General features: G+C 59.2%; 51 protein-coding genes and 1 tRNA gene (2 of these 52 cut by a window edge). 22 read left to right on the forward strand and 30 right to left on the reverse strand.

All coding sequences use genetic code 11. The features are described from left to right. Together FZF01_RS12975 and FZF01_RS12980 are read left to right on the forward strand one after the other, a co-directional pair. On the forward strand, positions 1 to 1,079 hold the 3' portion of the coding sequence (locus FZF01_RS12975; RefSeq protein ID WP_150278615.1) for a flagellar hook-length control protein FliK. Its footprint begins 694 nt before the window's first position; 1,079 of the gene's 1,773 nt are visible here — the last part of the coding sequence; its start codon lies off the left edge, out of view; its stop codon occupies positions 1,077 to 1,079. Further along, positions 1,076 to 1,378 carry an EscU/YscU/HrcU family type III secretion system export apparatus switch protein gene (locus FZF01_RS12980; protein WP_150278616.1) on the forward strand — a complete coding sequence of 101 codons (303 nt, stop codon included), beginning with the start codon at positions 1,076 to 1,078 and terminating at the stop codon, positions 1,376 to 1,378. The genes FZF01_RS12975 and FZF01_RS12980 overlap by 4 nt, the downstream gene beginning before the upstream one ends. On the opposite strand, the gene FZF01_RS12985 is transcribed toward FZF01_RS12980, so the two are convergent. The 14 genes from FZF01_RS12985 to flhA form a co-directional block, all read right to left on the reverse strand. Then, entirely contained in the window at positions 1,379 to 1,786 is a 408-nt protein-coding gene (locus tag FZF01_RS12985; protein WP_223825513.1) for a DUF2802 domain-containing protein, read from the reverse strand. It abuts the gene before it with no gap. 5 nt (positions 1,787 to 1,791) lie between these two features. Next, positions 1,792 to 2,271 (reverse strand): chemotaxis protein CheW, encoded by a 480-nt coding sequence (locus FZF01_RS12990; RefSeq protein ID WP_150278617.1) that lies wholly within the window; start codon positions 2,269 to 2,271, stop codon positions 1,792 to 1,794. A gap of 94 nt (positions 2,272 to 2,365) precedes the next feature. Next, positions 2,366 to 3,199, reverse strand: a complete 834-nt coding sequence (locus FZF01_RS12995; protein WP_150278618.1) for a CheW domain-containing protein — start codon at positions 3,197 to 3,199, stop codon at positions 2,366 to 2,368. A gap of 147 nt (positions 3,200 to 3,346) precedes the next feature. Next, complete coding sequence (locus tag FZF01_RS13000; RefSeq protein ID WP_150278619.1) at positions 3,347 to 4,141, reverse strand: ParA family protein; 795 nt, start codon at positions 4,139 to 4,141, stop codon at positions 3,347 to 3,349. Between the two features lie 54 nt (positions 4,142 to 4,195). Next, positions 4,196 to 5,047: a flagellar motor protein MotD gene (motD, locus tag FZF01_RS13005; RefSeq protein ID WP_150278620.1), complete on the reverse strand. Its 852-nt coding sequence runs from the start codon at positions 5,045 to 5,047 to the stop codon at positions 4,196 to 4,198. Positions 5,048 to 5,062: 15 nt separating this feature from the next. Then, a complete protein-coding gene (locus tag FZF01_RS13010) occupies positions 5,063 to 5,803 on the reverse strand; it encodes a flagellar motor protein (RefSeq protein WP_150278621.1) in 741 nt (246 codons plus the stop codon). Beyond that, positions 5,803 to 6,939 carry a protein-glutamate methylesterase/protein-glutamine glutaminase gene (locus FZF01_RS13015; RefSeq protein ID WP_150278622.1) on the reverse strand — a complete coding sequence of 379 codons (1,137 nt, stop codon included), beginning with the start codon at positions 6,937 to 6,939 and terminating at the stop codon, positions 5,803 to 5,805. The genes FZF01_RS13010 and FZF01_RS13015 overlap by 1 nt, the downstream gene beginning before the upstream one ends. Positions 6,940 to 7,022: 83 nt before the next feature. Continuing rightward, positions 7,023 to 9,305, reverse strand: coding sequence for a chemotaxis protein CheA (locus tag FZF01_RS13020; protein WP_150278623.1), 2,283 nt, complete (start codon positions 9,303 to 9,305; stop codon positions 7,023 to 7,025). A 27-nt stretch (positions 9,306 to 9,332) separates the two neighbouring features. Beyond that, a complete protein-coding gene (locus tag FZF01_RS13025) occupies positions 9,333 to 10,127 on the reverse strand; it encodes a protein phosphatase CheZ (protein ID WP_150278624.1) in 795 nt (264 codons plus the stop codon). A gap of 17 nt (positions 10,128 to 10,144) precedes the next feature. Further along, complete coding sequence (locus tag FZF01_RS13030; protein ID WP_150278625.1) at positions 10,145 to 10,522, reverse strand: chemotaxis response regulator CheY; 378 nt, start codon at positions 10,520 to 10,522, stop codon at positions 10,145 to 10,147. Positions 10,523 to 10,738: 216 nt separating this feature from the next. Further along, positions 10,739 to 11,476, reverse strand: coding sequence for an RNA polymerase sigma factor FliA (locus FZF01_RS13035; RefSeq protein WP_150278626.1), 738 nt, complete (start codon positions 11,474 to 11,476; stop codon positions 10,739 to 10,741). Continuing rightward, positions 11,473 to 12,300, reverse strand: coding sequence for a flagellar synthesis regulator FleN (gene fleN / locus FZF01_RS13040; RefSeq protein ID WP_150278627.1), 828 nt, complete (start codon positions 12,298 to 12,300; stop codon positions 11,473 to 11,475). Before fleN ends, FZF01_RS13035 begins: the two co-directional genes overlap by 4 nt. Before the next feature lie 29 nt (positions 12,301 to 12,329). Next, positions 12,330 to 13,697 (reverse strand): flagellar biosynthesis protein FlhF, encoded by a 1,368-nt coding sequence (flhF, locus tag FZF01_RS13045; RefSeq protein WP_150278628.1) that lies wholly within the window; start codon positions 13,695 to 13,697, stop codon positions 12,330 to 12,332. Between the two features lie 28 nt (positions 13,698 to 13,725). Then, positions 13,726 to 15,828, reverse strand: coding sequence for a flagellar biosynthesis protein FlhA (gene flhA / locus FZF01_RS13050; protein ID WP_373286438.1), 2,103 nt, complete (start codon positions 15,826 to 15,828; stop codon positions 13,726 to 13,728). A gap of 250 nt (positions 15,829 to 16,078) precedes the next feature. On the opposite strand from flhA, the gene FZF01_RS13055 reads away from it, so the two are divergent. The 3 genes from FZF01_RS13055 to FZF01_RS13065 all read left to right on the forward strand — a co-directional run bounded on the left by FZF01_RS13055 (position 16,079) and on the right by FZF01_RS13065 (position 22,261). Continuing rightward, positions 16,079 to 18,460, forward strand: a complete 2,382-nt coding sequence (locus tag FZF01_RS13055; protein WP_223825514.1) for an EAL domain-containing protein — start codon at positions 16,079 to 16,081, stop codon at positions 18,458 to 18,460. Between the two features lie 76 nt (positions 18,461 to 18,536). Continuing rightward, positions 18,537 to 19,856 (forward strand): tetratricopeptide repeat protein, encoded by a 1,320-nt coding sequence (locus tag FZF01_RS13060; RefSeq protein WP_150278630.1) that lies wholly within the window; start codon positions 18,537 to 18,539, stop codon positions 19,854 to 19,856. Further along, the gene (locus tag FZF01_RS13065; protein ID WP_150278631.1) at positions 19,847 to 22,261 is read left to right on the forward strand and encodes an EAL domain-containing protein; all 2,415 of its coding nucleotides are present in this window, start codon (positions 19,847 to 19,849) and stop codon (positions 22,259 to 22,261) included. Before FZF01_RS13060 ends, FZF01_RS13065 begins: the two co-directional genes overlap by 10 nt. A gap of 9 nt (positions 22,262 to 22,270) precedes the next feature. On the opposite strand, the gene FZF01_RS13070 is transcribed toward FZF01_RS13065, so the two are convergent. Genes FZF01_RS13070 through FZF01_RS13085 form a run of 4 tightly spaced genes read right to left on the reverse strand, consistent with a single transcriptional unit; the run spans position 22,271 to position 26,531 of the window. Beyond that, positions 22,271 to 22,705, reverse strand: coding sequence for a group I truncated hemoglobin (locus FZF01_RS13070; RefSeq protein ID WP_150278632.1), 435 nt, complete (start codon positions 22,703 to 22,705; stop codon positions 22,271 to 22,273). Positions 22,706 to 22,712: 7 nt separating this feature from the next. After that, on the reverse strand, positions 22,713 to 23,534 hold the full coding sequence (locus tag FZF01_RS13075; protein ID WP_223825520.1) for a DUF3034 family protein: 822 nt from the start codon (positions 23,532 to 23,534) through the stop codon (positions 22,713 to 22,715). Between the two features lie 32 nt (positions 23,535 to 23,566). Further along, positions 23,567 to 25,879 carry a putative bifunctional diguanylate cyclase/phosphodiesterase gene (locus tag FZF01_RS13080; protein ID WP_150278634.1) on the reverse strand — a complete coding sequence of 771 codons (2,313 nt, stop codon included), beginning with the start codon at positions 25,877 to 25,879 and terminating at the stop codon, positions 23,567 to 23,569. Next, entirely contained in the window at positions 25,869 to 26,531 is a 663-nt protein-coding gene (locus FZF01_RS13085; protein WP_223825515.1) for a methylamine utilization protein, read from the reverse strand. Before FZF01_RS13085 ends, FZF01_RS13080 begins: the two co-directional genes overlap by 11 nt. A 126-nt stretch (positions 26,532 to 26,657) precedes the next feature. Between FZF01_RS13085 and FZF01_RS13090 the strand changes: the two genes are divergently transcribed. From FZF01_RS13090 to FZF01_RS13100, 3 genes are all read left to right on the forward strand, one after another. Further along, positions 26,658 to 27,656 carry an LLM class flavin-dependent oxidoreductase gene (locus FZF01_RS13090; protein ID WP_150278635.1) on the forward strand — a complete coding sequence of 333 codons (999 nt, stop codon included), beginning with the start codon at positions 26,658 to 26,660 and terminating at the stop codon, positions 27,654 to 27,656. A 67-nt stretch (positions 27,657 to 27,723) separates the two neighbouring features. After that, positions 27,724 to 27,797, forward strand: a tRNA-Gly gene (locus tag FZF01_RS13095). An 80-nt stretch (positions 27,798 to 27,877) separates the two neighbouring features. Continuing rightward, entirely contained in the window at positions 27,878 to 28,567 is a 690-nt protein-coding gene (locus FZF01_RS13100; RefSeq protein WP_150278636.1) for a spermidine synthase, read from the forward strand. A 15-nt stretch (positions 28,568 to 28,582) separates the two neighbouring features. Here the strand turns inward: FZF01_RS13100 and hemN are convergent, their stop codons facing one another. Together hemN and norR are read right to left on the reverse strand one after the other, a co-directional pair. Then, positions 28,583 to 29,965 carry an oxygen-independent coproporphyrinogen III oxidase gene (gene hemN, locus FZF01_RS13105; RefSeq protein ID WP_150278637.1) on the reverse strand — a complete coding sequence of 461 codons (1,383 nt, stop codon included), beginning with the start codon at positions 29,963 to 29,965 and terminating at the stop codon, positions 28,583 to 28,585. Positions 29,966 to 30,069: 104 nt separating this feature from the next. Continuing rightward, complete coding sequence (gene norR, locus FZF01_RS13110; RefSeq protein WP_150278638.1) at positions 30,070 to 31,602, reverse strand: nitric oxide reductase transcriptional regulator NorR; 1,533 nt, start codon at positions 31,600 to 31,602, stop codon at positions 30,070 to 30,072. A gap of 170 nt (positions 31,603 to 31,772) precedes the next feature. On the opposite strand from norR, the gene ytfE reads away from it, so the two are divergent. Next, on the forward strand, positions 31,773 to 32,468 hold the full coding sequence (gene ytfE, locus FZF01_RS13115; RefSeq protein WP_150278639.1) for an iron-sulfur cluster repair protein YtfE: 696 nt from the start codon (positions 31,773 to 31,775) through the stop codon (positions 32,466 to 32,468). Here the strand turns inward: ytfE and FZF01_RS13120 are convergent. Beyond that, positions 32,458 to 32,892, reverse strand: coding sequence for a hypothetical protein (locus FZF01_RS13120; RefSeq protein WP_150278640.1), 435 nt, complete (start codon positions 32,890 to 32,892; stop codon positions 32,458 to 32,460). The genes ytfE and FZF01_RS13120 overlap by 11 nt on opposite strands. Positions 32,893 to 33,028: 136 nt before the next feature. Between FZF01_RS13120 and FZF01_RS13125 the strand changes: the two genes are divergently transcribed. From FZF01_RS13125 to FZF01_RS13175, 11 genes are all read left to right on the forward strand, one after another. Beyond that, positions 33,029 to 34,207 (forward strand): NnrS family protein, encoded by a 1,179-nt coding sequence (locus FZF01_RS13125; protein ID WP_150278641.1) that lies wholly within the window; start codon positions 33,029 to 33,031, stop codon positions 34,205 to 34,207. 40 nt (positions 34,208 to 34,247) lie between these two features. Next, positions 34,248 to 34,955, forward strand: a complete 708-nt coding sequence (locus FZF01_RS13130; RefSeq protein WP_188434383.1) for a Crp/Fnr family transcriptional regulator — start codon at positions 34,248 to 34,250, stop codon at positions 34,953 to 34,955. After that, the gene (locus FZF01_RS13135; RefSeq protein WP_150278643.1) at positions 34,955 to 35,353 is read left to right on the forward strand and encodes a YbaN family protein; all 399 of its coding nucleotides are present in this window, start codon (positions 34,955 to 34,957) and stop codon (positions 35,351 to 35,353) included. The genes FZF01_RS13130 and FZF01_RS13135 overlap by 1 nt, the downstream gene beginning before the upstream one ends. A 263-nt stretch (positions 35,354 to 35,616) precedes the next feature. After that, positions 35,617 to 36,483 carry a CbbQ/NirQ/NorQ/GpvN family protein gene (locus tag FZF01_RS13140; RefSeq protein WP_188434410.1) on the forward strand — a complete coding sequence of 289 codons (867 nt, stop codon included), beginning with the start codon at positions 35,617 to 35,619 and terminating at the stop codon, positions 36,481 to 36,483. Positions 36,484 to 36,528: 45 nt separating this feature from the next. Continuing rightward, positions 36,529 to 36,975, forward strand: a complete 447-nt coding sequence (locus FZF01_RS13145) for a c-type cytochrome (protein ID WP_150278644.1) — start codon at positions 36,529 to 36,531, stop codon at positions 36,973 to 36,975. Positions 36,976 to 37,011: 36 nt separating this feature from the next. Beyond that, positions 37,012 to 38,424, forward strand: a complete 1,413-nt coding sequence (locus FZF01_RS13150; RefSeq protein ID WP_150278645.1) for a cbb3-type cytochrome c oxidase subunit I — start codon at positions 37,012 to 37,014, stop codon at positions 38,422 to 38,424. Positions 38,425 to 38,440: 16 nt separating this feature from the next. Next, positions 38,441 to 39,430 carry a 4Fe-4S binding protein gene (locus tag FZF01_RS13155; protein ID WP_223825516.1) on the forward strand — a complete coding sequence of 330 codons (990 nt, stop codon included), beginning with the start codon at positions 38,441 to 38,443 and terminating at the stop codon, positions 39,428 to 39,430. Between the two features lie 4 nt (positions 39,431 to 39,434). Then, the gene (locus FZF01_RS13160) at positions 39,435 to 41,273 is read left to right on the forward strand and encodes a nitric oxide reductase activation protein NorD (protein ID WP_150278646.1); all 1,839 of its coding nucleotides are present in this window, start codon (positions 39,435 to 39,437) and stop codon (positions 41,271 to 41,273) included. Positions 41,274 to 41,278: 5 nt separating this feature from the next. Next, a complete protein-coding gene (locus tag FZF01_RS13165) occupies positions 41,279 to 41,875 on the forward strand; it encodes a cytochrome c oxidase subunit 3 (protein ID WP_150278702.1) in 597 nt (198 codons plus the stop codon). 7 nt (positions 41,876 to 41,882) lie between these two features. Beyond that, the gene (locus FZF01_RS13170) at positions 41,883 to 42,137 is read left to right on the forward strand and encodes a cytochrome C oxidase subunit IV family protein (RefSeq protein ID WP_188434385.1); all 255 of its coding nucleotides are present in this window, start codon (positions 41,883 to 41,885) and stop codon (positions 42,135 to 42,137) included. 127 nt (positions 42,138 to 42,264) lie between these two features. Next, a complete protein-coding gene (locus FZF01_RS13175) occupies positions 42,265 to 42,579 on the forward strand; it encodes a c-type cytochrome (RefSeq protein WP_150278648.1) in 315 nt (104 codons plus the stop codon). 57 nt (positions 42,580 to 42,636) lie between these two features. Here the strand turns inward: FZF01_RS13175 and moaA are convergent, their stop codons facing one another. The 9 genes from moaA to FZF01_RS13220 form a co-directional block, all read right to left on the reverse strand. After that, complete coding sequence (gene moaA / locus FZF01_RS13180; RefSeq protein WP_150278649.1) at positions 42,637 to 43,632, reverse strand: GTP 3',8-cyclase MoaA; 996 nt, start codon at positions 43,630 to 43,632, stop codon at positions 42,637 to 42,639. 10 nt (positions 43,633 to 43,642) lie between these two features. Further along, positions 43,643 to 44,461, reverse strand: coding sequence for a peptidylprolyl isomerase (locus FZF01_RS13185; RefSeq protein WP_150278650.1), 819 nt, complete (start codon positions 44,459 to 44,461; stop codon positions 43,643 to 43,645). After that, on the reverse strand, positions 44,458 to 45,228 hold the full coding sequence (gene narI / locus FZF01_RS13190; protein WP_150278651.1) for a respiratory nitrate reductase subunit gamma: 771 nt from the start codon (positions 45,226 to 45,228) through the stop codon (positions 44,458 to 44,460). The genes FZF01_RS13185 and narI overlap by 4 nt, the downstream gene beginning before the upstream one ends. 9 nt (positions 45,229 to 45,237) lie before the next feature. Continuing rightward, positions 45,238 to 45,972: a nitrate reductase molybdenum cofactor assembly chaperone gene (narJ, locus tag FZF01_RS13195; RefSeq protein ID WP_150278652.1), complete on the reverse strand. Its 735-nt coding sequence runs from the start codon at positions 45,970 to 45,972 to the stop codon at positions 45,238 to 45,240. Positions 45,973 to 45,974: 2 nt separating this feature from the next. Next, positions 45,975 to 47,513 carry a nitrate reductase subunit beta gene (narH, locus tag FZF01_RS13200; protein ID WP_150278653.1) on the reverse strand — a complete coding sequence of 513 codons (1,539 nt, stop codon included), beginning with the start codon at positions 47,511 to 47,513 and terminating at the stop codon, positions 45,975 to 45,977. A gap of 10 nt (positions 47,514 to 47,523) precedes the next feature. After that, positions 47,524 to 51,300, reverse strand: coding sequence for a nitrate reductase subunit alpha (locus FZF01_RS13205; RefSeq protein ID WP_150278654.1), 3,777 nt, complete (start codon positions 51,298 to 51,300; stop codon positions 47,524 to 47,526). Positions 51,301 to 51,402: 102 nt separating this feature from the next. Next, a complete protein-coding gene (locus tag FZF01_RS13210; protein ID WP_150278655.1) occupies positions 51,403 to 52,881 on the reverse strand; it encodes an MFS transporter in 1,479 nt (492 codons plus the stop codon). 19 nt (positions 52,882 to 52,900) lie between these two features. Further along, positions 52,901 to 53,359: a universal stress protein gene (locus tag FZF01_RS13215; protein WP_150278656.1), complete on the reverse strand. Its 459-nt coding sequence runs from the start codon at positions 53,357 to 53,359 to the stop codon at positions 52,901 to 52,903. A gap of 14 nt (positions 53,360 to 53,373) precedes the next feature. Beyond that, positions 53,374 to 54,975, reverse strand: a complete 1,602-nt coding sequence (locus FZF01_RS13220) for an MFS transporter (protein WP_150278657.1) — start codon at positions 54,973 to 54,975, stop codon at positions 53,374 to 53,376. A 302-nt stretch (positions 54,976 to 55,277) separates the two neighbouring features. Between FZF01_RS13220 and FZF01_RS13225 the strand changes: the two genes are divergently transcribed. Together FZF01_RS13225 and narL are read left to right on the forward strand one after the other, a co-directional pair. Continuing rightward, entirely contained in the window at positions 55,278 to 57,155 is a 1,878-nt protein-coding gene (locus FZF01_RS13225) for a histidine kinase (RefSeq protein WP_150278658.1), read from the forward strand. After that, positions 57,152 to 57,671 carry the 5' portion of a two-component system response regulator NarL gene (narL, locus tag FZF01_RS13230; protein WP_150278659.1) on the forward strand. Its footprint extends 161 nt past the window's final position, so the window shows 520 of its 681 coding nt (coding positions 1-520); the start codon lies at positions 57,152 to 57,154; its stop codon lies beyond the right edge, outside the window. The genes FZF01_RS13225 and narL overlap by 4 nt, the downstream gene beginning before the upstream one ends.

Raw genomic sequence — 57,671 nt, forward strand, 5'->3', positions numbered from 1 at the left:
CCGGCGTAGCGACAGCCGCCGCCGGACAGACAACACCAGCCACGGCACCGGGGACCCAGAAACCAGCACCGGGAGCAACCAGTACAACGCCGGGTACGCCATTACAGACCACCGCAGCGGCCGACAGACTGGCGACTCAGGTGCAGAGCGCCGTGCGTCAGGTGCTGCAGCAGGTGACTACCCCGGCGCAGCTGATGACGCCAAGCGGTGTCGAGCAGGCAGTGCAGCGCAGCGGACTGTTCCTGGAACCCAACCTGACGCAACTGGCGGATCTGCTCAAGGGCGGACAGGCGCCCGCCGGAGCACGTGAGGCTGGTGCCAGCCCGGCGGGCACGGCACCGTTGCCGCCACCCGCTCTGGCCAAGCTACTATCCGCGCTTGCTGCACTGCCGGTGACACCGGGCGCCCCTCCCCTGCCTGGCGCAGATCTTAAAGCCGCACTGATCAATCTGCTGGTCAATGTGCAACAGCAACTGCCACCGACTGCGCTGAAATCCCTGGTCCTGCCGCCGGGCCCCTGGGCTCAGGGCATGGGGCCGCCACCTGGCGGCTTTCCTCTTCCGCCGCGAGCCATGCAGGCACTGACAGAAACACCGGATCTGGGCTCGCTGCTGCGCCTGACTGCTGCGCTGCTATCGCGTATTCAGCACCACCAGCTGCAGAGCCTGGGGCAATCGCAAACCTTTACCGACGGCAGCACCCAGACCACCTGGCAACTGGAAATCCCCCTGCGCGATGGTCAACAATTCAATCACGTGCAGGTACGAATACAGCGCGACGATGAGGCCCCAAGCAAGAAAGCCGTAGAGCAGACGCCCTTCTGGGAAGTACGCCTGGCCTTCACGCTGGACCATCTTGGCGCGCTGCAGGCCATCGCCAAGCTGTACAAGGGGCGGGTAAACACCCAGTTCTGGGCTGAACAGCCCCATACGCTGTCGCTGCTCAACGGTGAGCTGGCATTGCTGCGCGACCGCTTACTGGCCAAGGGTCTGGAGGTAGGCGAAATCAGTTGCCATCAGGGCACGCCGCCGCAACCCAATCAGGCCCTGCAGCAACGCTGGATCGACGAGGTGACATGATGGGCAAGAACCGCGAAGCGATTGCACTGGTGTACGACGGCGATCAGGCGCCAACGCTGACAGCCAAGGGTGAGGGCGATCTGGCCGAGCAGATCATTCAACTGGCTATGGAGTACGAAGTGCCAATCTATGAAAACGCGGAACTGGCGAAGGTGTTGGCACGCCTGGAACTGGGCGATCAGATACCCGAGGCGCTGTATCGCACCATTGCCGAGATCATTGCCTTTGCCTGGTACCTGAAGGGCAAGGCGCCGGAGGGGTTTGTAGCGCCGGAACAGTTTGATCGGGACCCTGAATAATCAGGGTTTGCGAGCCGCATGCAACTTGGCCACCAGTTCGGCTTCGGCCTTTGACAGCCCGCACGACTGGGTGAGATCTTCGACGCTGGCCCCGAGACTGACCAGCCGGGCGGCCTGGTTATAAGGTAGCGACTGTGGATCGTGTTGTTCAATCCGCTGCTGTTTGTCCTCCAGGCGCTTGAATTGATCCCGCAGGGCGACCAGATCTTCGCCCATACGGATACTCCCCTGCTGGAAGGTTTTCACTTCGCTCTTGAGTTGCTGCAAACGCTGGGTCTGACGCTCCTCGAGCGTCTGAAGCTGACGCGCGATACGCCGGTTGGCCAGATACAGGGCCACCAGGGCTGCGACCAGCGCGCCCAGGGCCAGTCCCACTAACAACATCAGCAGGGCGCCGGTGTCGATCATGCCGCTCAGAATCCCTGCAGCTCTGCCCACTCGTCTTCGGTCATCATCTTTTCCAGATCGACCAGGATGAGCAATTCATTGTTCTTGTTGCATACGCCCTGGATGAACTTGGCAGACTCATCGGTACCCACGTTCGGTGCCGTCTCGATCTCCGACTGACGGAGATAGACCACCTCGGCAACACTGTCGACCAGAATACCGACTACCTGCTTGTCAGCCTCGATGATCACGATGCGAGTATTGTCGGTGATTGGCGCCGGTGTCAGACCGAAGCGCTGGCGGGTATCGATAACCGTGACCACGTTACCGCGCAGGTTGATGATGCCCAGCACGTAGGACGGCGCGCCGGGAACCGGGGCGATCTCGGTGTGGCGCAGTACTTCCTGCACCTGCATCACGTTTATGCCATAGCTCTCGTTATCCAGGCGGAAGGTAACCCATTGCAGGATCGGATCTTCAGCGCCCTGTGCGGTATTGTTTTGCATTGTCTCGGTTCCCGATCTTCGTATAAGCCAATTCCGCTGGATGGCAGCGGAATGCCGGTTTGCTACATAAGGTCAATCATACTCCATGGCAGCGCTATACCAATGCCCTGCCGGAGGTGTCCTTGCGTTTATCGTGTTCGCCCTGCCCGGTGGCAATCATCTCGGCCAGCGCCGCCACGTCTAGCAGTGCGCACATCTGATCAATCACCGTGCCAGCCAACCAGGGACGCTTGCCTTGCTGTGAGCGCCACTTGACCTGATCAGGGGTCAGCTTGATCGATCTGCTGACGCCATGCACGGCAAGCCCCCAGTCATAGCCCTGCACCGAGATAACAAAGCGCAGCCCTTCCTGCAGGGCATCTGTGTAGCGCTCGGGCATGACCCACCGCGCAGTATCCAGCACCTTGAGGTTGCCTGTTACCGTGGGCAGTATGCCCAGAAACCAGTCGGGCTGACCGAATAACGGTGTAATTTCGCTATCCAGCGCATGAATGGTGCCAAGCGAGACCAGTGGTACGGCCAGGGTCAGACCAGCCACATCAAATAACAATGCCTCGAATTCCTGCTCCCGCCACACTGGTTTGGATGCCTGTACTGGCTCAGGGGCAGCAGCGGCTGCCTCTGCAGCGACCGGAGTCTGGCGCTGCTCCAGTGTCGGGGGCGTATCCTGATGCCCCAATCGAGGCTGTCCCAGCATACGTTCGGCTATGCGTGACTTTTCCTGCACGGCGGGTACAGGATCGACCTGACCGGCATTGCCGTGTGGGGCCGCAACCGGTGGCGCAATGACGGGCTCATCCTGCTGAACCTCCACCGCCGCCGTTTCGGCCAGCAGCAGCTCACTGGATGCATCCTGCAGCAACGCATCCAGATAGCTCTGGATTGTCTGCTGGGGAATGTATTGCTCGACGGGTAAGGGTTTATTCATAGATAGCTTGTCTTGTCACGACGCTTTGGCATGCCAAAAAAGCAGCCCTGTATTCTTGTATCGGCCATGCCCGGCCAAGCATGAGCGTTGATTGTAGCGTGCGCAGCGAACGTGCGTAGCAAGGTCCGTAGCAAGCGGGCGTCGCATTCAGGCAACCTTGTTGCGACGGGGTAATGATTGCGCAAGCAGATAGCGCAGCAACGCCCGATAGGCCAGAACGCCACGGGCGGAATTATCCAGGCGTGAAGGCACCAGGCCAGCCAGACTCGCATCTCGCAATTTGGTGTCGATCGGAATATAGGCCTGCCAGAGATGGTCGGCGTAATCATGCCGCAAGGCCCGCAGGGTGCTAAGGGACGCCTGGGTACGGCGGTCAAACAGGGTTGGCACAATGGTGAAGGGTAGCGCCTGCTTGCGCGAACGATTGACCATATCCAGGGTATGCACCATGCGTTCGAGCCCCTTGAGGGCAAGAAACTCGGTCTGCACCGGGATCACCAGCTGCTCGCAGGCAGCCAGGGCGTTGATCATGGACACACCGAGCAGCGGTGGGCTGTCGATCAATACAAACTCGTAGTCGTCCCATAGCTGAGTGAGCGCGCGGGACAGAACCAGTCCATACCCCCCCTGCATGGCAGATTGCCGTTCCAGTGTGGCCAGTGAGGTACTGGAGGGCATGAGTTTGATGTTTTCATGGGAAGTGTCGAGCAACAGCGCTGCAGCCAGTCCTTGAGGCACCTGCCCCTTGTGCTGGAACAGGTTGAAAACGCTGCTGGTCAAGCTGTCCGGATCATGGCCGAAGTAGCTGGTCATCGAACCATGGGGGTCCAGATCGACCACGAGCACACGCTGTCCCTGATCGGCCAGCAAACCGGCCAGGGCTACGACGGTGGTCGTTTTGCCCACCCCGCCCTTCTGATTGGATACAGCCCAGACTTTCATGCCCTTCCTCCGACAACAGATTGACGCGACACGCGTACCGACACACTCACAAACCTACAAAGCAGGAGTCGTGCCAGATGCACTGCCCGCACCGGGCGCAGCGCCGGATTCAATGCGCGCTTCACGCATTGAGTCCACTTCAGTTGCTGCATTTCCGGCAAATGCCTCGTGGCGTTTATCGGTGAAACGCGAGACCAGCAAGACCACCCGCCGGTTGGCTCTGCGTCCGGCAGCCGTTGTGTTGTCTGCTACCGGGCGATATTGACCATAACCCACGGCTGCCAATCGACCTGCATCAACCCCGCCGTTGTCGAGCATCCGCACCACACTGGCCGCACGCGCGGCAGAGAGTTCCCAATTGGTTGGATACGCCCGCGAGCGCATCGGGATATTATCGGTAAAGCCCTCTACATGAATCGGATTCTCATAGGGCGCCAGGATTTTGGCAATACGTTCAATCAGCGGGAAGGCGGCGTCCAGGGGTAATGCATCCCCACTGGGGAACAACAATCCGGAATTCAACTCTATCTCGATCCACAGCTCGTTGCCGCGGACTTCGAGGTCACCTGCACTGATCATATCGCCAAAGGCCGAGCGCATGGCGTCGGCAATGCTTTCAAGGGCATCGGCGCCTTCGCCCTGGCCGTCATTGCCAGCCGTACCCGGCTGCTCGCTGGTGTCGATACCCCGCGGAACGTTGTTGCCGACCTGGATCGGGTCGATGGTGCGCTGGGGTTGATTGAATGCACCGACCAGTGTGTCGGACAGGACTTTGTATTTGCCTTCGTTGACCGATGAAATGGAATACATGACAACAAAAAAGGCGAACAGCAAGGTAATGAAGTCGGCGTAGGACACCAGCCAGCGTTCGTGATTTTCGTGCTCTTCCTGTCGTCTGCGACGCATGCTGGACCCCTGCGGTTAATCGAGGAAGCCTTCCAGCTTCATCCCGATGGAGCGCGGATTTTCGCCTTCGGCGATCGACAGCAAGCCTTCAACCAGCATTTCCCGGTAGCGCGACTGTTGCAATACGACTGACTTGAGCTTATTGGCCACCGGCAGCAGGAACAGGTTGGCCAGGGCAACACCATAGATGGTCGCCACAAAGGCAACGGCGATACCGGTACCCAGCATGGATGGGTCCGCAAGGTTGCCCATCACGTGGATCAGGCCCATGACCGCACCGATAATACCGATAGTGGGAGAATAGCCGCCCATGCTTTCGTACACCTTGGCGGCCATCAGGTCATGATTTTCCCGGGTCAGCAGGTCAACCTCGAGAATACTGCGCAAGGCTTCCGGCTCGCTGCCATCAACCAGCAGCTGCAGGCCCTTGCGGGCGAATACGTCACGTTCGATCTCGGCGATCTGCTCAAGACCCAGCAGACCTTCCTTGCGCGCGATGGTGCTCCACTCGATCACCTGATTGATGCCTTCCTGCAGGCGGTTGCCTGGGGGCACGAAGATCCAGCGGGAAATGACCAGCGCCCGCTTGAAGACCTTCAGCGGGGTCTGGATGAACGCGGCACCCAGGGTGCCGCCAAAGACAATCAGCGCGGCCGGACCATTGAGCAGGGCGCCAACATGCCCCCCCTCGAGATAGTTGCCCCCGAGTATCGCAACGAAGGCAAGAATCACACCGATGATGCTGAGGATATCCATTAGCTGAGCTCTGCCAGATGGCGGCCGATGTCATCGAGGCTGTAGATCCCGTCAGCCAGATTGGCCTTGGCGATGGCCATGGGCATGCCGTAGATCACGCAACTGGCCTCGTCCTGAGCCCATACGTCACTGCCTGCCTGTTTGAGCATCCGCGCGCCCTCACGGCCATCCGCGCCCATGCCGGTGAGTACCACCGCGAGCACCTTGTCGCGAAACGTCTTGGCCGCAGAACCGAAGGTCACATCCACGCAGGGTCTGAAGTTCAACCGCTCATCTCCGGGAAGTATACGCACCACCCCGCGGCCATCCAGCATCATCTGCTTGCCGCCGGGGGCAAGCAGGGCCACGCCAGGCTTCAAGGTGTCACCATCTTCGGCCTCCTTGACGCTGATACGGCAGAGTTTGTCCAGCCGCTCGGCAAAGGCCTTGGTAAAGGCTGCCGGCATATGCTGGATGAGGAGCAAGGGTGAGGGGAAGTTGGCCGGCAGTTGAGTCAATACTTTCTGCAACGCCACCGGGCCGCCAGTGGAAGTGCCGATCGCCACCAGTTGGTAATGCTTTTTGCGCGGCGGCGGGCTATTACGTATAGGTGTGGGTGCGGGCCGTGGTGTTGCCGGCTCAGCGGGACGCAACCCGGGCCGGGCGGAGGTAGCGCCTGTAGAGGGAGCCGGAGCCGGGGTGGCGAGGGAGGCCGACGCTGAGGTGGAGCCCGATCCGCCAAGACCCAGTGAGCGCCGGTTGGTGCGGGCCAGGGTATGTACCCGCTCGCAGAGCAACTGCCGGACCTTGTCCGGATTGCGCGAGATATCTTCGAAATTCTTTGGCAGGTAATCTGCGGCGCCGGCATCCAGAGCGTCGAGACTGATCCGCGCGCCCTCATAGGTCAGCGACGAGAACATCAGAACCGCGGTGGGACAGCGCTGCATGATTTCGCGCACGGCCGTTATGCCATCCATCACCGGCATCTCGTAATCCATGGTGATCACGTCTGGACGCAATGCAAGGGTCTGGTCCACGGCTTCGCGCCCGTTGGATGCGGTGCCGACTACCTTGATCTGCGGGTCGCCCGCCAGGATTTCCGTCACCCTGCGACGGAAAAACCCGGAGTCGTCCACCACCAGCACCTTGACTACCATAGGCTATCTGCTCTCCTGAAACCTGAAGGGCACACTGCCGGACGGCAGCGTGCCTGTATCCATTTAATGCGCGACCATGCCGACTAACTGCGGCGCGCGTAACGCTTGAGCAGGCTGGGGATATCCAGAATCAGCGCAATACGACCGTCACCGGTAATGGTCGCGCCGGACATGCCGGCAGTGCCCTGCAGCATGCGTCCCAGCGGCTTGATCACCACTTCTTCCTGACCGACCAGTTGATCGACCACGAAGCCGACACGCTGCGTACCCACCGAGACGATAACCACGCTGGCGGCGGAACGGTCTGAAGTATCCTCGACACCCGGCATCAGCCAGCGCTTGAGAAAGAACAGCGGCAGGGCCTTGTCACGGACGATGATGACCTCCTGTCCGTCCACCACGTTGGTGCGCGACAGGTCCAGATTATAGATCTCGTTCACGCTGACCAGCGGCAGAGCAAAGGCCTGATCGTTCAGCATCACCATCAGGGTCGGCATGATCGCCAGGGTCAGGGGCACCTTGATCGCAATCACCGTACCCTGGCCCTTGGTGGAAGTGATGCCAATGGTGCCGTTGAGCTGGGAGATCTTGGTCTTGACCACATCCATACCGACACCGCGGCCGGATACGTCGGAAATTTCGGTCTTGGTCGAGAAACCGGGTGCCAGAATCAGATCGAAGCATTCGCTCTGGGTCAGACGATCGGCAACCTCCTTGTCCATCATGCCCTTCTCGACTGCCTTGGCGCGCAACACTTCGGCGTCCATACCACGGCCATCGTCGGTAATCGTCAGCAGGATGTGATCGCCTTCCTGTTCGGCGGCCAGCACTACCTTGCCGGTACGCGGCTTGCCCGCGGCTTCCCGTTCGGCGGGCAGCTCGATACCGTGGTCGACCGAGTTGCGCACCAGGTGCACCAGGGGGTCGGCCAGAGCCTCGACCAGATTCTTGTCCAGATCGGTCTCTTCACCGATCATGTCCAGGTTGATTTCCTTTTTCAGGCTACGCGCCAGATCCCGGACCACGCGTGGGAAGCGGCCAAACACCTTCTTGATCGGCTGCATCCGCGTCTTCATTACCGACGACTGCAGATCAGCGGTAACCACATCAAGATTGCCGACTGCCTTGTTGAGCTCCTCATCGCCGCTGCTCACGCCCAGGCGCACCAGGCGGTTACGCACCAGCACCAGCTCGCCGACCATATTCATGATCTCATCAAGACGGGCGGTATCGACCCTCACCGTGGTTTCGACGGCGGGGTTATCGGAGGCAGCCCCGGCCTTGTCCTTGGGTACCGGCGGGATAGAAGGTGGTGTTGGCGGTGCAGTGTCGGTGGCGGCCGCTGATACGGGACTGGCCGCCTTCGCAACGGGCTTGGCTGCTTTTTTTGCGTCAGCCGCCGGTTTGGCGGGAGCAGAAGCCGGCTGCGGGTCAATCACTGTCGGCGGTTTACCATTCCCATGCAACTGGTCAAGCAGCGCTTCGAATTCGTCATCGGTTATGTGATCTGACGCTTCGGGCTCCGGTGCGGATGTGGCAGCGGGACTGGAGGCGGCCGCAAGACCCGGGGCTGCACCCTTGCCATGGAGTTCATCCAGCAGCGCTTCAAATTCGTCGTCGTTGATTTCGTCACTCGTCGGTGCGGGTGCAGACGGCGGCGCGGCGGCAACGGCGGCGGTGGCGGCTGTTGTTGCGCCTTTGCCATGCAACTGATCGAGCAGCGCTTCGAATTCGTCATCGGTGATTTCGTCACCCGTGCCGGAAGCCGGAATGGCTGCGACTGCGTCAGTCTGTGCAACGGCACCGGATGGCTGTGCATCTGCGGACGGACCATGCAGCGCATCGAGCAACTGCTCAAACTCATCGTCGGTAATATCGCCCTCGGCTACTGTCGCTTCCGGCGCCTGGACGGCCTGCGGTTCAGGTGTCGCCGGACTGGCTTCGGTGGGCAGTGGGTCGCTTGCGGGCTCGTCAGCAGCTGGCGTTGCCAGTCGTGCAAGGGCCTCGAGCAGGGCTGGATCGGCGGGCGTTGGCGGGGTGCGCTCGCGCACTTCGTCAAACATGGTGTTGACGCTGTCCAATGCCTGGAGGACGACGTCCATCAGCTCGGAATCAACCTTTCGCTCGCCCTTGCGCAGGATATCGAAGACGTTCTCGGCGATGTGACAGCAGCCTACCAGCGCGTCGAGCTGAAGAAATCCGGCGCCACCCTTGACGGTATGAAAGCCGCGGAAGATAGCATTGAGCAAGTTGGTATCGTCGGGACGATTTTCCAGCTCGATAAGCTGTTCGGACAACAATTCCAGAATCTCTCCGGCCTCAACCAGAAAGTCCTGGAGGATCTCTTCATCCGCATCAAAGCTCATGCATCCACTCCCGGGTAGCGCTTGTTATTAGAAGCCCAGGCTGGACAGAAGGTCATCGACTTCATCCTGCCCTGAGACAACATCTTCTCTTTTATCGGCATGAATCTGCGGACCTTCACCCTTGGGTGACACTTTTTTTGCTTCGGGGGTGGCTTTCTGATGCTCTATGCCGGCAAAACGATCCACCTGACCGGCCATGCGTACCAGATCCAGCAAGCTTTCCTCGACGTCATGCACCAGAGTAATCACCCGCTTGATCACCTGACCGGTGAGGTCCTGATAATCCTGAGCCATGACAATCTCATTCAACTGACCGCTGACCTGGGTGGCTGAGCTTTCGGTTTTCTCCAGAAAGTCACCCATGCGCTTGTACAGGTCGCGGAATTCGCCGGCGGCCATTTCGCGTCGCTGCAGACGTTCCCAGTCGGTGCGCAGTGCAGCGGCTTCCTGGCCCAGATTGGCAACGATAGGCGCACTGGCGTCAACCAGATCCATGGTGCGGTTGGCCGCCTTGTCGGTGAGTGTCACGACATAGTCCAACCGATCCGAGGCATCCGAGATACGCGTGGCTTCAACATCATCACCCAGCGCCTGGCTGGTATCGAGCTGAAAGTTGACGATGGCGTTGTGCAGCGCACGCGTCAGCAGCCCCACTTCATGATAGAGACCGCGGTCGCGTGCCTGATTGATCGCGTGAATGACCAGTATGGCTTCGCCGAACTGCCCTTTCTCCAAGAGATCGACCAACTGCCGCGCATTGTCCTTCAGGGAATGTTCGTATTCCTGAGCGGTAGCCTGGCCGGTGTCCTTACTTAACGCCATAACCTGTACCCCGGTTGTTATTTAGCCTGAACGCGCTCGAAGATCTTCTCGATCTTTTCCTTGAGTGCCTGAGCGGTAAACGGCTTGACAACGTAACCGTTCACACCGGCCTGGGCGGCCTCGATGATCTGATCGCGTTTGGCTTCAGCGGTAACCATCAACACCGGGAGATGCTTGAGGCGTTCGTCAGCTCGTACTGCACGTAGCAGATCGATGCCGCTCATGCCGGGCATGTTCCAGTCGGTAACCAGAAAGTCAAAATTACCGCTTTGCAGCATTGGCAGCGCGGAGGTGCCATCATCGGCTTCCGCCGTGTTGGTGAACCCCAGGTCGCGCAACAAATTCTTGATGATGCGCCTCATCGTTGAAAAATCATCAACGATGAGAATTTTCATATTCTTGTCCAAGTCGACCTCCGTACACACCAGGAAGAGTGCGTTGTCACACTCCGTTAAGCTACTGGCCAAACAAGCCTTTCACGTTTTATTGACGCCAGTGTAACCGGAGTGGCCCAATCGTGCTGCCTCCGCTGACATTAGTTCGTCTTCGTACCTGTTACTGCCAGGCGATATTCTCGTTCTGTGGGCATTGTCCGGATGTTGACCACAAAATCAATCATTTCGCCATCCGCCCAGCCTGGCGCGCAGCCGCGCTGCGCACTGACTGTGTAACTGACTGACGCGCGACTCACTGACACCAAGCACTGCGCCTATTTCCTTGAGGTTCAGCTCTTCGTCGTAATATAGCGACAGCAGCAGACGCTCACGCTCGGGCAGGGTGTCAATTGCTTCCACCAGAGCCTGGCGAAAACGCTGGTCCTCCAGCCCGCCAAAGGGCTCTTCGTCGCCGTGTGCGTCGGCCCGGGTTCCGGATTCGAGCAGGTCATCGAAGCTGAACAGCTTGCTGCCGGCTGTATCATTGAGGATCGAATAATATTCCTCAAGACTCATTTCCAGCTCTGCAGCTATCTCCTGATCCTTGGCATCACGTCCCAGCCGCGACTCGACGGCGCGCACTGCATCACTGACCATGCGAGTATTGCGGTGTACCGAACGTGGCGCCCAGTCACCCTTGCGTACCTCATCGAGCATGGCCCCACGAATACGGATACCGGCATAGGTCTCGAAGCTGGCGCCCTTGGAATTGTCAAACTTGCGAGAGGCTTCGAGCAAGCCGATCATGCCGGCCTGTATAAGATCATCAACCTGGACGCTGGCCGGCAGGCGGCCCAGCAGATGGTAGGCAATACGCTTGACCAGAGGAGCGAACTGTTCGACCAGACGATCCTGGGAACCCGCGGAACCCTGTGCGCGTGTATACATGCTCACCCCACCTGCCGTTAAGGTCATAGGCCTGTTCCGGTCTGTTGCACCAGGCGCTCGACAAAAAATTCAAGGTGGCCGCGTGGATTGGCCGGTAATGGCCAGGCGTTCACCTTCTGTGCGATCCCGCGGATCGCCAGCGATGCCTTGCTACGCGGGAAAGCATCATATACCGCGCGCTGTTTCTGCACCGCCTTGCGTACGTTTTCATCGTAGGGTACCGCGCCAACATACTGCAGGGCCACATCCAGAAACCGATCGGTGACCTTGGTCAGCTTGCTGAACACCAGACGACCTTCCTGGGGAGTGTGAACCATGTTGGCCAACACGCGAAAGCGCGTCATGCCGTGGTCACGATTAAGCAGTTTGATCAGCGCATAGGCGTCGGTAATCGAGGTGGGCTCATCGCAGACAACCACCAGAACTTCCTGGGAGGCGCGTACGAAGCTCACAACCGAATCGCCGATTCCGGCGGCGGTGTCGACAATCAGCACATCGATATTGTCACCGATTTCACTGAACGCCTGAATCAGACCCGCATGCTGCTGGGGATTGAGGTTGACCATGCTGGCAGCGCCGGAAGCGGCTGGAACGATGCGGATCCCCCCGGGGCCGTTGAGCAGCACATCGCGCAGCTCGCAGGTTCCTTCCAGCACGTCAGCCAGCGTCGCCTTGGCCTTGAGTCCGAGCAGAACGTCGACGTTGGCCAGACCAAGGTCAGCATCAAGCAGGACGACACGCCGCCCCAAATCGGCAAGTGCGAGGCCGAGATTGACTGACACGTTGGTCTTGCCTATGCCGCCCTTGCCGCCGGTGACCGCAATAACCTGAACCGGATGTTTGCTGCCCATCTGCGTTGATTACCTTCTTATAAGTTCGGTTAGCTTGCCCGCTGGGTGTGTAGTATACCGGCAAACACATCTGCCATGGCCTGATCTGCCGGCGCCTCGTTGCCCGCCAGACTGACCGCGCGGCTGACCAGCTGATGCCCCACTGCCTTGGCAATATCATCCGGTATGCGCTGGCCATCTGCCAGATAGGCTACCGGTAAACCCTGTTGCATGGCCAGACCCAATGCTTCTCCGAGAGTGGCTGCCTCGTCGACCTTGGTCAACACGCAACCGCTGAGGCCACAGACCTTGTAGGTGTGATAAGCAGCCTTGAGCACCTGATACTGACTGGTTGCTGCCAGCACCAGCAACTTGCTGACACGATGGCCCAGTGCCGCCAGTTGATTGAGCTGGCCGTGAAGATGCGGGTCCTGGGCCTGAAGGCCGGCGCTGTCGACCAGCACCAGGCGCTTGCCGGAGAATTCCTGAAGCACATCGGCCAGGCTGTTTTGCTCGTCAACCACGCGCACCGGCACATTGAGAATACGCCCAAGGGTACGCAATTGCTCGTGGGCACCAATGCGATAGGTATCCATGGTGACCAGAGCCACATGCTGGCTGCCATGCTTGAGCACATAGCGTGCGGCAAGCTTGCCCAGGGTGGTGGTCTTGCCGGCGCCGGTGGGACCGACCAATGCAACAATGCCGCCCTGATCAACCAGCTCTTCGCGCATGACCGGGATGCTGTGGGCCAGGTGCGCCAGCAGCATCCGCCAGGCCTGGCGCGTATTGGTTTCGTTAGCTACCAGTTGCAGCAGCTTCTGGCTCAATTCGGCTGGCAGGCCCAGTTGGGTAAGACGCCGCCAGAGGCTGGCCTGTTGTGGGCGCTGCTGATTGACCTGACCCCAGGCCATGCTACCCAACTGCGCTTCGAGCATTTCGCGCAGACCGGCAATTTCATCGCGCATGGCGCTCAGGCCGGAGCTGCTTTCGGGTTCGGAGTGAGTCTGCTGCCGAGTGGGTGCTGCCTGGGCGCGGGGCGCCTCGGGGACCGGGTCGGCGATTTCGTTATTCAGTCTGTCGAGCAGCTCGCGGGCAACAGGCGAGCCATCGCGCACTGCCTGGCGCATGGTCTCGCCAAACAACTGCCGATTGACGCTGGGCTGCTCGGTCGAACGGTCGCCGGCCTCAAGCTGAGCCCGGGCGCTGACGATGCGCTCCTGGGTTTTCTTGAGCTCCTGGCTCAGGCCTGGGGTGGGCGGAGTCAGGCGTGGCGCTTCGTAGTCCACCGCGGCGGTCAGTTCCACGCCGCCAACAACCCGGCGGTTGCCGATAATCGAGGCGTCGGCACCCAGCTCCTCGCGGACCAGCTTCATCGCCTGGCGCATATCGGCAGCAAAGAACCTTTTTACTTTCATGGCTGACCCACCCTTCTATTCGTATGTATTAGCTTTGGCCGACCGTAGCAACGATGGTGACCTGCTTGCTGTCCGGTATTTCCTGGTAGGACAGCACATGGGCTCCGGGGGCTGCGTAGCGAACAAACTTGGCCATCATGCCGCGAACCGGTCCCGCTACCAGCAATATCGCCGGCTTGCCCTGCACTTCCTGCCGCTGTACCGCATCGGCCAGTGAACGCTGAAGCTTCTCGGCCATGCCCGGTTCGAGCATGATGCCGTCGTCACCCCCCTGACCGGCCTTCTGTAGACTCTGTAGCAATATCTGTTCCAACCTTGGCTCCAGAGTGATCACAGGTAGCTCCGAGTCAAGCCCTACAATGCTTTGTACGATGGAGCGAGCCAGCGCCACGCGAACAACCGCAATCAGTGCGCCAGGATCTTGACTCTTGCCAGGCTGGTTGGCGATAGCCTCGGCGATGGTGCGAATGTCCCGGACCGGCACCTGCTCCTGCAGCAGGCCCTGCAGAACCTTGAGCAGCCCTGACAGGGAAATGATGCCAGGCACCAGCTCCTCTGCCAGCTTGGGGGAAGCCTTGGCCAGCACCTGCAGCAACTGCTGAACCTCCTCATGACCAAGCAGTTCGTGGGCATGCTTGTGCAGTATCTGATTGAGGTGGGTGGCCACCACGGTGCTGGCGTCCACCACGGTATAACCCAGTGATTGCGCCTGATCCTTCTGCATCGGCTCGATCCAGACTGCATCCAGACCAAACGCCGGATCCTTGCCGGCCAGGCCCTTGATCTCGCCAAAAACCTGACCCGGGTTGATGGCCAGCTCGCGGTCGGGGTACACCTCGGCCTCCGCCACACCCACGCCCATCAGTGTGACGCGATAGGAATTGGGCGACAGATCCAGGTTGTCGCGAATATGCACAGAGGGCATCAGAAAGCCCATGTCCTGGGAGAGCTTCTTGCGCACACCCTTGATTCGCGCCAGCAGCTGGCCCCCCTGGTTGCGATCAACCAGGGGAATCAGGCGGTAACCGACTTCCAGGCCGACCATATCTACCGGAGTGACGTCGTCCCAGCCCAGCTCACGGGTTTCAGGGCGAGCCAGAGCGGGCACTTCCGCTTCCTGGCGCTGCACTTCTTCCGCCTCGACCAGCTTCAAACGCTGGCGGTTGGCGATGTAATACGCAGCGCCGGCGGCCAGGGCACCGAGACTCAGGAAGGAGAAGTGCGGCATGCCGGGAATCAGACCCATGACGATCATGATCGCCGCCGCAATCGCCAGTGCCTTCGGCGAGGCAAACATCTGACGGTTGACCTGCGCGCCCATGTCTTCGGAGGTGGAAACGCGGGTCACCATAATTGCTGCAGCAGTGGACAGCAACAGCGACGGTATCTGCGCCACCAGACCGTCACCAATGGTCAACAGCACGTAGATACGTCCGGCGTCAGCGAAGCTCAAGTCGTGCTGGGCGATGCCGATTGCCAGACCACCAATGACGTTGATGAACAGAATCAGCAGACCGGCGACCGCGTCACCGCGAACAAACTTGCTGGCACCGTCCATGGAGCCGTAGAAGTCTGCCTCCTGGGCCACTTCCTGGCGACGTAGCTTGGCCTGTTCCTGATCGATAATGCCGGCATTGAGGTCGGCATCAATGGCCATCTGCTTGCCGGGCATGGCATCCAGGGTGAATCGCGCACTGACTTCGGAGATTCGTCCGGCGCCCTTGGTTACCACGACGAAGTTGATGATCATGAGGATCGCGAAGACCACCAGACCGACCACATAGTTGCCGCCGATCACCACCTCACCAAAGGCCTGGATAACCTTGCCCGCGGCATCTCCACCCTCATGACCGTAGAGCAGCACCACCCGCGTGGAGGCCACGTTCAGCGCCAGGCGTAGCAAGGTCGCCACCAGCAGGATGGTCGGGAACACAGCGAAGTCCAGGGGCCGCAGGGCGTAGGCACAGACCAGCAGCACCACTAGCGCAAGCGCGATATTGAAGGTAAAGAGCACGTCGAGCAGAAATGGCGGTACTGGCAGCATCATCATGCCGAGCATGACCAGCAACAGAATCGGCACGCCCAGGCTGCCGTGGCGCAGCCCCGCCAGGTTACTGCGCATGTTCCCCATTACTTCTGTGCGATTCACTGCCATGCGTTCGACATTCCCGATCAAATATTTGACGCCAGATACGGCCTGGCATGACCCTACGCAAGTTCCGTTCCAGTCTGCGATTTTTTGTCACAGAATCACACATAGCTGTCACAACGAGGGCGATCGATCGCTGCTAATATTGCAGTGCAACAAAAAAGCGGGCTGCCTTTGAGCCGACCCTGTCTGCCAGTCCAATCAGCCCAAGGGCCGCACCATGAGATCAACCGTGAAGCTGCCCGCTAACATGCCTACACAGCGACTGATCATGGTTGTGCTGAGCCTGCTGGTGGTGCTGTTCATCATTGGCATGTTGTTGATGTCGCGGCTGAATCTGGACTTTGCCCAGCAAGCCATGTCCGACCTGCGTCAGCGTCAGATCATCGATACCTTTGAAGCCAATCTGGACCGCATAAACGCCCACCATCAGAAAATGGAGCAGAATACGGTCGGGCTGGCGCGTACCGGTGAGCTATTTCATCGGCTGCGACAACAGGGCAACGCAAGTGCATCCCGACTGGAATCGATGCTTCGTGACGGGCTGGATGATTTTCCAGACGCGCACGGGAGCGGCGTCTGGTACGAACCGGGGGCTTTAGCCGATCAACCTGTCGGGGTGATTGCCTATCGACAGGGTTCGGAGATCATCACCACCCGTGCCAGCGCCGAATTCGTCAACCGCGCCTGGTATCGGCGACTGGTCGACAACCTGGATAACGCCAGGGTGACGGGCCAGGCCCGCCGCTTCTACTGGACAGCGGCCTACTTCAAGCGCCGTATCGATGACGTGGTAATAAGTCTGAGCACCACCATGCGGGATGCGTCCGGTCGCAGCATTGGTATTGTCTCGACCGACTGGCGGGCCGATGACGTCATCCGCCTGATCAGCGGCGTAGACATAACGCCAGGTACGTTTTCCTTTCTGCTGGACAGCGAGAACCGCAACCTGTCCAGCCTGGCCCGGGCCGATGATGTGGAGCACGCACAACAACTGATGACGGCCATCAGTGACGCTCAGCTGCAACAGCTGGTGCCGCAGGCCGTGGGCCGGTTGTCGAGTGTGACGCCCCCCCGAGAGCAGCGAACCCTCGAAGTGGGGGGCGAGGAGTTTGCCCTGTTCTACTCTGCCACCCAGGCAGGTATGGTTTTCGGCATTGGCGTCCCCCAGGCGGAGATTGACGCTGTTCTGCTACCCATGCGTGCCAGCAACCTGCGGATCGTGGCATTGATCGGCAGTATCCTGGTGGTTTTGTCGGCGTTGATCCTATACATGATCGCCGGCACTCTCAGGCGGCTGCGCAACCTCTACACCGACCCACTGACCCAATTACCCAATCGTGAGCGCTTGCTGGTGGATCTGCGCAGCCGGCCCGCCGCGTCACTGGTATTGCTGAATATCGATGGCTTCAAGCAAATCAACGATTTCTACGGCCATCAGTGTGGCGACCATGTGATTGTGACCCTCTCAACACAGCTGCAAGCCTATCTCCAGGCCAGGCCCCTTTCACGCAGCGGTCGGCTCTACCGTATGCCGGGTGACGAGCTGGCAATCTGGCGACCCGGTCAGGCAGATGAGGCCGCACTGGTTAGCCTGGCGAGTGATCTACAGGCGTTTGTGAGCTCGGTACGGACCCAGTGGGAAGATCACGATATTACGCTGCATGTCAGTATGGGGCTGGCCAGTACGCGCCTGCGCAACGGCGAAAAACTCGACCCGGAACACCTGCTCCCCTCCGCCAATATTGCCCTGGAGCACGCCCGTGTAGCTCAGGCCGGTTACATGCTCTACGACCCTGCCGATCGTGCGCGCGAGAATTACGAACACAACCTTATCTGGGCCAACAAGTTGAAGCTGGCTCTTGAAGAAAACCGGCTGGTGCCCTTCTTCCAACCCATCATGCACGTGGAGAGCGGCCGGATAGAAAAATATGAATGTCTGGTGCGTATGCTCGACCACCAGGGTGAACCGATCAGCCCGGCCATGTTCCTGCCCATTGCCCGGAAAATCCGCCTGTACCGCTCGGTCACCCGGCGAATGATCGATATGAGCCTGCAATGGTTTGCCAACAACAATTACGAGTTCTCCCTCAATCTGTCGTCCGAGGATCTGCTGGATCCCGAGCTCCATGAGTTTATTGTTGAACGCTTGCAAAAGCGGTCCCTGGCCGAACGGGTAATTTTCGAGGTGCTCGAGTCCGAGAGCATTGAGAACTACGAGCCCGTGCGCCTGTTCATCGACCGAGTGAAAGCGCTGGGATGCCGCATAGCGATTGATGACTTTGGGACGGGATATTCCAACTTCGAACACCTGCTGCGCCTGAATGTTGATCTGATCAAGATTGACGGCAGTCTGATCAGGCAGCTGGATACCGACACCAATGCGATGACACTGACCCGGGGGATCGTTCAGTTCGCCAAGGAGCTCGGCCTCAAGACCGTCGCTGAATTTGTACACAGTCAGGCAGTGCTGGCTCAGGTGAGAGCGCTGGGCATCGATTTTGCCCAGGGCGCCTGTATCGGCATGCCGGCCAACGCGCTGATTACCGACATTGTGTTGGCAGATAAGACTAGCGCTGGCGGGGAAGAGAGGAATGCGCGCTCTGATCTATAAAGTGATTGGAGCCGTCACCTAACCCGGCTATGCTCCTGAGTGATGGCTTAGCGCCTTGGTTCGATCTGGAGACATCATGCACGCATTCCCGGCCACCCTTGTTGTTGGCCTGCTCGCTTTTTCGTTAAGCGGCTGCAGCAGCCTGCCGGACCGCGAAGAGGTCTGGTCGCGCTCCAGCGACTTCTTCAACCAGTCGGCAGAGGTGCTCAAGGCTCAGCGCAAACGCCTGGCCAACTTCGCCGGCAGTCTGGTGAGCAGCAAGGATGACGAGGCCCGCGATAAGGAAGTCAGCGCCCTCTTCGCCCAACCCTATATAGACCCACTGACCCGTTATCTGGAGGAGCGCTCGGGCGATGACCGTTTCGCTGCCCAGCTCGCACGGGTGGCTGCCGAGCGTAACCGTCGCTGCGCAGATATCGCTGATACCTACGCCGATCGCACGGCCACTCGCGACAACCTGCAGCGCATGCGTCGCGGTTATCTGTATTCATGCCCTACCGAGGTTCAACGCTTTGCCGCTCGCGTCGATTCCGGCACGAATACCACCACGGCCAGTCGCTCTGATTCAACCAGGGCCGCCCAGGTTGCCCGGCCCGGAAAGCAGGTTGAGAGCCCCGCCGCACGCCCTGTCAGCTCAGCCAGCAGCGACCAGCCGGACACCGAGCTGGAAGATGCGCTGAGCCGGCGACAACACAGCGACTGCTATCTGCTGTTTACTATTCGCAACAACACCCAGGCTCTTGAGGCGTGCGAACCGCTGGCTGCCGAGGGCGATGCCAAGGCGCAACATCACATGGCCCAACTGGCACTCATGAGTAACAACACCTCCAGTGCTGCTGACTGGGCAAAACAATCGGCGGCCCAGAAGTACCCGCCCGGACAGCTCGCTCTGGGCCTGCTGCTGCAGGACGGTCGTGGCATAGCCAAGGATCCCATCCGCGCCCATGGCCTGCTGAAAAGCGCCGCAGATCAGGGGCTTGCCGAGGCCGCCTATTACACCGGCCTGAGCTTCCAGACAGGTACCGGGGTGAGCGCCAATGCAGCGAACGCAGCAAGGTACCTGGAAAAAGCGGCTGCAAGCGGGCACATCCCGGCCTACTTTGCCCTGGCAGAGTTGCATGAAGGCAGTGCTCCCGAGCAGTCGCGCTATTGGCTGGATCAGGCTGCGCGCAAGGGCTCGGCCCGTGCCCAGTATCTGTTGGGCGAAAGCTATGCGCGGGGCACCCACGGCCAGACCGATAACGAAGCCGCCTATGTCTGGTACAGCCTTGCGTTGCTCAACGGCCACGACGACGCCAAAGCTGGTATTGAACGGCAAGAAAAGCTGTTGACAGGCAGTCAGCTGGCGACCGCCCGATCACGCGTCGAGGACGGGATTAACGGTCGATGGGACTGAAAAACCTCGCTGACATGAGGATGAAGCGCCTGATCATGCTCATCCTCACCTTGCTCGCCGGTGTTTTTCTCGTGGGCATGTTGGTGATGTCATCACTGAATCTGGATTTTTCCCAACAGGCAATGGCGGAGCTGCGCCAGAAACAGATTACCGATATTTTTCAGGCCAACCTGAACCGGATCAACGCCCACCACCAGTTGATGGAACAGAATACCTCAAGCCTGGCCAACCTGGGCGAGACGCTCTACCGCAGCAGGGAAATGGCTCAGGGCGACGCAGCCCAAGCGCTTGCTACCAGTCTCGAGAATGGGCTGCGCAGAATGCCTCAGGCCTACGGTGCAGAAATCTGGTACAACCGCCCGGGCAATGGTAATCAATCCGGGCAGGACGTTTCGGCCTATGCCTATCGCAACGCAGGTCTGATCCGTACTCAATCTGACGGAAACCTCTATCACAGCAGGAACTGGTACAGCCGGGTTCTGCCTGAAGTTACTGCCGGCGGGGAACCCCTGGAGCGCACCGGTTTTTTCTGGACGCCTGCCTACTACAAGGAGCTGATCGATAACGTGGTGATCAGCCTCACCACCGAAATGCGGGACGCCCAGGGAGCGGTTATCGGGCTGGCATCTACCGACTGGCGCGCAGACGACATCATCAATCTGGTCAGTGGCGTCAAGGTGACGCCGGGTACCTTTGCCTTCCTACTGGATAACGAAAACCGCAATCTGTCGAGCCTAGCCTACGCCGACGACGTGCTGGCAGCCCAACGCAAGATCGATGCGATAATCAACTCGAACCTGCATGACCGCGTTGGCGGCTCCCGGCCCCAGTCTGCGGTGATTTCCGGAAGCCTGCTGGTGGCCCCGATGCAAACCATGCCGCTGACGGTGGATGACCAGCAACATCTGCTTTTTTACAGCCGAACCCGGGCGGGTATGGTCTTTGGGGTGGGTGTACCCAAGACTGAAATTGATGCCGTATTGCTCCCCATGCGTGAGAGCAACCTGAAAATTGTCGCCCTGGTCAGCGCGGTTACCCTGGGGTTGACGTTACTGATCATGCTGATCGTCGCGCGCATACTCAACCGGGTACAGATTCTTTACACCGACGCCCTGACCCAACTGCCCAACCGGGAAAAATTGCTGGTTGATCTGGAACGGTCCGACGTCGCCTCCCTGCTGCTGATCAATATCGACTCGTTCAAGGAGATCAATGATTTTTACGGCCACCAGTGTGGCGATCATGTCATCAGCCATCTGGCACTGGGCCTGCGGGATCTGTTGCTGCGGGACCGGGGCTGGGCTGCGTGCCGGCTATACCGCATGCCGGGGGACGAGTTGGCAATCTGGCTGCCCTCTGCCGAAAGCTCGGCGCAACTGGCCAGTCGTGCCGAATCCCTGTTGAGGTTTGTCAGCATGCTGCCGGTAACCTGGCAGCAGCAGACCATTCCGCTCAATGTGACCCTTGGCGTTGCCACCAGTCTTCAGCAGGACGGCTCCCAGCAAGCGGATGAGCAGTTGCTGACCTCGGCCAGCATCGCTCTGAAATCAGCGCGCATGGCCCGCACAGGTTATTGCATATACGACCCGGCACACCGTACCCGTGAAAGTTACGAACAGAACCTGATCTGGGCCAACCGCCTCAGGCGCGCCCTGGATGACGGACGTATCGTCCCCTATTTTCAGCCGATCCTGGATTTGCGCACCGGTCGTATCGAGAAGTTCGAATGTCTGGCGCGCATGATTGATGAAAATGGCAGCCCGATCTGTCCTGCCGAATTTCTAGGCGTGGCCAAGAAGATCCGGCTCTACCGCTTGATCACACGCACCATGGTTACCCAGTGTTTCACCCGGTTTGCCGAGAATGATTATGCCTTCTCCCTGAACCTGTCATGCGAGGACCTGCTCGATCCCGATCTGACCAACTTCATCGTCGACAAGCTCAAGGGCAGCCCTTCGCTGGCTTCGAGGCTGATCTTCGAGATTCTGGAGTCGGAGGGTATCGAGAATTACGCTGAGGTGCGCCGCTTCATTGACCGGGTCAAGGCCCTGGGATGCCGCATTGCGATTGATGACTTTGGAACCGGTTACTCGAACTTCCAGCATCTGCTGCGCCTGAATGTCGACATTATCAAGATCGATGGCAGCCTGATTGAGCATATCGATACCGATCCGATCGCCCTGAACGTGACCCGCGGCATTCAGCAATTTGCTACGGGCCTGGGGATGCGCACTGTCGCCGAGTTTGTGCACAGCAAGGCAGTGCTCGAGTGCGTTCGTCTACTCAATATCGATGATGTGCAGGGCTATCACATTGGCAAGCCTTCCCCGCATCTGGTTACCGAGCCGGAGAACGGCAGGCCCCTGCCAAGAATCACTCTGCTCAGCAACATCAGAAAGTCATGAGCGACCGTCTTAACGGTAGATAATCGAGCCACGCATGGGCGCAAGCCTGTGCAGAAGCCGGTTCTGCGAGGTTACCGGCACCCCTTCCGCGGTCATCGCGACAATCAGATTTTCCACCAGAGCGTTGAAGTCTCCCTCGGTAATATCCATACCGGCATGGCTATCTTCCATGCTGTCACCGGTATATTCGCAGGGCCCGCCACTTTCCATACATATCTGCTCGACCAGCTTTTCAAAAAGGCGGTCAATATCAGCGTCTACAAAATGACTGACGATGCGTTCATCATCGGCAATATTGATCAGCAACCCCTCGACAATCCGCTCGATACCCGATTGCCCACCCAGAGCCTGGTACAACTCATCCTCGGCAGGTGGCGGAGCGGCGGAATGGGCGGCGCAGCCGCCCAGGGTCAGCGCGGCGACAAGTACAATCAGGTGACGCATGGAGACCTCAGTAGCTCAGCTGCAGTGAAAGGTACAAGCCGGTCTGATCATCGAGAGTGGCGATTTCACCCAGATCGGCCCAGGCAGCGACAATCGAGACCCTTTTGGAAGGAAAATAACCGACGAACAGATCCTGCCAGTCGCTTTCTCCGGCAAAGGAGAGATTATCGGGCTTCTCCCGATACTCGAGACCCACGACCCATTGCGGATTGAGCAATATACCGACGCTCCCCTCCTTGAGCAGGCTGCGACCGCTTCGACGATCACCACCAAAGCCCAGCAATCCGGTCTCGTTGGCGCGACTGTAGCGCAGCGTACCGTTGACCAGCAGGTTGTAGCCAAAGGCGCCACCCAGGAACAGACGGCTGGCGGCCAGATAGGCTTCGGTATCAGAATCACGTCGGGCGCCCACCGCGTCCGGAATAAAGAAATTGGTCTGGCGCTTATACTGCAGACCCAGCGCAACCTGAGGCAGCTGATCGTAGACCAGATCGCCGAACAGGCGGTACTTGGCGCCGAAAACATCCTGATTGAGACTGCGTTCGGGCAACCCGGCAGCCTTGGCCAGCGTGTCGATATCGAGTCGTTGCCGCGCGAATGACAGCTCGACGCGATTGGCATAACTGAAGCTTGCTCCCGCGGTATCCAGGCGATAATCGCCGGTATCCACCCGGGTCGCGAACGCAGCGCCGCCCCACTGCTCACGGGTACCGTAACCGGACATCACCGCCCAGGGTACAATGCCGCCGCCAGCTGCGCCTTCTATCATGCTCGCTCCGCCCGTCGCCAGCAGGCGATCTCCGGGCTCAGCAACGGCGAAAACAGGCATGCAGCTCAACAGAGCTGCAACCACTGCCTTTTTCATGAATGCTCCGTCTGTTTGTACGTGTGTCTATTTTTCTCTAACCAGGCCTCCAGGTCCAGTGCCGCAATTGGCCGACTGATGTAGTAACCCTGGGCGGTATCGCAGCCCAACGCCCTCAACCACTCCAGACTGATTGCGTTCTCTACACCTTCAGCTATGACCTTGAGGCCCATATTGTGGGCCAACTCGATTGTGGAGCGGACAATGACTGCATCCTCACTGCCCTCTGCCAGGTTCAGTACAAAGGACTTGTCGATCTTCAGATCCTGCACCGGCAGGCTCTTGAGCATCGCCAGTGAAGAATAACCGGTACCGTAATCGTCCACCGCAAGACTGATACCCATCTCACGCAGTTGGTGCAGGCTGCGCAGACTGCGCTCCGGGTTGACCATCAGCGCGCTCTCGGTCACTTCAAAAGCCAGCATCGCCGGATCGATGCCATGCTTTTCCAGCACCTTTGCCACCTGATCGACAAAGTTCTCGTCATCCAGATCCAGCGCGGAAATGTTCATTGCGACGCCGAGCTCGACGCCTTGATCAGCCCAGTGGCGCATCTGCGTCGCAATCGCGCCAAGAATCCACTGGGTCAGCTTGTGAATGCTTCCGGTCTGTTCGGCCAGCAGAATGAATTCATCTGGGCCAATAAAACCCAGCTCCGAGTGGTGCCAGCGCATCAGCGCCTCCACCTGCCTGACTTCACCGCTGGCGATGTCGAGTTTGGGCTGATAGACCACTGAAAGCTCACGCATCTGTGCTGCAAAATGGATGTCGCGAATCAGGCGCAGGCGGCGCATGTAGTCCTGGTCACGCTTGGCCTGGTAAACGGAGATGCGCATCGGTCCCGGATGCGCGTCGGCGGCGGCAATGGCAACCTGTCGCAACAGCTCGTCAGGATCGTCGCTATGATGCGGCCACGCCACCACACCGGCCAGCCACTCGAGGTTGAGCTTCATGCCGTCGTTGTCCATTCTCTCGGACAGAATGGTTATCAGCCGGTCGGTGGTGATCACCGCCTGATCTGTCTCCATATTGTTGAGCACCAACAGAAAACCCTGTCCAGGGTGGTAGGCGAGCAACGAGTTGGTCGGTACGCGAGCACGGATGCGATCCGCCGAGGCGACTACCGTGTGAGAGTAGAAGGTCTGGCCACGGGCCTTGATCAGGTCTTCGGCACCAGACAGGTAAAAGGCAACCAGGGCACCGGAGCGGCCGGCAGAGAGAGAGTCAGCCAATCGCTCACGCGTTTTGGCCAGATTCCCAAGGCCAGTCAGAGGGTCGTGAAAGGCATTGTGAGCTATCTGCCGTTCACGCTCGGCGATATCCTCGCGCATGGTGTCGATGCTTTCGGCAAGCCGGCCTAGCTCATCACTGCGTTTGAGGGTGACCATGCTGGCGTAATCACCCTGACCGATGCGCCGCGCCGCTTCGGCAAGCAGGCTGACTGGTCGGGAAAGGCTTCCGGCCATCACATAGGCGGCAAGTGAGGAAACTCCCAGGGCAATCAGCGTGATCAGCAGTAGTTCGCGCTTGAGCAGGTCGAATATGGCCAGGGCGTCTTCCAGGGGACTGAGAAGCTGCGCCTTCACCTGTAAACCGTCCTGTTGCAGGAGTGTGATACGGGTGGCCAGGTAGACTTCTCCGTCCACATCCACAATGGACGACTCGGGCGTCTCCAGGCTCGCGATGGCATGGTCCATTGGCAGCGTGCCGACGCGATCGAGCACCTCATCACCTTGTGCGGTGATAAAGCTGACTTCCAGACCTGTCAGGCTGCGCATTTCCTCTGCCAGTTCCTGGGTAAGACGAAAGGCCATTGCTACCTGACCCACAGCCAGGGGCGCCATGACGACCGCATCGACCAGCAGGAAGGGTTGCTCATCAATCAAGGCCACCAGGGCGTTGGTGCTCAACGGTTGCAGGGCACTGAGCTCCACTTGCGAACCACTGACCTCCATCCGGCTGGACACCTGAATATTACCATCGGCGTCAAAAAACAGCGCTTCATCCGCTCCGATGCGGCGTGCCTGATTCAGCAAAGCCGAGCGAATTGTCGGCAGATCCCCCGAGGCAACCGCCTCGCGAAAGCCGAAGTCCGCAGCCAGCACCTCGGTCGCGCCGGCAAGCTCCTGAGCCCTCAGCTCCAGCAAACGGCTGAATACATTGGCGCCCACCTGCAGCTGTTGACGCGCCTGACGTTCTGCGGAGCTGTCAGTGGCGCTGTATACCGCAACAAAGACCGCGCCAAGTACCAGAGCAAGCAAACCCACCAATAGGAGGATCAGGCGCGTGCGCAGCCGCTCAATTCGCATACTTGCCGGCCGCCTTGTTGAAACGCTTCTGCAATGGGGACAGCGGCTTTTCAACCACCGCTTCCGCCATACCGTCAACGGCCAGAGTCAGACTGTCGCTGGCGTGCAGATCAATACTGCCTAGGGTGACGGGCGGTGCGTCACCCAGGGTAGGATGCCACCAGGACACCACGGACTCGCCCGGGGGCAGATGCTCCAGGTCGAGTATCCCCTGCGGGTTGGATAGGCCATACCAGGGGCGATCGGTGACCAGAATATAGCCGATCATGGCATCGTGAATATTGCAGCCCAATACCACCGGCCCAGCCTGTTCGAAGGTGACCGGAGGCGCTTCGGAGCCATGGAAAAGCCGCAGCTCGAAGGCTTTTGTCGGAGAGAATGAGTACACATGGTGGCGAACATTATCGCCGTTGGGGAATCCGACATCCGTTCCGGCGGGCACAACTAGCACACGGGGTTGGAACTGAAGGTCGATCTGATCCATCGAAGAGGACAGAGGCGGCCGCTGTGGGACACCCTCAACCAGGATCACTGCATCCTTCAGGGCGTTGCCCTGCTGATCCAGAACCGGCAGGGTGGCAGCCGGAATGGCGACGGCAGTGCTGGCCAGAAACACAGCCACGAGCATGGCCGGATAACGCGTAAAGTGCATGATAACTCTCCCTGGCATGCGTTTCGGCAGCCCCCAAGCTCTGATGTCAGTCAAGGCTTCCCAGTATGCGCCGACTCGGTTAAACGTTAGCATACAGCCATTATTTGTACCTGTGCAGGAGTACCTATGTCCAACCAAGCTGTTTCGCTATCTGTTCTGGATCTGTGTCCGGTCCCCCAGGGTGCGACCCCCGCGCAGGCGCTGAGCAATGCCATGGCCCTGGCCCAATATGCAGAGAGCCTGGGTTACCGCAGGTACTGGGTAGCGGAACATCACAATATGACCGGCATCGCGAGTGCCGCGACCTCCGTTGTCATGGGTTATCTGGCTGCGGGTACCTCGCGCATTCGTATTGGCTCGGGAGGCATCATGCTACCCAACCATGCACCCCTGCAGATTGCCGAACAGTTCGGCACCCTGGAGTCTCTCTATCCCGGCCGGATCGACCTGGGACTGGGGCGCGCCCCGGGTACCGATCAGGCTACCGCACAGGCACTACGTCATGGCCGCGGCGACGGCTCCGACTTCCCGCAGATGCTCGATGAATTGCGCCGTCTGTTTGCCGAGCCCCAACCAGGCCAGCGATTACAAGCTGTGCCCGGGGCCGGTCTCAAGGTTCCCATCTGGCTGCTCGGCTCGAGCACATTCAGCGCGCAGCTGTCTGCCGAGCTGGGACTGCCCTTTGCCTTTGCCGGCCAGTTTTCCCCTGATTTCATGTTCAGCGCATTGCGTACCTACCGTGAGCACTTTCAACCGTCTGAGAGCCTGACGCAGCCCCACGTCATGCTGGGCATCAATGCCTATGTCGGTGAGAGCCGAGAGCACGCCGCCATGCTTGCTACCTCACACCAGCAAGCATTTCTTAACCTGATACGCGGACGCCCGGGCCCCTTGCCACCGCCGGTCGACGATATGGAACCGCTGTGGCAACCACACGAGAAGCACAGCGTGCTATCGACCCTGGCCGGCACACTGATCGGAGACAAGGAAACCGTCAGTCAGCAACTGGCCGATCTGCTTGAGCGCACCGGTGCCGACGAGCTGATAGTGAGCAGCTCGATCCATGATCAGGCCCTGCGCAAGGACAGCTACCAACGGATGATGGAAGTGGCCGGCAAGGTGTGAAATAACTGCTGAAGTTGTTTGCCGAACTATCGGCAAGCGCCTAGAATGCGCAGCACGCGAATGCGATGCGGGTGTAGCTCAATGGTAGAGCAGAAGCTTCCCAAGCTTACGACGAGGGTTCGATTCCCTTCACCCGCTCCAACCAATAAGTCTCCTGCACTGCAGCACTTCCCCTAGCTTGCCGGTATCATGCCTGCCGTTGAAACTACCGCGGACTGCCCATGAAGCGCTTTATTCTGCTGGATACCACGCCCCTGCCCGATGGCGGCGCCCTGTGTCTGTTCGAATACGGGGAAGACTTTGTCATCAAGCTCGAAGGTGGTAAAGGCGGGCAACTGATGAACACCCGCACCCATGGCTCCGAAGATGCGTTGGGCCGGATACCCTGCCAGAAAGTATCTTCCCGCGCCCGGCCCAGGGTGCTGATAGGCGGGTTGGGCATGGGCTTCACATTGGCAGCCGCCCTGCAGCACCTCGGTGGTAATGCCGAAGTAGTCGTGGCCGAACTGCTGCCCGGGGTGATCGAGTGGAATCGTGGCCCCCTGGGTGAAAAGGCTGGCAGCCCCCTGTCGGATCCGCGCACGCAGGTAGTCAACCAGGACGTGGCAGAGCTGCTGCGAAATGAACCGGGCGGTTACGACGCGATCATGCTCGACATCGACAATGGCCCCGAAGGTCTCACCCAGTCTGCCAACAGTTGGCTATACAGCGTGGCTGGCCTGCGCACCTGCGGTCGCGCGTTGCGCCCCGGCGGCATACTTGCGGTGTGGTCGGCCAGTGCTGACCAACGCTTCACCAGCGATCTGCGCAAGGCCGGTTTTGTTGCCGAGGAAGTCAAGGTATATGCCCATGGCAACCGGGGAACCCGGCACACCATCTGGGTCGCGCAGCTCTCCAGCGGCGCGCATTGAAATACCTGACCCCGTTCAGATAATCCGCGAATAACGTTGATCATTTTCCAGGGCATGGTAAGCGTCAAAAACCATGCATATAGACCTGGCCAGTAATCTGCCGGCAGGCAGTATCCGGATTTTCCTGTCGGTAAGCTGAATCAGCCCGTCGCGGCGCATCTGCTCCAGCACCGGCAGACAATCGGCGAAATAATCCACGAAAACGATGCCGAAACGCTGCTCTATAGCTGTGAAATCCAGCACGGAGTGGCAGATCAACTGACTGATCACCGCCCGCCGCAGACGATCGTCGGCATGGCACTCCAACCCCCGTCGTGTGGCCAGCTTGCCACTATCGAGCGTGTGCTGATAGACCTTGATGTCGCTGGTGTTCTGGCTGAACAGATCGCCGACCTGGCTGATCGAAGACACACCCAGCCCGATCAGATCGCAGTGACCATGGGTGGTATAGCCCTGGAAATTACGCTGTAGCTCGCCGTTTTCCTGGGCGCTACTGAGGCTATCATCAGGCAACGCGAAATGGTCCATACCAATATAGCGATACCCAGCACTCATCAGCTGATTGATCGTGTCTTCCAGCATGGCCAGCTTATCCTGCGGGCTCGGCAGGTCGGCTGTTTCGATGCGTCGCTGGGGCAGAAAGCGCTCGGGCAGATGCGCATAATTGAAGACTGACAAACGATCGGGTTTCATCGCAATGATGGCATCTACCGTTCTGGCAAAACCGGATCGGGTCTGCTTGGGCAAACCGTAAATCAGATCGATATTGATCGAGCGGTACTGCAGCGCTCTGGCCGCATCCATGACTGTCTGGGTCTGCTCCAGCGTCTGCAGGCGGTTTACCGCACGCTGGACCTCCGGGTCCAGATCCTGAACACCGAAACTGACCCGGTTAAAGCCGATTTCACGTAGCAGACCCATGGTCGCCCAGTCCGCCTCCCGGGGGTCGATCTCGATGCTGTAATCACCGGCATCGTCCAAGCGCAGGTTGAAATGCGCGCGCAGTTTGTCGAGCAACCCACGCAACTGGTCGTGGGCCAGAAAGGTCGGCGTACCACCACCGAAATGCAGCTGCTGGATCTCTTGCGCCGGATCCACATGCTGGCTGACCAGCTCTATCTCGCGGTAAAGGCTCTGTAGATAGGGTTCGGCCCGACTGCGATCCTTGGTAATGACCTTGTTGCATGCGCAGTAGTAGCAGATGTTCGCGCAGAACGGGATGTGCACATACAGCGACAGGGGGCTTTGTGCCTGGCTGCTGAGTTGCAGCGCCCGCACCAGATCAGATGGCTCGATACCGTCAACGAACTGGGTTGCGGTGGGATAGGAGGTATATCGCGGCCCTGCGTTGTCGTACCGACGTATCAGGTCCGCGTTCCAGCAGATTGGATCGAACATGGGATGACTCCGCAAACATGGCGTTATAGCTGTAATGTCGTGCAGGCTAAACCCCGGGCGGAACCACCACTTTGATGCAGGTCAAATTTTGGTCAACTGACTGATCAGCTTTTCATTCCCAACCTTCTGGCCAGCTTGTGCAGATTACTGGCGTCCAGGTCGAGCAGCCGCGCAGCTGCCGCCCAGCTGTCATCGGTCTGCGCCAGAGCCAGTCGAATCTGTTCACGCTGACAGGCGTCAACCGACTGCTTAAGCGGGAGTACCTGGCCTGGCGAATCAAGCTGCCCGGGACCGAACTCTGCGGCCGATGAATTGTTGTTGCCTGGCTGGATATCCAGATGCACCGGCTCCAGGGTCAAAATCGCCAGACGCGACCCCTTGTAACCCAGTGCCTTGATCGCCGCGCGACTGACCACATGTTCCAGTTCACGTACGTTACCCGGCCAGAAATAACCCAGCAGAACCTGTTCTGCCTCTACGGACAGGCGCAGCCCCCGTAATCCCAGCCGCGCGCGATTGAGCTCGATGAAGTGCCCGGCCAGCAGGAGTATATCGTTACCCCGCTCGCGCAACGGCGGAATCTGTACCGGATAGACCGACAGACGATGGTAGAGGTCGGCACGAAAATCGCCACTGGCCACCCGGTCCGCCAGATTACGGTTGGTTGCGGCGATAATGCGTACATTTACCCGTAATGGCTGATCGGCGCCCAGACGCTGAATCTCGCCGTTCTGCAGTGTTCGTAACAACTTGGCCTGCACGTTCAAGGGCAGTTCGCCGATCTCATCCAGAAGCAGAGTGCCGCCATCAGCAGCATCAAAGCGGCCGCCCCGGTCAGTTGAGGCCCCGGAAAACGCACCCTTTACATGACCAAACAACTCGCTCTCGGCCAGGGATTCGGGTAACGCTGCGCAGTTGACCAACACCAGGGGCTTGTCGGCCCGATCCGAGTGACTGTGCAGCCAGCGGGCAAACAGCTCCTTGCCGACACCGGTTTCGCCACTAAGCAACACCGGAAGCTCGGTATCGGCAACCACTGATAACTCTTCAAGCAATTTGGTCACCGGGCCGCTGTGCCCAATAATGCTGTGATCCTTGGCTTCGGACAGCGTTCCCTGCCCAACCACACGTGCCATACGCAGCGCACGATTGTCTTCCTCGAGACGGGTGATGCGTACACAGGTCTCGATCAAGGGAGTCATCTTTTGCAATTCCAGTCGCGCGGCCTCATCGAAGGTGCCGGCCTGCAGCGCGTCGAAGGTAACTGCGCCCCATAGACGTCCCTCCAGATACAAGCTCACGCCCATGCAGTCATGTACCGGCAGCGGCTCACCCGGCGATTCATCCAGAAGCCCGTCATAGGGGTCCGGCAGCGGGCTTTGCGGATCGAACCAGGTCGGCTCACGGCGTGACAGCAGGGCCGCCAGACGCGGGTGGCGGGCAGTCTGAAAACGTCTACCCAGAGCGTCCTGAACCAGACCCACGGCGGCGAGCGGGCGCAGGCATTCATCGGAATGCTGGAGCAGTACTACTGCACCACACTGGAAATGTTCGCGCAGCACCTGCACCAGGCGTTGCAGGCGAACGGCGGCCGGCAATTCCGCAACAAGGTCCGGCAGCAGCAAGGGTTCGATCATGGTATCAATCACCTTTCGGGGTTTTAAATACCTTACCTGATCAGGGTATAAAAAACCTATTCAGTTTCAAGTATATGTTTTTTATGGAATTAGTTTCTGGCACAAGCCTTGCTGTAGAAGAAACAGGTCTTATACACACAACCTGACACCTCTACCGGAGTGCACATGCCATGTCTGCCGATTATCTGAACACCGCCTTGGGCGATCTAGCCCGCACCATCCCGGGCGCAACCGCCGTCTTCCATGCCAATCGCCTGGACTTCTGTTGCCAGGGTCACCGCACGCTCGCCGATGCCGCAGCAAAAAAAGGCATCAGCGCTACAGACGTTATCGTCCAGCTCGAGGCCCTGAAGCCGGGAGTCTCGGACGCGCGTGACTGGCAGCAGGCATCCTCTGCAGAGTTGGTAGAACACATTCTGGCACGCTTCCACATGCGCCATCGCGAGCAGTTACCGGAGTTGATGAGACTGGCTCGGCGCGTGGAACAGGTCCATGGCGATCGTCCTGACTGTCCGAACGGCTTGGCGGACCATCTCTCCTGCATGGCTCAGGAAATGGAGAGCCACATGCTCAAGGAAGAACAGATCCTGTTCCCGCTGTTACTCCAGGGGCAGCAGGCGATAGCAGGCGGCCCTATCAGCGTGATGCGCTACGAGCATGAACAGCACGGTGAAGCACTGGATGAAATCATCAGACTGACCGATGACATCACCCCGCCGGTGGGGGCCTGCAATACCTGGCAGGCACTGTATCGCGGACTCGAGGAGTTCAGACAGGACCTGATGCAGCATATTCACCTGGAGAACAACATTCTGTTTGCCAGCTCACCCAGGGCAACTGGCTACGCCTGCTGCTCTAAAGGATGAACATCGCCTTGGCACAGAACACCAATGCGACTGCATGCACCAGCAGACTGATGTTCAGCAGGCGCATGCCACGCTCGGTAATCCGGCCTTTGATGCGCAGCATGATCAGAGCAACGTAATGCCCGATGATCAGGGCCGCCAAAAGCAGCTTGATGGAAAAAAGGAGAGTGAAGGTACTAGCCAACGGATCGGCAAGCGCCTGCCGGTGCGGCCAGGCCAGCGCGATACCCGCGCCATACAACAGCAAGGCGACCCAGTGAATCACTCGTCGCGCCTGCTGTCCCAACAGGGAGGACATCCGGCTACGCATGTCTTCCGGAAGCTGACGACTGACAGGGGCCAGGATGAAAACCTGAAAAAACAGCGTGCCGATAAAGGCAATGGCCATCAATAGATGCAGCGTCTTGAGTGACAGATAAAGCATGAATCTTTTCCTCCGGTTTGCAGGCCATTGTAACGAGTAACTGACTGTTATCCCCTGCGGCAGGCGGAGTACCCCTATTGGCATATTGTGGCCAGGCATGCCGGGGGTGAGCATACGTCCAATAATGGAGTAGCACATGAAACAGCATCAACCACCCCGATCGGCGCTGTTCGATCTCGGCTTTCGCCCGTTCTTTCTGGCTGGGAGCGTATTGGCCGCGCTGGCGATCCCACTGTGGGTGGCTGCGTGGCTTGGGATGACCGGCGACTGGCAACCCACCGGTGGTTGGTTCGCCTGGCACATGCATGAAATGCTCTTCGGCTTCATTGCCGCAATCACCGCCGGCTTTCTGCTCACTGCGGTGCAGAACTGGACAGGCGTGCCCGGTCTGAGCGGCAAACCGCTGATCGTTCTGGCTGCAGTCTGGCTACTGGCCCGCCTGGCCTGGCTGACAGCGCTGCCGTTCTGGCTGGTTATGACCCTGGATATGCTGTTTCTACCCGCGGTCACCCTTGCTATGGCCCGCTCCATATGGATCGCCCGTCAGAAACGCAACTACCCCATAGTGCTGGTGCTGGCTCTGCTGGCCTTGTGCAACCTGGTCAGCCTGATCGGCATCGCCTCGCTGGATGTGACAGTACAACGTCAGGGCAACCTCGGTGCGCTCTGGCTGGTAGCAGCACTGGTTGGCATGATTGGCGGCAGGGTGATCCCTTTCTTCACCCAACGGGGACTGGACCTGGACAAGCCAATGCCCGCATTACCCTGGCTCGATTACTCGCTACTCGGCGGCAGTATTCTGATCGCACTGCTGATGGTGAGCGGGATAGCACTGCGCCCTTCCGTGCCCGTCGGATTCCTGTTCGCTCTGCTGGGAGCCGGACATCTGGTCCGCCTGATACTCTGGCACAACCCCCGGATCTGGTCTGTGCCCCTGCTCTGGTCGCTGCACCTGGCCTATGCCTGGCTGGTGATCGCACTTTACGCCATGGCCCTGTGGAATGCTGGTTGGCTGGTGGATTTCAGCCAGGCCGTTCACCTGCTCGCCATTGGTTGCTTGAGCGGCATGATCCTGGCGATGATTGCCCGCGTTAGTCTGGGCCACACTGGACGCCCCCTGGAAACGGTGCCGGCGATGTCGATGGCCTTTGCCCTGATCAACCTGGCGGTACCTGCACGTGTCTGGATTGCACCCACCTGGCCGCAACTGGGGTTCTGGCTGGCAGCACTCAGCTGGGCTGCTGCTTTTGCTCTTTTCGTCTGGTTTTACGCGGCCATTCTGTATCGCCCGCGTCCCGATGGACGACCCGGCTAAGACCCTCCGTCACAGGCACGCATCAACACAGGCAATCTCCATGACGCTGACACCACAAGATCGCAAACAGCTTTTGCAACATCCCATACTGGCCCTGCTTCCCGAGCAGGCACAGGCTGATCTGTTAAGCGACACTATGTGCCGGGAGTATCCGGTACATGCGCTGATACTGAGGCAGGACGACAGGGCCGAGCGGTTTTTCTTTGTTCTTGAGGGCAAGGTAAAACTGTTCAGGATTTCCGCCGACGGCAAGGAAAAAGTCGTCGAGATTATCCAGGCCGGTAACACCTTTGCTGAAGCGGTCATGTTTATGCAGAAGCAGGTCTACCCGGTATGCGCTGAAGCTCTGGAGCCGGTGCGTATTGCCGCACTGCCCAACAAGTTGATGCTGAATTTTCTGCAGGACAATCCGCAAACCTGCCTGCATTTGCTCGGGCATCTGAGCATACGCCTGCACCAGCGGCTGGATGAACTGGAAAACCTGACCCTGCAGAATGCTACCCAACGCTTTGCACTCTACCTGGTGGGTCAGGTGAAAGATCGGAAGAAAGACCATGCAGAGCTCGATCTTATGCTGCCCAAGGGCCTGATCGCGGCCCGCCTGTCGATCAAGCCCGAAACCCTCTCCCGGGCAATGGCGACCCTGCGCGATCGCGGCTTGATAGAAAGCCATGCCAGGCATATCCGTATTCCCAGCGTAGAGAAACTGCTCAATACCTTTACGCTGGAACCCCAGGGCGTCAGCTGATGATCCGGCTGCTGCTCTGGCGCGGCCTGGCTTCTGTCTTTCTAGGCCTTGGCGCGCTGGGGGTGGTCCTGCCCGGCCTGCCCACGACACCCTTTCTGCTGGTTGCAGCCTGGGCAGGCTCCCGGGGCTGGCCTGCACTTGAGGCCAGAATGCTCGAGCATCCACGCTATGGCAGCATGATCCGCAACTGGCGCGAGCGCCGCGCGGTACCACGCCGGGCCAAATGGCTGGCCAGCGTGATGATGCTGGCCAGCGCAATCATGCTCTGGCTCGTACCTGTGCCGCTACTCTTGAGCGCGGGTGGCAATGCCATTTTGCTGAGCGTTGCATTCTGGCTCTGGTCGCGACCCGATACAGGCGACACCTCCGGTACGCAGTCAGTGACGCCCCCACCATAACCCGCCTTGCCTTTTTTCAGACAGGTTGCTCTCAATTGCCTCCCGACCAAGAGCGACCACGCTTTTGCCCGCTCCGCATTTTCATGAGGTAAAAGGAACAGCTTGAGGTTATTTTTACCATTGCCGGTACTAAAAACCATCCAAAAGCTTGGTTAATAACACCCTGTCGTTTTTTATTCGTTAATATTCAATAACTTACAATATGGCATCGACCTTGCAGTGTATCTGGCACGCACACTGACAGAGATCCAACCGTGAACAATCTGACCTCCATCCCAGCGCCACCCAGACGGGACGCAGGCAACGCCTACTACCGCCCCACCGGCAACGAAATCGATGTTTTCGAACACGCCGCCAGCCATCGGCTGCCCGTTCTGATCAAGGGCCCAACCGGCTGTGGCAAAACCCGGTTCGTGCAGCACATGGCCGACAAACTGGGTCGCAAGCTATACACCGTCGCCTGCCATGACGACCTGACAACCGCCGATCTGGTCGGCCGTCATCTGATCGGCAGCAATGGCACCTACTGGCAGGATGGCCCACTGACCCGCGCCGTGCGCGAGGGCGCCATCTGCTATCTGGATGAAATAATCGAGGCGCGCAAGGACACCACTGTGGTCCTGCACCCGCTGGCCGATGACCGCCGCATTCTGCCACTGGATGCCACCGGCGAGTGCCTGGAGGCACACCCGGATTTCATGCTGGTAGTGTCCTATAACCCCGGCTATCGCAATCTGCTCAAGGGTCTCAAGCCGAGTACTCGCCAGCGCTTTGTCGCGATGAGCTTCGATTATCCGGATGCCGACGCCGAAGCCGACATTCTGATCAGCGAAAGCGGCATCGACGCTGATACGGCAGGCCGGCTGGTCCAGCTGTGCGGCTCACTGCGGCACATGGGCTCCCATGATCTGGAAGAAGCCCCGTCCACCCGGCTACTGATCCATACCGCACGCATGATGCTCAGTGGGATGGACCCGATTACTGCCTGTACCGCCTGCCTGGCCGAGCCGCTCAGCGACGACCCGACCACCCAGGCGGCCATTCTCGATGTCGTCCGCGCGCACTTCGCCGAGACATCGAACAAGAACAACAATCACAACAATCCGGCGTTGCGCCGCTCCAGCATCTGACGCTGACGGTAAAGCCGTTACTGCCTAATCAATGAGGATTCAATCATGTCGGAAAGATTCACCAAGGGCATGGCCCGCAATATCTACTACGGCGGTGGCATGTTCTTCATGCTGCTATTTATTGGTCTCACCTTCGATACGGTAGTCGCAATTCCCGAGCGCGAGAACCGGGATCAACTGACTGCGGAGGTCGCCCATGGCAAGGAGCTCTGGGAGAAAAACAACTGTGTTGGCTGCCATTCGCTGCTGGGCGAAGGCGCTTACTTTGCTCCCGAGCTGGGTAATGTATTCCCGCGCCGCGGCGGCGATAACGAAGAGGCGTTTCATGCGTATTTCAGCGCCTGGATGGCCGCCCAACCGATTCCGGTAGAGGGCCGGCGCAAGATGCCGCAATTCAACCTGACAGCCGAAGAAACCCGCGCGCTGTCCCAGTTCCTGATCTGGACATCGCGGATCGACACCAACGACTGGCCACCAAACAACGAAGGCTGAAGCTGACCCCGGATCAATTACGCAAGGATTACTGCCATGAAATACGCAAGTCAGTCGGAGGCGAAGCCCTATTTTATCTTCGCCATCATTCTCTTCCTGGGGCAGATCGTTTTCGGTCTGATCCTCGGAACCCAGTACATCATCGGTGACTTTCTGTTTCCGGAGATACCCTTTAACGTGGCCCGCATGGTCCACACCAACCTGCTGATCGTCTGGTTGCTGTTCGGCTTCATGGGCGCGACCTATTTTCTGCTACCCGAGGAAACCCAGTGCGAACTGCATAGTCCCTTGCTAGCCAGAATTCTGTTCTGGGTATTCGCAGCCGCGGGCACGCTGACCATTATTGGCTATCTGGCCGTGCCCTACGCGACCCTGGCGGACATCACCGGCAACAAGTATTTCCCGACCATGGGACGGGAGTTTCTCGAGCAGCCGACCATTACCAAGATCGGTCTGGCCCTGGTGTTTATCGGCTTTCTGTTCAACGTCATCATGACCGTACTCAAGGGCCGCAAGACCGTGGTCAACATGGTGCTGACAACCGGTCTGATCGGTCTGGCGGTGTTCTGGATGTTTGCCTTCTACAACCCCGCTTCGCTGGTGATGGACAAGTACTTCTGGTGGTGGGTCGTGCATCTGTGGGTTGAAGGCGTTTGGGAACTGATTCTGGGCGCTATCCTGGCATTCATCCTGATCCGCACTACCGGTGTAGACCGTGAGGTCGTCGAGAAATGGCTGTACCTGATTATCGCCATGGCCCTGATCAGCGGCATCCTGGGTACCGGCCACCACTTCTTCTTTATTGGCGCACCGGAATACTGGCTCTGGATCGGCTCGATCTTCTCGGCTATCGAACCGCTGCCATTCTTCATGCTGATGGTGTTCGCATTCAGCATGCTCAAGCAGCGTCGCCGCGACCACCCCAACAAGGCCGCCGTTACCTGGGCAGTCGGTTGCACCATCATGGCTTTCCTGGGCGCGGGCGTATGGGGTTTCATGCACACCCTCGCACCGATCAACTACTACACACACGGTAGTCAACTGACTGCGGCGCACGGCCACCTGGCCTTCTACGGTGCCTACGTGATGATCGTGCTGGCCATCATCTCCTACGCCTGGCCGATACTCCACGGCCGGCAAGCCAACAGCCTGCAGGCACAGCGCCTGGAGATTGCCTCCTGCTGGACCATGAGCATCAGCATGCTGCTGATCACCCTGCTGCTGACCGCCGCTGGCGTGGTGCAGATCTGGCTGCAGCGTATTCCGGATAACGCCGATGCACTGGGCTTCATGGCCACCCAGGACGCCATCACCACGATTTACTGGCTGCGTCTGGGGGCGGGGATCGGTTTTGGTGTCGGCGTATTCATGTACCTGGCCAGTTTTGTGGTCGCAGCCCGCACCAGTGAGCCGACCGAGCCGCTCGTTGCTGAAGCCGCCCTGAGCTGATCATGGCTATAACCCGGTGCTGGCAGTATCCACTGCCAGCACCACCTCGAACATCAAACTGGCTGGAGGCGAAGACACCATGATGCTTGCAACGCTTCGCCGACTCAGTCGCAGCGCTTTTTTTATCCTCTTTCTATTGGCGCCTTTACTGGATCTGTTTCGTCTCGATCTGAGCAGGGGCCATTTTGTTTTTCTGACCATGGACTGGACCCTGGGGCTTGATCCCCAGAACAGCGCCCTGGATCCCGCGGCCATCACCCTGCACCTGCTGTTGCGCCTGGGCCTGCCCATTCTGCTGACCCTGGGAGTGCTGCTCTGGGTCGTCTGGCGCTGGGGCCGCATTTATTGTGGCTGGCTATGCCCGCACTTTTCGATGGTTGAGTGGATCGACGGCCTGATGGCCCGCTGGTTGGGCCGGCGCTCAGTCTGGGAAAAGCCCTCTGCCCCCCGGCAGGCCGGCGCGCGGATGGTCATGAGCCTGGTGGTGCTGGGCGGATCCGCTTTGTGGGCCGTCACGCTGCTCAGCTACCTGGTACCGCCAATACCCTTGTGGACGGGGCTGTTGAGTCTGAACCTGCCGACCTGGCACTGGTTTTTCATCGGTATCGGTACGGCTTTGTTCTGTATCGAGTTTGCCTTGGCGCGGCATTTTTTCTGCAAATACGGCTGCGCCGTAGGCATCTTTCAGAGCCTGATCTGGGCGGTGAACCGCCGCGCCATGGTGATCGGTTTCAAACGCGAACGGGCGCGTGACTGCCGCGACTGCAATGCCTGCGACAGAGCCTGCCCGATGCGGCTGCCACCGCGCGGCATGAAGCGCCACAAGATTACCTGCACCCAATGCGGCGTCTGTGTACAGACCTGCCAGCAGGTTCAGGCAAACAACCCCGAAGGTGCCCTGTTGCACTGGGTCAGCGGTGAGGACGCCGTGAAGATGGACAAGCAACCGGGTAGCCAGATCCCGGTTCAGGATCCCGTTCGCATCCCCGTTCTGGAAAAGGACTAGTACGATGGAAGAATATGTCGGTATGCGCTGGCACAATCTGATCAACCGATTGGCCCGCACCAGCTACCCCGAAGCTCTGGTTCGCCTGGAGGATGAGGGCCCGCGGCTGGCCATGGTTTTCCGTGCCCTGGGTGGCGATCCCGGCCTGGTGATCAAGGCGGCAACAGAGCGCGCCCTGAAGCCACCCCGTCACTGGCTGGAAAAGATCGCCGGCACAGGGCGGCAATACGCCATGGCCTGGCGTGACGAGGACAGTGTAAGGCTGCCGCCAGTCATTCAGGCCTACCCCGAAAGGGACCTGAACCGAGATCTGTATCTCTGGCTGACCGCACTGGCCAGCCAGGCGAGCCAACCCGGGGAGAACGACTGGCTGGCGTGGAATCAGCGCCAGGTACTGGAAACACTGGAGCGCTTTCCCGGCCTGACCGGGCTATACCAGCGTCTGGCCTGGCGGCTGGTGACTGTACGTGCACCGCTGGATACGCTCACTGGTGCCCAGCGGCGTCGGGAGCACTGCCTGCGCAACGCGATTCTCGAGCCGGGAAGCCAACAGAGCCTGCCCTACGCCGATGGCGACAGCCTGCCCGTGCCACTGTGGCTTTATCCATCACTGCACACCAACCCGGCCGCCGTCTCGCGTGAGGATAGTGACAGCGATACCAGCAACGGCGGGCTCAAGCCAAAAGAGGGCAAGGGCCGCAAACGCGCCGAATTCATCGATGACGTGGATGGCAAGGACGGGCTGATCGTATTTCGGCTGGAAAGCCTGTTCTCCTGGTCGGAATTTGTACCAGTCGACCGCACCGTCGATGACAGCGAAGACGACGATGCCGATCGCGTGGCTGAAGACCTCGACCACCTCAGCCTGTCCCGCCACGGTGATGCCGGTGCATCGCGACTGAAACTGGATCTGGATCTACCCAGCGCAGCGGAGGATGACATCCCCCTGGGCGAGGGCACCCTGCTGCCCGAGTGGGACTGGCGCAAACAGCAACTGATACCGCGGCACTGTCGGGTGATACCGATGCTACCCAAGGATGCCGCGCCCTGCCCCCTGCCCGACCGGCTGCAGGCGATGGGCCGCCAGCTGCGCCGACGTTTTGAAGTGTTGCGCCCGCAGAAGGCCTGGAACAAGCGCCAGCCCAGCGGTTCGGCACTGGACCTGGACGCCTGCATCGACTTTGCCACCGCCCGACAACGTGGGGCGGCCAGCGCACAACCGGCCCTGTGGCGCCAGCAGGCGGTGCAACATCGCGACCTGGCCTGCCTGATCCTCGCGGATCTGTCCTTGTCCACCGAAGCCTATGCCGACAACGAACATCAGGTGATCGATGTGGTGCGCGACAGCATGCATTTACTGGGTGAGGCACTGGACGCCGGCAACGACGCCTTTGCTATGTATGGGTTTTCTTCCAAACGGCGTGATCAGGTGCGCTTCAGCGTGATCAAGAATTTTGCCGAATCCTGGGGTGAGCCGGTGCACGGACGCATCCAGGCATTGCGACCGGGATATTACACCCGCATGGGCGCGGCGATACGTCAGGCCACCGAGATCCTCAAGGAGCAGCCTGCCGAGCAGCGGCTGCTGTTGCTTCTGACCGATGGCAAGCCCAACGACCTTGACCTGTACGAGGGGCGTTACGGCATGGAAGACACCCGCCAGGCGCTTCTGGAGGCACGCAAGGCTGGCCTGGAGCCGTTCTGCGTGACTATCGACCAGCAGGCAGCCGATTATCTGCCGTATCTGTTCGGGCCACAGCGTTTTCACCTGCTGCACAACGCCGCCGAGTTGCCCTCCCTGCTACCCCGCCTGTACCTGACCCTGACCGGGAGGACCCCGTGACAGCAATGCAGTGCCTGCCGGTTATTGCTCCGGTCACCCGGAGACGCGAGCTACCAGGTGATCTGGCCATGTGGTGTTTCATATTGGCCGAGCTGGCGGTGTTCGCGCTGCTGCTGGGCTCCATGGCCTACGTGCGCGGCAGATGGCCGGAGATGTTCAGTGCGGGCGTCGCCACCTTGCACCCGGTGGCAGGGCTGATCAACACCCTGGCGCTGCTGACCGGGAGTTACTGGGTGGCACTGGGCGTCGCGGCTATGCGCCGCGGCAGATCAACCAGCGTGGTGTGGTGGTTTCGCGCAGGAGCGGCGAGCGGCCTGCTCTATCTGATCATCAAGCTGCTGGAATACCAGCAGATGTTCAGCGCCGGTTACACGCTGCGCACCAATACCTTCTACTTTTTCTACTTCTTCACCACCTTCTTCCATTTAATGCATGTGGTGCTGGGGATGCTAATCCTGCTGGTGGTGGCAAGCCGCTTCCGGCGGGGCGTATATGACTCGCACCAGACGCGGCAAATGGCCGCAGAGTCCGCAGCCAGCTACTGGCATATGGTTGATCTGGTGTGGCTGATGCTCTTTCCACTGCTTTATGTGCTGCCCTGAGGTGAGCATGACCTACCGATTGACGTTGACCTGGCTTGGTCTTCTGGCTCTTACATTGATCGGCTGGTGGCTGGGGCACCAACCAGCCACCAACGAGGTCCAACCAGCATGGCTGCTGTGGGCTGTCCTGCTGTTGAGCGCCATCAAGGGACAGTGGGTCATTGACCAGTTCATGGGGATGAAAACCGCACCTCTGGTGTTTCGTCTGGCGGTCAGTGGATGGCTGTTAGTCGTCCTCTGCGCGATAGCGTTGTTTCTGTGATCAACCCTGCGGTAATGTCTGGTTATACAAGGAGGTGCAATGGAGAAACTTTAGCCTTTGCAAATTCACAATTGATGGTATTACTGGTTGTGAAAACACCCAATAAAGAAATGATGAGGAAATTAAGATGTTGAAAATTCTGTTTGCTTCTACCGTACTGGCTCTTGGCATCAGCGGTGTAGCCCAGGCTGCTGGCGACGCTGCTGCTGGCAAAGGCAAATCTGCAGTCTGCTCCGCATGCCATGGCGCCGACGGCATTGCCTTGGTACCGATCTATCCTAACCTGAAGGGACAAAATGAGGCCTACCTTGAGGGCTCGTTGAAAGCCTACCGCGAAGGCCAGCGGGCGGGTGGTAACGCCGCCATCATGAGCCCGATGGCCAAGAACCTGAGCGACCAGGACATCGCCGACCTGGCTGCCTACTACGCCTCACTCAAGTAAACCGGGTCAAACCGACTTGAAAACGCCCCTTGTCGCTCTGCGATAAGGGGCGTTTTACTATCCCCCTGTCGCGTTCATGAAACGGACAATCTGAACATCTCCATCAGCCGTAAAGTCATGGTGGGCTGGCTTGCCCTGCAGCGCCTTGCGCAATGCATTTCGTAACGGTTCATCAGTTGTGGGGTGGCGGCGCACCAGTGCGCGCATGTCGATCGAATTTTCCTGTCCCAGGCAAAGTAAAAGTCGCCCCTCGGCGGTCATGCGCACCCGGTTACAGCTTGCACAGAAGTTATGCGAGTGCGGGGAAATAAACCCGATACGACTTTCCCCATATCCCTCCACCCGCACGTATCGCGCTGGCCCACCGGAGTTCTCGGCACTGTCCAGCAGCTGGTAGCGCTGACTGATAATCCCACGCACCTCGTCACTGGAGCAGAATGACTCGCCCCGGGACCGACCCACATTGCCCAGGGGCATTTCCTCGATAAAGGTGATATCCAGATCGCGTGCCAGCGCATAGTCCACCAACGCTGGCACCTCATCTGCATTACGCCCCTTCATCACCACCACATTGAGCTTGATGCGCTTGAACCCGGCATCCCGCGCGGCATCAATGCCGTCAAGCACCTGTTGCAATTCACCCGTGCGGGTAATGGCGCGGAATTTCTCCGGGTCCAGACTGTCCAGGCTGATGTTCAGTCGCTTGACGCCGGCGTCCGCCAGCGGCTGCGCCAGCTTCACCAGTTGCGAACCGTTGGTGGTCATCACCAGCTCGCGCAGGCCAGGCAATGCGCTGATACCGGCACACAGCTCAACAATACCGCGCCGCACCAGGGGCTCACCGCCGGTGAGGCGGATCTTCTTTACTCCCTGGGCAACAAAGAGCGCGGCAAGCCGCTGGATTTCCTCCAGGGTAAGCACCTGTTGCCGAGGCAGAAAGGTCATGTCCTCAGCCATGCAATAGACACACCGAAAGTCGCAGCGATCGGTCACCGACATGCGCAGGTAATCGATGCGTCGACCCAGTCCATCCATCAATTGTGTGTCGGCCATGACTCTTCCCCTATTGCAGCAGTGGTGAAGCAGCTCCGCGCATGACGATGCCTTCGATACCTGCCTCACCTATCAACATTTCGATGTACTGTACCACGGCTTTTTGCCAGACTCTTTCGCCCAGCTCGCCCTCGATGCTGTCTCTGACCAGCTCGAAGGGCAGTTGCTTCCCGTCGATTCGCTGATCAACCAGAACGATATGAAAGCCATAACGCGACTCCAGCGGTTGGTTCGCAAGACCCTCATCCAGGCGCAGCAATTGGCGTTCGAACTCGGCAACTGTCTGCCCGGAACTGAGCTGACCCAGGGCGCCGCCCTGTTGCCTGGACGGGCAGTCGGAATACTCCGTGGCCAGCGCGGCGAAACGCGCAGTATTGTCCTGTAACTGGCCGATAAGGGCCACTGCCTGCTCACGGGTGCGGCTGCGCCCAGCTACATCGTCCGGAGCGACCGCGAGCAGAATATGCCTGGCGGCAACCAACGGCGCCGAACTGAAACGCTCCAGGTTGGACTGGTAGAACTGCTCCAGGGCCTGCTCGTCTATCGCCGGCACCTGGACCTCCCGCTCCAGCAAGCCGCGAATGAGTGCCTCCTCATCGGTCTCATCAGCCTGCTTCAAGACTTCAACCCCCAGGAATGCCGCGCGCTGCTCAAGCAGCTCACGGATAACCAGGGCCTGGGCGGCCATAAATACCGCCTCCTCCCGTGTATCGGCCGGGTGATATTGCATTTCCAGGGCAATATCCTGCGGATCGAGCGGTACTCCATTGATGCTCACCCGCGGCCATTCCTGCCGGGTACTGCTGGCAATGATGCTGTCGGCGTTCATGGTTGCCCCTTGTGCGCTGCAGCGGGCTGTTTGGCCGGTGAAGCACCGGCGCGCGCCGGACGAACCGGCCTGGGACGCTCAGGGGCAGATGCCTTGAGCCTTACAATCTGATAGCGCCGCCCCAGATACCACACAGGCGCACTGATGATATGAACCAGACGGGTGAAGGGGAAGAGTACAAACAGCGTCAAACCAAGAAACACATGCAACTTGTAAACCAGCCCGACAGGCTCGATGGCGGCGGCACCCAACAGCGGCTGAAGGGTTACTGTGTACTGTGCCCAGTTCGCCAGCATGACCATTACTGAACCATCCAGATGTTGCACGGAGAAGAAGATGGTGAGCAGGCCAAGCAGCAACTGCGCCAGCAGGACCCAGAGAATCATGATGTCGGAGAAGCTGGATTGGGCTCTGACCCGCGGATTGGTCATGCGTCGGTGAATCAACATCACCAGACCAATGAGACAAAGAATCCCAAAGAAGCCGCCTGAGACGACCGCCAGAATCTGCTTGCCCGACGTACTGATCACATGGTGATAGATAACCTCGGGGATCAACAGGCCAACAAAATGCCCAGCAAAGATGAACAGGATGCCAATGTGAAACAGGTTGCTGGCAAGTCGCAGGCCCTTGTTATCCATCAGCTGGCTGGAGTGCGCCTTCCAGGTGTACTGGGACAGATCAAATCGCGCCCAGCTACCGATGATGAAGACCGCCAGAGCAACGTAGGGATAGACCCCATACAACAGAAAATTGAAGTTTGACATGTCTGCCTCCTATGCCCGGCCAGCCGGCACGGTATTGTCATTGAAATCTACCCAGTGCACCGGCACTGCTATCTCTTCCTTGGCCTTGACGTTTGCCGGCCGGGTACCACAGGCCGCAACGCTGTCGCCGTTGAGAAAAGTCACCTGCTCCTCCTCCCATTCCTTGTCGAGGGCCTCCAGACTGTTGTCGGGAATTTCCTCGAGCACCTGCTCGCGAATCGCCGCCATTGCCAGCTCCGGAATCGTGCCGGCAATCTGCAGCAGGGCGCGGAAACAGGACGCATAATCAGAGCCGCGTTCTTCCAGCCTACTGGCGAGCAGCGCCAGCAGGTGTTCGACTTCACCCAGCCCGGCACGCGCTTCTTCACCGTCGCGGGTAGCCAGAAACTCCAGATACAGGGGTATGTAGTCAGGCAGCTCCTTCACGCCGATGGCAAAGCCGGCGCTCTCGTACTGGGCCATCAAGTCGACCATGGCCTGACCCCGGTCACGGGATTCACCGTGTACATGCTCGAATAGCAGCAGCGACAGATAGCGGCCACGCTCGAATTCCTCGGTATAGGCTTCCTGTACGTCCAGCAGATCGGTACTGGCCAGACGCGTGAGCAGGTCGACCAGATCCTGGCGCTGCTCGGGGCTGATCTCGCGGGAGGCAACAATGGCCTCCTCGAGTTCCATGCGGGCGTCCTGCAAGGCCTGCACCGGATAATCCATCAGCAGGGAAATCACCTTGAGAATTTTCATGCTTACTCCTCCCAGAGCTGGACGGTCTTGACGACGTCGCGACGGTTGGCTTTCTTGCCACCGAACATATTGGTATCGGAGCTGCCGGAGCAGCCGCTGCCGAAGCTAAAGCCGCAGCCGTTTCGCTCTGCAAATACTTCGCTCAACGCTTCCTCGCGGTGGGCGGTCGGAATCACGAAACGGTCTTCGTAATTGGCAATCGCCAGGTAGCGGTACATGTCCTCGGCCAACGCGCGGGTCAGACCCACGTCTTCCAGCACCTGGAGATTCTCTACACCGTCGACCTGCTGCGAGCGCTTGTACACACGCATGGCCAACAGCCGCTTGAGCGCCAGTTTGACCGGCGCTTCGTCGCCGGCAGTCAGCAGATTGGCCAGATAACGCAGGGGAATGCGCAGGCTGTCCACATCCGGCAAAATGCCGTTCATGCTGATTTTGCCCGCCTCGGCGGCGTTCTGGATCGGCGACAATGGCGGCACATACCAGACCATCGGCAGGGTGCGATACTCCGGGTGCAGCGGTAGCGCCAGACGCCAGTCGACCGCCAGCTTGTACACTGGTGAAGCCTGCGCTGCGTCTATCACTGACATCGGTACGCCGTCAGCCAACGCCTGCTCGATTACCGCCGGATCATGGGGATCCAGGAACAGACCCAGTTGCTCTTCGTACAGGTCCTGCTCGCTGGGCGTGCTGGCCACTTCGTGAATGCGGTCTGCGTCGTACAGCAGTACACCCAGGTAACGGATACGGCCGACGCAGGTTTCCGAGCAGACGGTGGGCATGCCGGCTTCGATACGCGGATAGCAGAAAATGCACTTTTCCGACTTGCCGCTCTTCCAGTTGAAGTAGATCTTCTTGTACGGGCAACCGCTGATGCACATGCGCCAGCCGCGGCACTTTTCCTGGTCAATCAGTACGATGCCGTCTTCCTCGCGCTTGTAGATGGCCCCACTGGGGCACGCCGCTGCGCAGGTCGGATTCAGGCAGTGCTCGCACAGCCTTGGCAGATACATCATGAAGGTGTTTTCGTACTCACCGTAGATGTCAGCCTGAATGCTGTCGAAGTTCTGATCCTTGCGGCGCTTGGCAAACTCGGTACCTAGAATTTCCTCCCAGTTGGGACCCCACTCGATCTTTTCCATGCGCTTGCCGCTGATGGCCGAACGCGGCCGGGCGGTGGGCTGGTGTTTGGACGAAGGTGCGGTGTGCAGGTGCTGATAATCGAAGTCGAAGGGCTCGTAGTAATCATCGATGGTCGGCATATCCGGGTTGGCGAAGATGTTCGCCAGTACACGGAACTTGCCGCCAATGCGCGGATTGATCGAACCGTCGGCATTGCGTTTCCAGCCGCCCTTCCATTTGGTCTGGTTTTCCCACTCTTTCGGGTAACCGATACCAGGCTTGGTCTCGACGTTGTTGAACCAGGCGTATTCCATACCTTCACGGCTGGTCCAGATGTTCTTGCAGGTAATCGAGCAAGTGTGGCAGCCGATGCACTTGTCCAGATTCAGTACCATTCCTACTTGTGAACGAATTTTCATGGCCGGTTCCTCACTTGATGTCCTGTGGCAGGGCTTGTGGCAGGGCGTCCCCGCCAAGGCCACCCAGTTCGACGTCATCCAACCAGTCGACCTTGTCCATCTTGCGCACCACAACGAATTCATCGCGGTTGCAGCCGACGGTGCCGTAGTAATTGAAACCCCAGGATTGCTGGGCATAGCCGCCAATCATGTGGGTCGGTTTGAGTACCACGCGGGTGACCGAGTTATGGTGCCCGCCGCGGGTGCCGGTCATTTCACTACCGGGCATGTTCATGATGCGTTCCTGGGCGTGGTACATCATCACCATTCCTTCCATCACCCGTTGGCTGACCACTGCACGGGCGACCAGGGCGCCGTTGGCGTTGAAGCATTCAACCCAGTCGTTGTCCTCGATCCCGGCCTTGACCGCATCGACCTCGGACAACCAGATGATCGGGCCACCACGACTCAGGGTGAGCATGATCAGGTTGTCGGAATAGGTGCTGTGGATACCCCACTTCTGGTGCGGGGTGATCCAGTTCAGCACGATCTCGTTGTTGCCATTGGGCTTCTTGCCCAGCACATAGCCGGTGGTGCGGGTGTTGACCGGCGGACGGTAGCTCATCAGCTGTTCGCCGAAGGCCTGCATCCAGGGGTGATCCTGGAAGAACTGCTGGCGGCCGGTAATGGTGCGCCACGGAATCATCTCGTGGACGTTGGTGTAACCGGCGCTGTAGCTCACGTGATCGTCTTCCAGGCCTGACCAGGTCGGGCTGGAGATGATCTTGCGCGGTTGGGCCTGGATATCACGGAAGCGGATCGCCTCATGCTCCTTGCCCACCGCCAGGTGGCTGTGGTCGCGGCCAGTGAACTTCGACAGTGCAGCCCAGGCCTTGACCGCAACGTGGCCATTGGTTTCCGGAGCCAGCGAGAGGATCACCTCGCAGGCGTCGATCGCGGTATTGATCTGTGGACGACCCTGGCTGATACCCTCATCCAGGACTTCGTGGTTCAGCTTGCCGAGGAACTCCACCTCGTCATCGGTATTCCAGCTGATCCCCTTGCCGCCATTGCCCAGCTTCTCGAGCAAAGGGCCCAGGGAACTGAACTTCTTGAAGGTGTTGGGGTAATCACGCTCCACTACCACCATGTTCGGGCAGTTCTTGCCGGGCACAGGTGCTTCACCGGCGGTTTTCCAGTCGGTACCGCCGAAGGGCTGGGCCAGTTCGCCGGGGCTGTCGTGCAGCATCGGGATGGTTACCAGGTCCTTTTCCACACCCAGCTCACCCTCGGAAATCTCCGAGAATTTCTTGGCGATTGCCTTGTAGATGTCCCAGTCGGAACGGGACTCCCAGGCTGGATCGATGGCAGCGGAAAGGGGGTGAATGAACGGATGCATGTCCGAGGTATTCATGTCGTCCTTCTCGTACCAGGTTGCGGTCGGCAGGACGATATCGGAGTACACGCAGGTCGAGGACATACGGAAATCCAGCGTGGTGACCAGGTCGATCTTGCCGATGGCACCCTCGTCTACCCAGTCGGCTTCAGTCGGCTTGACTCCGTCACGCTTGCCCAGGTCCTCGTTCATCACGCCATGCCGGGGCGTACCCAGCAGGTACTTGAGCATGTACTCATGGCCCTTGCCCGAACTGCCCAGCAGGTTGGAGCGCCAGATGAACATGTTGCGCGGGAAGTTATCGCTGTTGTCCGGCTGCTCGCAGGCAAATCTCAGGCTGCCATCCTGCAGGCTCTGCAGTGCATAGTCCTTGGGATCCATGCCCTTGGCCGCAGCCTCACGGCAGATTGCCAGCGGGTTGCGGTTAAGCTGCGGCGCGCTCGGCAGCCAGCCGCCGCGCTCGGCGCGAATGTTGTAATCGAGCATGTGCTCGGGGAACTGCGACTTGTCGGCCAGCGGCGAGAGGATTTCGTGCACGCTCATCTTCTCGTGGCGCCACTGGGAACTGTGGTTGTAGAAAAAGCTGGTGCCGTTCATCTGACGTGGTGGGCGGTCCCAGTCCAGACCGAAGGCCAGGGGCAGCCAGCCGGTTTGCGGACGCAGTTTTTCCTGGCCCACATAGTGTGCCCAGCCGCCACCGGTCTGACCCACGCAGCCACACATCAACAACATGTTGATCAGACCACGGTAGTTCATGTCCATGTGGTACCAGTGGTTCATCGCCGCGCCGACGATGATCATCGAGCGGCCTTTGGTCTTGTCCGCGTTGTCGGCGAACTCGCGTGCCACCTGAATGACCTTTTCGCGGCTCACACCGGTGATTTGCTCCTGCCAAGCCGGGGTACCCGGTACGCTGGCATCGTCATAACTGCTGGCCACGTTGGCGCCGCCCAGGCCGCGGTCGATAGCCAGACCTGCAGCCTGAATATCGAATACGGTGGCCACGCGCAGCTGCTTGCCATCGGCCATGATCAGCAGACGGCTGGGCAGATGACGGTACTGTATCTCTTCGCCATCGGCCTGCTGGAAGTGATCGTGTAACTGGCCGCCAAAATACGGGAAGGCCACATTGACGACTTCGCCCTTCTCGATCTGACTGAGCTGCAGTGTGACCTCACGACCCTCGCCACCCTCACGGGCTTCAATGTTCCACTTGCCCGACTCGCCCCAGCGGTAGCCGATAGACCCGAGCGGCGATACCAATTGATCGGTGTTGCTGTCGATCGCGATGGTTTTCCACTCGGGGTTGTTGTCCTGGCCCAGCTGATCGTCGAGATCCGAAGCGCGCAGAAAGCGTGTTGGCTTGAAGCCATGCTCGGCCTCTTCCAGCAACACCAGCATCGGAAAATCGGTATAGCGGCGCACGTAATCAGTAAAGTACGCACTCGGATTCTCGAGGTGGAACTCCTTGAAGATGACGTGGTTGAACGCCTGCGCAAGGGCGGCATCGGTGCCCTGCTTGGGGTTCAGCCAGAGGTCGGTCAGTTTGGCAACTTCCGAATAATCCGGGGTAATGGACACGGTCTTGGTGCCCTTGTAGCGCACCTCGGTAAAGAAGTGCGCGTCCGGTGTACGGGTCTGCGGGACGTTGGAACCCCAGGCAATGATGTAGTTGGAGTTATACCAGTCGGCCGATTCCGGCACGTCGGTCTGCTCGCCCCAGACCATGGGTGAGGCTGGGGGCAAATCGCAGTACCAGTCATAGAAGCTCAGGCATACACCACCGATCAGCGACAGATAGCGGCTGCCCGCTGCGTAGCTGACCATGGACATGGCCGGGATCGGTGAAAATCCGACCACACGGTCCGGGCCATACTGTTTGACGGTATAGACGTTGGCCGCGGCGATGATCTCGGTGACTTCGTCCCAACTGGACCGGATGAAACCACCCAGGCCGCGTTCTGCCTTGTATGAGGTGGCCTTGGCCTGATCCTCGACAATACTGCGCCAGGCGTCCACCGGGGCCTTGGTTGTCCGCTCTTCGCGCCACAGCTTGAGCAGTGCCTTGCGCACCTTGGGGTACTTCAGGCGGTTGGCGCTGTAGATGTACCAGCTGTAGCTGGCCCCCCGCGGACAGCCGCGTGGCTCGTGGTTGGGCAGGTCCGGACGGGTGCGCGGGTAGTCTGTCTGCTGGGTTTCCCAGGTAATCAGACCGTTCTTGACGTAGATCTTCCAGGAACAGGATCCGGTGCAGTTCACACCATGGGTGGAGCGCACGATCTTGTCGTACTGCCAGCGGGCCCGGTAGACATTTTCCCAGTCGCGCGATTCGATGCGCGTTTCACCGTGTCCGTCAGCAAATTCATCCTGCTTGCGGTTGAAGAAGCGTAGCTGATCAAGCAAGTGGCTCATGGTATTTCTCCTCATTCGGTCTGGTCTTATAGCCGGACCGGCTATCACGTAATGTCAGGGCGCCGCGGTGCGGCGCACTCAGGTTCGTATTCAGATGGCTTTCTACGCGTTCCGTACCTCCAGTTCGCGGTCTACCGAAGACACGTAATATTCATCGGAGAATGCACCCTCCGGCTCTTTGAGCCAGAAGAAGCAGACCGCAAAGCTGACGAACGCGCCGGCAGCAATGATCATGAAAAACTGGGAAGGCGTTACAAAGGTGAAAAGGGTCAGATAGCAGACAGCGCCGACGTTGCCGTAGGCCCCGGCCATGCCGGAAATCTGGCCAGTGACCCGACGCTTGATGGAAGGAATGATGCCGAATGTGGCGCCCTCTGCACCCTGAACAAAAACCGAGCAACAGACAGTGATGATCACGGCGACAAACAGCGGCCATTTCTCGTTCATCAGGCCCATGAACAGGAAGCCCACGCTGATCCCGAGCATATAAGCGAGCATCACGAAGCGGCGGTTACCCATACGGTCCGACACCAGCCCGCCCATCGGACGCGCCACCAGATTCACAAAGGCAAAGGATGCCGCGATAATGCCGGCCGTAGTCGGCGTCAGACCCCAGGTCATTTCGAAGAACATCGGCAGCATGGACACCACCGCCAGCTCGGCACCAAAGTTGGCAAAGTAGGTCGAGTTGAGTGCCGCGACGCTGTTGAAGGGGTATTTGTCGTCCTCGGGCACACCCTTTTTCAGAATCGGAATATTCACCCTGAGAATCTGCACTACCTGATAGACCACTACCGCAGCAATGACCGCGTAGCAGATCCAGGCCCCAGTATCAGACAGGTAGCCCATACCCTCGATACGCCACACCAGAATCGCCAGCACCCCGACCATGGGGATGGTCCAGGCAATCAGTTTGAGCATGTCCGCCCAGGTGCTGACCTCCAGCGCGGCGGTCTTGTGGGGTTTGCGATGGACTGTGCCGGCCGGGCCGTCGGTAATCGCGAACCAGTAAAACACGCCGTAAGCCGCCATGATGATTGCCGAAGCAGCCACCGCCCAGCGCCAGCCGTCCGGCCCGCCAAAGGCGTGAATGGCAATTGCCGGTAGCGTCATCGCCGCTGCGGCAGAGCCGAAGTTGCCCCAGCCGGCATAGAAGCCCTCGGCGAAGCCGATGTCCTTGGGCTTGAACCACATCGCAGTCATGTGAATACCCACGACGAAGCTGGCACCCACCGAACTCAGCACCAGTCGTGACACCAGCAACTGGACCCGCGTGTCGCCAAAGGCGAAGAACAGCGCCGGTAGCGCCATGACCACCAGCAGAATCGAGAACACCCGGCGTGGGCCGAAACGGTCCAGTGCCATACCGACGATGATGCGCGCCGGTATGGTCAGCGCCACGTTGGCAATGGCAAACAGCTTTATGTCATCGGGGGTCAGCCAGCTCAGACTCTTGAGCATGCTCGACGCCAATGGCGCCATGCCAAACCAGACAAAGAAGCTGATATAGAAAGCCAGCCAGGTCAGGTGCAGGGCGCGGATTTCAGGGCGCTTCCACTGGAAAACTTCAGACACTTTCATTTGGATTCTCCTGGTGTAATCAAGGACATGCCTGAATCAGCACCGGACAGGGCGCGCGCCGGGCCAGAAAGGCGCTGACGCTGCCAAAGGTCATGTAATCGAGCTCATCGACCAGCAGGTTCAGCGACCGCGAGATAAATCCGCCGTCGGGCTCCTGACTGTGACGAGCAATCACCAGCAGGTCCGGTTTCTTGTGCTCGACTGCCTTGAGGATCATCTTGCGCACATCCCCTTCGGCAATAATCACCTCGGCATCCAGGCCCTGGCCTACAACCTTTTCAGCTGCAAGGCGCAGGTGACCCTCGAATTCAGCCCGCTGCTGTTCGTAGCTCTGGCTTGCAACGCTGCTGGTATCCAGACTCTCCTCCACCACACCGACCAGCATGATCAGCGGCTTGAGCGGCTTGAACATATCGATGGTGCTCTGCAATGCCGTGATGGCGTTGCGGGAATGGTCATAGGCAATCATGATTCGCATATTGGTTGCTCCGCTCAGGGGTTCTTGACGTAGGCATTGGGGCGCAGGTAGAACCACCAGTTGAGTACCAGGCAGAGTGCGTAGAACACCGCGAACCCGTACATGGCCACCTCAGGAGTACCCGCCTTGACCTGCTCGCCGATCACGATAGGCGCGACAAAGGCGCCATAGGCAGCCACCGCCGAGGTCCAGCCCAGTACCGGGCCGGCCTTCTCGCGGTCATAGATCACGCCGATGGTGCGGAAGGTCGAACCGTTGCCGATGCCCGATGCGGCAAACAACACCAGAAAAAGCACCAGAAAGAGGAAGAAATACTGCTCTGGATGCGTAGAGCTGTAAGCCAGCTGCATCACATAGCCGGCAGCAACGGACGCTATGACCATGACTACCGAGATCACCTGGGTGACGATGGAGCCGCCAACCTTGTCGGAAATCCAGCCACCCAGAGGACGGATCAGAGCGCCAATAAAGGGTCCGATCCATGCATAGGTCAGCGCGCTTGGCGCGTTGGGATTCACTACCCGGGTGACCGTGCCATCGATGGCAACTTCATTCAGGTAACCGAAGATCACCGTGATCGAAAGGGGCAACGCCATGGAAAAGCCGATAAAGGAACCGAAAGTGAGGATGTAAAGCACGCTCATCGACCAGGTGTGCTTGTCGGAAAAAATCTGGAACTGGCGCTTGATGTTCGGCTTGATGCTGCCTGGCAGCATGCGCAGAATGAACAGGGTCAGCCCCATGATCAGGATCATGGTCACCCACATGTTCAGCACGCCCAACCCGGTTGGCGCCGGCAAGTAGAGGTAGAGGCCAAGTCCGGCGGTAGCAAAACCGACTACATACAGGCCCAGAATCTTGCCAAAGGCTGATAGGGCATTCCCTGGATTGGGCGTGATAGTCAGCAGGTTGTTCATGCCGAACCAGCCGGCGAACCCCAACGGAATCAGGAACACCACCCATATCCAGCCGGCGTTCTGTATCCAGGTTTCGGTACCCGCCGCGATACGCCCGATCAGGGTTCCACTGTCGCTGAGCAGCGTCATGGAACCACCGGCAAAGGCGCCGAATACCCCTGCAGTCATCACCAGGGGAATGAGAATCTGCATGGTGGTGACGCCGAAGTTGCCCAGACCGGCATTCAGGCCCAGGGCCAGGCCCTGCTGTTTCTTCGGGAAAAATCCGCTGATATTGCTCATCGAGCAGGCGAAGTTGCCTCCACCGATACCGGACAGAAAGGCCAGCAGCTGGAACACCCACAGCGGGGTATCCTGACTCTGCAGAGCCATGCCCGCGCCTGCAGCCGGGATCACCAACAACAGTGTGGTGAGGAAAATGGTATTGCGCCCCCCGGAGATCCGGATCATGAACGACGCCGGGATACGCAGGGTGGCACCGGTCAGACCGGCGATGGCGGTCAGGGTGAAGAGCTCAGCCGGAGCGAAGGGAAAGCCCAGGTTGATCATCTGGACCGTTACAATGCCCCACATCAACCAGATGGCGAAGCCCATCAGTAGGCTGGGGATGGATATCCACAGATTACGATTGGCTATTTTCCTGCCGCGACTGTCCCAGAAGTCGGTATCTTCCGGGTTCCATTTTTCGATATCGGTCATAATGCGCCCTTCCATCTTGCCTGCTGTGCCATCGTCCGGAGGCCCGGAGCGTTGGGGATGCCTGGCAACGTATAAGAGGGACGCCCCTGTTAAGTTGATCCACATCAATATTTTCAGGGGGGTGAAACTGGCAGACTGGAGGGTGTACCTCCTTTGGGTTACTCCCTAAAATCACATAAAAATGCTAAAAATCAGCAACTTGTAACACCAGCACACAAGCGATCAGTTCATTGCGCGCTACGTCGAGGCTTAAGGGGTATACCCGCCAGCAACGTAGGGCCTTCCCACGGAACCATCTCGAAATGCACTCACTCAGCACAGACGACGAAATCGCGGCAGGCGACGCTGACCTTCCAGCACCACGCCATTCGATCGTGTTCAGTACGCTGGTGGCGTTTGTCATCATCATCGGAGTCACCCTGGTCAGCATGCTTGGGGGGCTGTATATGGCGGATTCGCTGGAGGGGGATGCAGGCGCCATAAACCAGGCTGGGAGCTTGCGAATGCAGGCTTATCGCCTGGCGCTGATCGCCGATCAGGACCCGGCCAACCTGAATCGGCAGGTACAGATAATGGACGCCACTCTGGGCGCGGCCGCCATTGAATCGGCGCTGATGAGACACAGCGGCAGTGGCCTTAGTGAATTGCACGCCCGAACCCTGGAGCAATGGCAGCAGACCATGCGGCCGCTGCTGGAATTACCCACCAACGCAACAGCGTTCCGCGCCGAGGTGCCCCAGTTTGTTGCCCAGATCGATGATTTTGTGGGAACCCTGCAGAAATCATCGGAAAAGAACCTGGAAATCATCCGAGGCCTTCAGGTTGGTACGTTGTTTGTGATTGTACTGATTGCATTCCTGCTCATCTTTGCGCTCAACAACAAGCTGGTAACCCCGTTGCGTCAATTGACCGCCATGGCAAGGCAGATCAGCCGCGGCAATTTCACCGGCCAGGTTACTGTGGCAGGTGAAACCGAATTGAGCATGCTCTCGCGCACGCTGAACCAGATGAATCAGGAGCTGGGCAGCCTCTACGCCAATATGGAAAGCAAGGTTGATGAGAAAACCGCCGCACTGACGCGCAGCAACGCCACGCTGCAGCTGCTGTTCGACAGCGCGCGATTGCTTTACAGCCAACCCGACGAGCCGGTAGTGGTGATGGGCCGCCAATTGTCAAAAGTACGCACCATTCTCGGTTGCGGTCCGGTCTCGCTATGCCTGAACCGGGTAGCCGAGACCGACAGCCATACAGCGATGACCTCAGCCAGCCTGCTGCCGCCAGCCTATTGCAAGCTGCCCGACTGCCAGGCGTGCCCGGTCAACCAGGACGGCGCCCATTTGCCGTCCGGCAACCATCTGATCAGTTTCGAATTGCGTTCAGGGCAGACCGATCTGGGCTCTCTGCGCGTCGAACAGCCGGCAGGCGAGCAGCTCGAGCCCTGGCAATCACGATTGATGATCACCCTCGCCGATCTGTATGCGGCCTCTCTCAGCCTGGCCAATCAAGGTCAGCAGCACGCCAGGATGGCGTTAATGGAAGAACGCGCGGTGATCGCCCGCGAACTCCACGACTCCCTTGCCCAATCCCTGTCCGCACAGAAATTGCAGTTGGCCAGGCTCAAGCGTCAGACGGCAAAGGGATGCGCGCCGGAAGAGTTGGCCGACACCATGGAGGAGATCGAGCGAGGCCTCAACTCCGCCTATCGTCAGCTACGCGAGCTGCTTACGACCTTTCGCATCAAGGTCAACGAGCCGGGCCTGAAACCGGCACTGCAGGCAACCGTGAAGGAGTTCGGGGCCAACTCGGGAGTAGACATCCAGATGGACTACCAGCTCGACCATTGCCCGTTGACGCCCAACGAGGAAATCCATTGTCTGCAGATTGTCCGTGAGGCACTGAGCAACGTCGTCAAACATGCCAGGGCAAAGAGCTGCGCCCTGCGGTTGACTCAGGACAGGCAAGGCACCATACATGTCACCGTCGATGATGACGGCATCGGGATCACCGATAGCATTTCTCCGGCGGGACATTACGGTATTACTATTCTGGTCGAGCGCGCCAACAGCCTCAATGGTACCTTGACTGTTACACCGAGGGACGCAGGCGGCACACGGGTATATCTGCGCTTCCCACCGGACTATCGCCTACTCGATCTCAAACAGGAGCGGAGCGGATCATGACCGACCAAGCCATTGCCACGGACAGCCCCACAGATGACCCGGTAAAAATTCTGCTGGTAGACGACCATCCCATGATGCGCAGGGGCCTGCGTGACCTGCTGGCCATGGAGGACGACATGGATCCGATAGGTGAAGCCGGGAGCGGCCCCGACGCCATTCGCATGGCCACCGAGTTGGAGCCCGACCTGATTTTGCTGGACCTGAACATGCCCGGCATGGACGGCCTGGAGACCCTGCGTCAGATGCGCGACCAACAGGTGGATGCGCGCATTATCATGTTCACCGTGTCGGATGATCACAGTGACGTGCTGCAGGCTCTGCGCCAGGGTGCCGACGGCTACCTGCTCAAGGACATGGATCCGGAAGCTCTGGTTGAGCACATACGCCTGGCTGCACGGGGCAAACTGGCCCTGAGCCCGGAACTGACCATGGTGCTTGCCGAAGCTATCCGCGAGAGGCCCAAAACCCCGTCACAGGTGCAGGCGGCCAATCTGACCAAACGGGAAAAGGACGTGC

The sequence above is a fragment of the Halopseudomonas salina genome (genome assembly GCF_008641105.1).

Coding starts and splice junctions, on each gene's coding strand:
- FZF01_RS12980 (WP_150278616.1), top strand. CDS start 1,076: ATGATGGGCAAGAACCGCGAAGCGATTGCACTGGTGTACGACGGCGAT.
- FZF01_RS12985 (WP_223825513.1), bottom strand. CDS start 1,786: ATGATCGACACCGGCGCCCTGCTGATGTTGTTAGTGGGACTGGCCCTG.
- FZF01_RS12990 (WP_150278617.1), bottom strand. CDS start 2,271: ATGCAAAACAATACCGCACAGGGCGCTGAAGATCCGATCCTGCAATGG.
- FZF01_RS12995 (WP_150278618.1), bottom strand. CDS start 3,199: ATGAATAAACCCTTACCCGTCGAGCAATACATTCCCCAGCAGACAATC.
- FZF01_RS13000 (WP_150278619.1), bottom strand. CDS start 4,141: ATGAAAGTCTGGGCTGTATCCAATCAGAAGGGCGGGGTGGGCAAAACG.
- motD (WP_150278620.1), bottom strand. CDS start 5,047: ATGCGTCGCAGACGACAGGAAGAGCACGAAAATCACGAACGCTGGCTG.
- FZF01_RS13010 (WP_150278621.1), bottom strand. CDS start 5,803: ATGGATATCCTCAGCATCATCGGTGTGATTCTTGCCTTCGTTGCGATA.
- FZF01_RS13015 (WP_150278622.1), bottom strand. CDS start 6,939: ATGGTAGTCAAGGTGCTGGTGGTGGACGACTCCGGGTTTTTCCGTCGC.
- FZF01_RS13020 (WP_150278623.1), bottom strand. CDS start 9,305: ATGAGCTTTGATGCGGATGAAGAGATCCTCCAGGACTTTCTGGTTGAG.
- FZF01_RS13025 (WP_150278624.1), bottom strand. CDS start 10,127: ATGGCGTTAAGTAAGGACACCGGCCAGGCTACCGCTCAGGAATACGAA.
- FZF01_RS13030 (WP_150278625.1), bottom strand. CDS start 10,522: ATGAAAATTCTCATCGTTGATGATTTTTCAACGATGAGGCGCATCATC.
- FZF01_RS13035 (WP_150278626.1), bottom strand. CDS start 11,476: ATGACCTTAACGGCAGGTGGGGTGAGCATGTATACACGCGCACAGGGT.
- fleN (WP_150278627.1), bottom strand. CDS start 12,300: ATGGGCAGCAAACATCCGGTTCAGGTTATTGCGGTCACCGGCGGCAAG.
- flhF (WP_150278628.1), bottom strand. CDS start 13,697: ATGAAAGTAAAAAGGTTCTTTGCTGCCGATATGCGCCAGGCGATGAAG.
- flhA (WP_373286438.1), bottom strand. CDS start 15,828: ATGGGGAACATGCGCAGTAACCTGGCGGGGCTGCGCCACGGCAGCCTG.
- FZF01_RS13060 (WP_150278630.1), top strand. CDS start 18,537: ATGCACGCATTCCCGGCCACCCTTGTTGTTGGCCTGCTCGCTTTTTCG.
- FZF01_RS13065 (WP_150278631.1), top strand. CDS start 19,847: ATGGGACTGAAAAACCTCGCTGACATGAGGATGAAGCGCCTGATCATG.
- FZF01_RS13070 (WP_150278632.1), bottom strand. CDS start 22,705: ATGCGTCACCTGATTGTACTTGTCGCCGCGCTGACCCTGGGCGGCTGC.
- FZF01_RS13075 (WP_223825520.1), bottom strand. CDS start 23,534: ATGCCTGTTTTCGCCGTTGCTGAGCCCGGAGATCGCCTGCTGGCGACG.
- FZF01_RS13080 (WP_150278634.1), bottom strand. CDS start 25,879: ATGCGAATTGAGCGGCTGCGCACGCGCCTGATCCTCCTATTGGTGGGT.
- FZF01_RS13085 (WP_223825515.1), bottom strand. CDS start 26,531: ATGCACTTTACGCGTTATCCGGCCATGCTCGTGGCTGTGTTTCTGGCC.
- FZF01_RS13090 (WP_150278635.1), top strand. CDS start 26,658: ATGTCCAACCAAGCTGTTTCGCTATCTGTTCTGGATCTGTGTCCGGTC.
- FZF01_RS13100 (WP_150278636.1), top strand. CDS start 27,878: ATGAAGCGCTTTATTCTGCTGGATACCACGCCCCTGCCCGATGGCGGC.
- hemN (WP_150278637.1), bottom strand. CDS start 29,965: ATGTTCGATCCAATCTGCTGGAACGCGGACCTGATACGTCGGTACGAC.
- norR (WP_150278638.1), bottom strand. CDS start 31,602: ATGATCGAACCCTTGCTGCTGCCGGACCTTGTTGCGGAATTGCCGGCC.
- ytfE (WP_150278639.1), top strand. CDS start 31,773: ATGTCTGCCGATTATCTGAACACCGCCTTGGGCGATCTAGCCCGCACC.
- FZF01_RS13120 (WP_150278640.1), bottom strand. CDS start 32,892: ATGCTTTATCTGTCACTCAAGACGCTGCATCTATTGATGGCCATTGCC.
- FZF01_RS13125 (WP_150278641.1), top strand. CDS start 33,029: ATGAAACAGCATCAACCACCCCGATCGGCGCTGTTCGATCTCGGCTTT.
- FZF01_RS13130 (WP_188434383.1), top strand. CDS start 34,248: ATGACGCTGACACCACAAGATCGCAAACAGCTTTTGCAACATCCCATA.
- FZF01_RS13135 (WP_150278643.1), top strand. CDS start 34,955: ATGATCCGGCTGCTGCTCTGGCGCGGCCTGGCTTCTGTCTTTCTAGGC.
- FZF01_RS13145 (WP_150278644.1), top strand. CDS start 36,529: ATGTCGGAAAGATTCACCAAGGGCATGGCCCGCAATATCTACTACGGC.
- FZF01_RS13150 (WP_150278645.1), top strand. CDS start 37,012: ATGAAATACGCAAGTCAGTCGGAGGCGAAGCCCTATTTTATCTTCGCC.
- FZF01_RS13160 (WP_150278646.1), top strand. CDS start 39,435: ATGGAAGAATATGTCGGTATGCGCTGGCACAATCTGATCAACCGATTG.
- FZF01_RS13165 (WP_150278702.1), top strand. CDS start 41,279: ATGCAGTGCCTGCCGGTTATTGCTCCGGTCACCCGGAGACGCGAGCTA.
- FZF01_RS13170 (WP_188434385.1), top strand. CDS start 41,883: ATGACCTACCGATTGACGTTGACCTGGCTTGGTCTTCTGGCTCTTACA.
- FZF01_RS13175 (WP_150278648.1), top strand. CDS start 42,265: ATGTTGAAAATTCTGTTTGCTTCTACCGTACTGGCTCTTGGCATCAGC.
- moaA (WP_150278649.1), bottom strand. CDS start 43,632: ATGGCCGACACACAATTGATGGATGGACTGGGTCGACGCATCGATTAC.
- FZF01_RS13185 (WP_150278650.1), bottom strand. CDS start 44,461: ATGAACGCCGACAGCATCATTGCCAGCAGTACCCGGCAGGAATGGCCG.
- narI (WP_150278651.1), bottom strand. CDS start 45,228: ATGTCAAACTTCAATTTTCTGTTGTATGGGGTCTATCCCTACGTTGCT.
- narJ (WP_150278652.1), bottom strand. CDS start 45,972: ATGAAAATTCTCAAGGTGATTTCCCTGCTGATGGATTATCCGGTGCAG.
- narH (WP_150278653.1), bottom strand. CDS start 47,513: ATGAAAATTCGTTCACAAGTAGGAATGGTACTGAATCTGGACAAGTGC.
- FZF01_RS13205 (WP_150278654.1), bottom strand. CDS start 51,300: ATGAGCCACTTGCTTGATCAGCTACGCTTCTTCAACCGCAAGCAGGAT.
- FZF01_RS13210 (WP_150278655.1), bottom strand. CDS start 52,881: ATGAAAGTGTCTGAAGTTTTCCAGTGGAAGCGCCCTGAAATCCGCGCC.
- FZF01_RS13215 (WP_150278656.1), bottom strand. CDS start 53,359: ATGCGAATCATGATTGCCTATGACCATTCCCGCAACGCCATCACGGCA.
- FZF01_RS13220 (WP_150278657.1), bottom strand. CDS start 54,975: ATGACCGATATCGAAAAATGGAACCCGGAAGATACCGACTTCTGGGAC.
- FZF01_RS13225 (WP_150278658.1), top strand. CDS start 55,278: ATGCACTCACTCAGCACAGACGACGAAATCGCGGCAGGCGACGCTGAC.